The sequence below is a fragment of the Blastomonas sp. CCH1-A6 genome (genome assembly GCF_001556365.1).
GTDB lineage: Bacteria > Pseudomonadota > Alphaproteobacteria > Sphingomonadales > Sphingomonadaceae > Blastomonas > Blastomonas ursincola.
Map to the genome: position 1 here is coordinate 1 of NZ_LSIS01000427.1, position 49,296 is coordinate 49,296.

Here is a 49,296-nt window from a genome sequence, read left to right on the forward strand (position 1 = left end):
CCATGCAGCCCGGTGACCACACCCCAAATTACACCTCATTGACGGACGTGACCCATTTTGGGCAGACCGGAGCCTGTCCGACCCGGTAAAAATCCGGCGAGGAAAGCGCGACGGAGGCTGAAGATCTAGAATGGCAGCTTCACAGCCGCGAAAAGTGGCGCAGCGGATGTTCGAATGGGTCGGCGGGGGCTGCCGGTACTGACCCTTACGATCGCTCTGCCTTTGAACTTTCGATGCCCATGTGGGGACCGAGTAAGTTCGGAAATTTATCTGCAGGTGGCTTTTGGCACGACGAATGGAAATCCTGCCTATCAACCTACCGTTTGGACATTGATGAGGCGTTTATCACATGAGATGCAACACATGATGTTGCTACTGATAATCCGCGCGCTAGTTTGGGAGGGCTATGCAGATTTTCACCTTAGCTAACCTTTCATGACTAACGATTGGCGCCCTACGCAGGCTATTGACGCTGAAGGTCGACGCGCTGACGTCAAGGATGTCGCCAACGGCTTGCAATGCCGATGTGTCTGCTTTGAATGCGGACAGTTGGTTCTGGCCAAGCAAGGCCCTAAGTTGCGCTGGCATTTTGCCCATCATGCTCCCACCAATTGCCGCCCGACACCGGAATCCGAACTACACTTCTTCGCCAAGACTTTGTTGGCGGACAGGCTATGGCTGTGGATTCCGGAAGTTCGCGCTCAGGCAGCCGGACGGACGGAGCCCATCTCCGATCGCAGGACATATGAATTCTCAGAGGTGCTGGTCGAAAAGGCGGATGGGAATGTCCGACCTGACCTGCTTCTCGTTACAGCCAGTGGCAAGATCCTGCATGTCGAGATTTATGTGCGCCATAGGGTCGATCCCATCAAGCTGGAAAAGCTTAAGAGTCGCGGCATCTCGTCGGTTGAAATTGACCTATCTAAGCTGGATTGGGACAATCGTGATGCATGGGAGCTTGCAATCCTCGAAACTGCGCCTCGGGAATGGCTGCACAATGCCAGAGCGGCCAAAGCTCAGCAGAACATGGAGGCGCAGGCAGCCACCGAAGCTAGGGCAAAACAACAGATTCTGGATGCGGAATACTCAAGGATCGTGGGGATTTGGAACGACGCTCTATCGTCTTGCGGCGACCCGGATGAGCATCTGATCACTCAACATAGATTGGCGATGAAACGCGGGTTTTCTCAAAAAATTGGCTATGCGACGAAGGGGACGGCATGCTTTCGAGTGCCGTCGGCGTATTGGCAGGCTCAGGTGATAAACCGCTTCCTCTGGGATAGCGCGAACGAGACACCGATTGCCTTCGAAACCAAGGATGCCCTTGGATGTGTTCAAGATCTCATATGGCCAGGACTAAACCGGATATCAAAGGAGACCACGGACAGAATGCGCCGGGATTTCCCTACATTCGAGGATCCTTGGCATACCGTGCACGGTTATCTCAAATGGCTCAAAGATAAGCATTGGATGTTCGATAAGCGCGTGCTCGGCAAACAATGGCTGCCATCAACTAGCGCCTTGTATCTCCGCAAGGAGCAGGAAGCAGCCTGGCAGCAGGAGCGAGAGCGGAAGGAGGCAGTTACCGACTGGGTCGATATGATATTGTCGAGCGTCCCGGCGAACGAGACTTCCGACTTTGATCGCACAGCTTGGATCGATTGGTTCGTAACCTCATATGATGAGGACGAAGCCCGCGCGTTACACGAAGCCATATATGACATGGTCGTAGGCGGGCGACGGCTTGCCGATGACCTATTAGGATTGCCGTTGCTGGCGGAGTATGAGCGCCAGGCGATCTCGCAGGACGAGCGCCGGGTACAAAATGAGACTGAGCGCGTTGCTCGATTGGCGGAGGTGGAGCGAAATCGCCGGATTTCAACGATGCAGGACAAGGCGTCGTCTGTGCTGGGGCAATTAGCGCAACATTGGCTGACTACAGCGAATGCGCAGCTTGATGGAAAGACACCGCTCGACCTTGCGATCGATTCCGATGAAGGTCTGGCACGTGCAACCTCAGAACTCGCGCGGATGCATAGTGAGCGGATTGAAGCCGAAACGCTAGCGGCAGACAAAGCTCGTCAGCAAGCAGCATTGGAGAAAAATCGCCTGGAGCTGACGGCCTTGGCCGACAAACGCGCGCGAGATCCGGTGAGGGCCAATCTCTGGTGCAAATCTCCGAACCCCAAACTCGGGGGGCAACGCCCTATCGATTATTGCGTGGATGATCGCGCGCTTCGGATCTGCAAGGAAGTCATGCCGGCATCGCTCTAGTCTCTGCAACGTGCGCACCCTAAGCTTGATCAAAAGTGATTTCTCCGAACGTTGCCAATCCACGCTGCAACTTGCGCGGGCAAGCCGGTGATCCACCAGTTAAATTTCGCCAACTTCAAGTGATCACCCTGACCGGCGCTCCCTGAAATCCCACAGCGGGATCCCCATTTTGCGCGCCTTATCGGCCAAGTTGTCCTGAATTCCGGTGCCCGGAAAGATGACCAGACCTACTGGTAGGGCTTCGAGCATACGGTCGTTGCGCTTGAACGGCGCGGCCTTCTTGTGCCGGTTCCAGTCGGGACGGAAGGCGACTTGCGGCACGCGGCGTGTATCGGCCCAGCAGGCGGCGGCGCGTTCGGCTCCAGTTGGCGTGGCGCCATGCAGCAGGACCATGTCGGCATGACGCGCATGAACCCGGTCGAGGACATCCCAGATTGCCGAGTGATCGTTGCAGTCGGGGCCACCGGTGAAGGCGATACGGGTGCCTTCGGGCAGCAGCACGCGGGCATTTTCTCTGGCGCGTTTGTCGAGAAAGTCGCGGCTGTCGATGATGGCCGAGGTCATAGCCTTGCGGTTGACGCGGGATCCGGTGCGGGGCGTCCAGGCCTTGCGGGCGTGGATGCGGAATTGATCGGCGGCGGCTTCGCGGAAGAATTCCATCGTGTCGCGGCGTTCGATGAGGGAGATGCCTTCGGCAATTTGCCGCTCAAGTTCGACCGAGCGCACTTCGCTGCCATCCTGTTCGCGCTGAAGGCGTTTTTGCGCCTGTTCATTGTCGTCGAGATCGCGTTCGACCCGCTCGCCGGCGCGGTGGAAGATGTTGACTACGTTCCAGAGCAGGTCTTCGAGATCGGGTTCAATGCGGGTGTCGATCAAAGCTGAGACAAGCCCGTCGAACATGTCTGCGACTGCGCCACCGGCAAGGCGGGCATCGGGGAGCGGCCTGCCATCAGGTTCGTCTTCGAAGGGCCGATAGCCGTAGAGTTGCATTTCCTGAAGGAGATAGGCGGTTGAGCCGAGTTCGGGGGTGGTGTCTTCAAGGGGAAGATCTGGGGCGCTTGCCATGATGGTCTCCGTGTCCTGAGCCGCGCCTCTCGCGGCCTTCGTGGCGACGACCAGCGGCGGCGGGCACGGGTCTGCACCGCGCGGAAACGCGCGGCCGGAGCGCCAGCGGAGGATGGCGAAGCAAGGGAATTTTGTTTCGCGATGCAAAGGGGCGCAGCCCCGGCGGAAAATAGCCGCAGCGCAGCCATTGCGGTGCCCGTGTTCGCTGCTGCAGTCGCCCCCTCCCGAAGGCCGAGGGCGTGGCGACCTTCAAGGACCGGGAGAGGTGGCCATGCGCCCCACTGCCCCGGAAAACCCCCCGCTTACCGGCCAGCTTCGCTCATCGTCTGAGAAACCGCACGGCATCGGCGGCGCTGAGCTGCACCCGAATGGCCGCTGCCAACCGCTCGTGACCATAGGCTGTAAGGTCGCTGTTGAAATCGTCGAGCCGGGGTTCAAGCGGTATGACCGCAATGCCTAACGGTTCGCATCGCTCGGTCAAGGTCGACAATGCCGTTGCCCCGGCTGGATCATCATCGCGCGCGACATAGAGGCAGTGCAGCGCAGCAGGGAACTGGATGGCAGCGAGATGGGCGGCCGATAGCCCTGCGATCATCGCCATGGATGGCATCACCTGTCGCAGCGACAGCAGGGTTTCTAGGCCTTCACCGGCAACCATGACACCGTCCGCTTTGCCGAACCGGACGCCCGAGCCGAGCAAGTGCCCCATGGCGCGTCGTGGATATGCGACAGCGGCTTTGTCGTGGGATTGCGGATCAAGCCAAGTGCGGTGAACCCCCGTGATAGTGCCCGCATTGTCGGTGACTGCTGCGATCATGGCGGGCCATGCCTCCCGCACACCAGGGACATCATCTTCAGCAGGCCGATAGTAGCAGCGCGGATGGAAACGCAGCTGATCTATGCCTGACAGATCGGTGATCGACCGGCGACCGAGATAACGGGCTGCAATGCTGTTCGTGATCGGCTTTGAAGCGGCCCATAGGCGCCGTGCCGCTTCTGGTGTGCCGGTCGGTGCTTTGCGTATGGTCGCGTTTCGGGGTTGGGACTTATTAGGCGGCGGCAGGCTCAAGAACATGCGGGCTTCGTCGAGCGTCTCGCGCATGGTCCGGTGGGCGCAACTCGCGGCGATGATGTCGAGTAGATCGCCATGGTCGCCGCTTTGCGCGTCTGTCCATTTGCCCGCGCCTCCCCGGCTCTCGGTTGTTGCAGACAATCGGACGTAGAGACTGCGACCCGGAGAATTGTGAACATCGCCAACTAGCCAGTAGCGGCCTTCACGGCGACCATTGGACAGGTAACGGCGGCAGACTGCCTCGGCTGAGGCCGCAAGGCGGCGGGCGATATCGGTGGCGGGACTATCCATGCGGGGCTCCTTCAGGCGGCTTTGCGTGCCGCGATCCGCTGAATCGGAAACCGGTCCAGCAGCTTGGCGAGCACATCCACCCCGACAGCCCCTGTCGGTATGTAGAGCTTGAGTTTCCACGAGACGATCTCGGAGATCAAGCCCATTGCCTTCAATCGCTCGACGCCAAGATCACTGAAACCGGTCAGTTCGATCCGCCAATCATTCATGGCGCGGACGCGGGCGAGCGTCTGATCTTCGGCCAGATGCAGTTTGGCATCTCCAGCACACAGCATCGCCCAAGCATCGGCGGGCACGACGGACGCCGTGTCCTGCTCAATCACCGTGGCGACCCAGGCGGGCGAAACCTTGCGGCCGATGACGCGCTCGCCAGCATCGGTTTGCAGGCGGTAGACGCGGGTCGATTCATTGGGGAGCTGCCGCCAGATCGGCAGCAGCAGGCCTGAAACCATGTGCAGGGTCGAGGTTTCAAACTCGGGCAAGTCGGCAAGTTCGGCCTGCCAGGCTTCGCTGAACCGCTCACGGTCCACCGGCTCCCAATGACTGGTCGCGAACACCTCGGCGAGGATATTGGTCGCCTCCAAAGGCCGGACGAGGCGGATGCGCGGGTGAATGCCCCCATCATCGTCGATCAGACTGCGCGCGCGCAATTTGACTGCCGCGCGCCCGGAGCGGGTGTTGATCACCAGTTCGGCGTCGCGATCCACCGCCATGGCAAGCGCCCGCTCGAGCACAACCGGCTCGATCCGGTCTTTGCGTTCGATGGTCAGGAGGTGGGTAACCGCACCGGTGCCGGGATGGGTGTAGATAGTCTTGCGGTCGGAGACCGAGAAGCTCTCGGCGCGCAGGGTTTCGAGGCCCATTTCATAGGTGCCGCTGGCGATTGCGCCTTCGACCCGGGCCGTCAGCAGGCCCTCGAAGGCCTCGAACAGGATGTTCTGCATGGAAATGGTGAGCGCCAGCATCCGGTTGAGGAAGGTCGTGATGGGCGGAAGCTCGTCCTTGAGCCCGCCGTCACTGTTGAGTAGCGACAGGCCGGTGGCTGTTTCGAATTGCCCGAGCGAACAGCCATCGATCTTGCCGCGCACCAACAGTTGGTAAAGCTGGCGCAGGGCATCGCGGGCATAGTAGGATTCCAGATTGTCGCTGGCGCTGAACATGTTCTGGCCGCCGGTTTGCCGCTGGCCGCGCGTGATCGCTCCAAGACTGTCGAGCCTTCGGGCGATCGTCGAGATGAAGCGCTTCTGCGCCTTCACGTCGGTCGATACTGGGCGAAACAGCGGTGGCTGCTTCTGGTTCGTGCGGTTGGTGCGGCCAAAGCCCTGGATGGCGGTGTCGGCCTTCCAGCCTGCTTCGAGCAGGTAGTGGACGCGGCGGCGCTGGTTCTTCACGCCCAAGTCGGCATGATAGGATCGCCCCGTGCCGCCAGCCTCGGAGAAGACGAGGATGTGCTTCTTGTCATCCATGAACGCATGGGTTTCAGCAATATTGGCTGAAGCAGGCCGGTTTTCGACGGCGAAGCGCACCGAACCATCGCTGCTAGCGCGGGGCACAATGCGACGGGAACGTCCGGTCACCTCGGCAACTGCATCGCTCCCGAAATGCTGGACAATCTGGTCAAGCGCGCCGGGCACAGGCGGCAAAGCGGCAAGCCGCTCGAACATCGCATCACGGGCACGGCAGGCTTCGCGGTTGAGGATAGGATTGCCGTCGGCATCAAAGGCAGGCCTCGAGGCGAGATTGCCCTCGCTGTCGGTGAAGGGCTCATAGAGCTGCACCGGAAAACTGTGCGCGAGATAGTCGAGCACATATTCACGCGGCGTGATGTCCACGGAAACGTCATCCCATTCGTCGGTCGGGATTTCGGCAAGACGGCGTTCCTGCAGGGCTTCGCCCGTCGATACGATCTGCACGACACAGGCGTGACCGGCCTCAAGATCGCGCTGCATCGCCTGAATGGTACTTGGCGTTTGCATTGCAGTGATCAGGTGATTGAAGAAACGCTGCTTGGCGCTCTCGAACGCTGATCGCGCCGCCGACCGGGCCTGTGCGTTCAATGTTCCATGGGATGCACTGGTAACGCCCGATGCTTCGAGCGCCGCATCGAGATGGGCGTGAATGACCTGAAATGCCCCGGCATAGGAATCGTAAATCCGCACTTGCTCAGGGGTCAGTTGGTGCTCGAGCAGGTCATATTCGACGCCGTCGAATGACAAGGAACGGGCGGCATAAAGGCCAAGGGCCTTCAGATCGCGGGCCAGCACCTCCATGGCTGCGACGCCGCCATCCTCGATTGCAGCTACGAAATCGGCACGTGAGGCAAATGGAAAGTCTTCGCCGCCCCACAGTCCGAGCCGCTGGGCATAGGCAAGATTCTGCACCGTCGTGGCACCGGTGGCCGAGACATAGACGATGCGGGCATTGGGCAGGGCATGTTGCAATCGCAGGCCCGCCCGGCCCTGCTGCGAGGCTGAAACATCGCCGCGCACGCCCTTTCCGCCTGCGGCATTGGCCATGGCGTGTGCCTCGTCAAAGATGATGACACCGTCAAAGTCACGGCCAAGCCATTCGACGATCTGCTGGACCCGGCTCGCCTTGCCGCCACGCTCCTGCGAACGCAGGGTCGCATAGGTCGTGAACAAGATGCCTTCCGCCAGCTTGATGGGCGTGCCCTGACGGTAGCGCGACAAGGGTGTCACCAGCAGTCGTTCCTGCCCCAAAGCCGACCAGTCGCGCTGAGCATCCTCAAGCAGGCGGTCCGATACCGAAACCCAGAGCGAACGGCGGCGGCCTTTTAGCCAGTTGTCGAGGATGATGCCTGCCACCTGACGGCCTTTGCCCGCACCCGTGCCGTCACCCAGAAACCAGCCCCGGCGAAAGCGGATGGCTGCGTCGTTTTCTTCAGCCGCCGCCGAGACGAGATCCCATGTCTCGTCAACGGTCCAGGCCCCTGCCAGATGCCCGGAATGGGCCTCGCCAGCGTAGATTACGGATTCCAGCTGCGCGTCGGACAACACGCCGTCAGCCAACAGGTGCTTGGGCAAGTGCGGAAAATAGGCGGGTTTCGGCGATGCCACCGAGGCCATTGACGCCGATTGAACCAGCGGCGTCGGGTGTGGCAATGCGCCGGGAATGATGACCGATTGAAGTCCATATCGTTCGTAGATGCTGTCACCGAGCTGCCCCTCGGGCGGAGCCCAGTCAGCAGTCGAATAGCTGAGTTCCGGCGCATCGGCATCGACCAAGGGATTGATCGGGGCAGTCCGAGCCACCGCACGGTTCACGGGCGACGGCGAAGAAGCGCAATGCAGTCCTGCACCGGGCATTGGGGCCATCGGTCCGCGCGGCGGCACCTGCGCTTCGACCCATTTGAGCAAGGTCGCGGTATCAGGAGCGGTTCCTGCGCTCGGAACGAAGGTCGTGGGATCGGAAGCGGGCAGCTTGTCGATCACCGTCAATCGGGTGTCGATCGTCGTGCCGTGCTTGCGATAAACCTTGCCGTCGATGGCGGCGGTGAAGACCACACGTCCGGTCCCCTGCAACCGGATGAAAGCATCGCGCCATGCTGGAGCATCAGGAGCACAGCCAGCGCCTGTAATGACCACCAGCCGGCCCCCATGCTCGAGCCGGGCCAGGGCGGAAGCGATGTGGCGAAGCGCGGCGTCCTTCATCGTCCGGTCGACATGCGCGACAGCCGAAAACGGCGGGTTCATCAGGATGACACTCGGGCGTGCCGAAATGGGCATGCGATCATCAATCGACGCGGCGTCATGTCTGCTGACAGCCACGCCCGAGAACAAGTGCGACAGCAGCGCTGCCCTGCCTTCAGCGAGTTCATTCAGCACAAGCTTAGCACCTGCCAGTTCGGCCTGGATCGCCAACATGCCTGTGCCAGCAGAAGGTTCGAGCACAGTTTCGCCCGCGCCAATCGAAGCAGCGACAACGGCCACGAACGATAGACCCGCAGGCGTCGAATATTGTTGCAAGGCCTGGCTGGTTTCAGAGCGCCGGGTGTGGGTCGGCAAGAGAGCCGAAACTCGTTCGATCAGCGCAAGGGAGCGAGATCGAGGGCCACCGCGTGACAAGATTGCCGGGCCAAAACGGCGCAGGAAAAGGATTTGTGCAACCTCACAGGCATCATAGGCACTCTTCCAATCCCATGCGCCTTCAGCATCGGTGCCGCCAAAGGCTGCCGTCATTGCCTCGCGCAAACAGGCGGATTCAACGGGCCGCCCGATTTCGAGCAGGGGTAGAAGCGAGGTTACTGCGGTCAGCAGCGCACGCGCACGCGCGTCAAATGCGCAATGCGTGGCGAGCGACGCAGCGCCAAGCGCTGCGTCCGTAAGGATGTGGGCCATTGGTGGGATCTCCGGGAGAGCAGAAAGGGCGGATCACGCCCGGACACTCTCTCTCAAACCCGGGCGGTTCGCCCGCTCCCGGCTAGCCTCTCACTCGATTACAGCCTGATGCATATTGGTCAGTTAATTGGAATGAGCCGATCCGCCATTACTCCGGGATGAGTTTTTTGATCTCAAGCTCAGCGGAAACAGGCATATTCTCGCGCTCAAGCCTGCGAACCTCAGCCACAATCTTCTTGGCGCGCTCAACCTTGTCTTTTCGCCATTGCGTATCGGTTGGCGTTGCCAATTTTTCGAATGTTTCAAGCAGGTAGTCACGCTGGGTGCTGATGTAGAAATATGATTGATCGACAATCCATTTTTCCAGCGAGTATGAATCAAAGACATAGCCGTTCTGGGCATTCCAAAACTTCACGAGCCTGATGGTCGGCTTGATGAGGTGGTGATTAGCAGTGTTCTTTTCGGTCAGCTTGCCATTGAAATCATTAGGGTTTGTATTTTGCCACGCGCTTGTTCCATCTGGAATCTGGTAGCCTCCCCACATGTTGGCAAGTGCGGGCACAAGGTCAAATTTGATGTGGTTGAGTTCCAGCACGATGGTCGGTGAGGACTGCTTGATGTCTGACGATGAGTAATAGGCATCGACGAAGGCCCGAAGGCGGTTGAGGTAGGTTTGAGGGGTATATCCCCCTTCGGCAAACACCACCATGTAATCAATATCGGAATGACCATCCATGCTGCGAGGCAAAATCGTACCGCGCGTAGAAGAACCAAAACGAAAATGGCTGTTTAGTTTGGAACTAAAATATGAATTGAGGCGCGTTTGCAAGGTAGCAACCGAACGGTTTATTGAATCCTGTTCGCCGGTTGAAAGGATTGCGTTGCTGGCACGATTGGTGAGGTAACTGTTGACTGTCATAGGATTATTTATCGACTGCATGAGTGGATTCGCCAGCATCGATCCCGTCTCGGGCGACCTTGAAATCCTTGGTTGAAAACTGTGGACTGGCTTGGTTCAATTCGTTTCTGCGCTTGGTGAACTCATCCAAGCCGTCAATCGCCGACTGGTCGTCACAGACGTTTTCAAGCCGAATCTGCCGGAATACGCGCGCATCATTTCTGAGCGAGAGATATTGATCGCCGGAACTCTTGTGCGATGCGGCACGTTCAAACGGCTTCAAGAATGTCGATAGTGCGGTCAAGACGGCAACCACCGATGCAATCGCGCCACCGATTTCGGGGTAGTCCTTAAAAAAGGCCAAGCCCGCGATGCTACTTAAAATGACCGACGGGATTCCCAGCCAATAATGAAACCGGCTCCACCGCTCGTGAGCGTTGAAGTGAGATTTGCCGGAATGGATGCAATCCTCTTCGATCCGCTCAAGTTCGAGGCGGATTGCATCCTTCGGGGTGGGCACGGGGGTTGGGTTAGACATGCGATAATTGTATCACGAATTGGGGCTGTCGCGCCCATCGGGTTCTTTGGCGACGCCCTTGAACGGCGATCCGCCATTCTTGACGCTCATAAACTCGCCAGTGCGCTCGTTGCGCTTCTGGTAGTTGCCATCGGGGCGCTCAAATTGGGTACGGGCTGTAACTGCGCCGCGACGAAAGTTGTTGCCGGTATTCTTGGCCATAAATGCTCCTGTGATCTTAGTTGAACGTGTAACGCTTCCAAGGGATGGCGTTGGTCGGCACCCCAGAAAGAAAATTGGCAATGTCGCGGCGACCGAAATATGTCGGCACCCCGCGAGAATCCTGAGACATCAGGACAATCGGCATTCCCGGAAAGCAGCGACTAAAACTCTGCATTGCCGACGACGCTTCATGCCGATTGTCAGTGACATGACGCTTGACCACCACGACCGCGAAGGTCTGGCCTTGTTCCTTAATGACAGCACCTTCGAGCTGCATGGCAGTTCCTTTCTGCTTGGACTCGAGCACGATGCCCTTGCCTCGATTCGCTATATGACGGGATTTGGAAATAGCGTCAATGCAAACATATTCTATGTCAATCACACAAACATATGTTTGTGTGATTGACATAGCTGGCGTATTGGTTCAAAGGCACGGCCATGAACGAGTGGTCAATCTATTCGGCGTTGGGGGAAGCTGTGGCGATAAGGCGAAAAGCCATTGGCCTCACACAAGCACAAGTTGCTGTGAAGGTGGGCATTTCCCGCGCCTCAATCGCTAATATTGAGTCCGGTCGACAGAAGGTTTTGCTGCATCAAGTGTATCTGTTTGCGGAAGCCCTGAAGCTGCCGTCGATCATGCAACTTTTGCCCAAGTCGCTAGTGCGTGGCGAAAACGATATGGTTGTCCCCATTTCGCGCAGTGACATTTCAGAGCGTCAAAAAGCTCAGGTGAGCGATGCGCTGATGGGCATGTTTGGCAACGGCACAACGCTTGCTGCTTCGGACGATTCCTAGTGACCAGCCCAGCTCAAATTGCTCGTGACCACGCGCAGCGTATCCTGACAGAATACGCTGTGACGGCGCTACCGGTGCCAGTCGAGAAAATTGCAAAAAGTCTCGGCATAGCCGTGCGCTTTTCGCCGCTCGATCAGGAGCTTTCGGGCATGGCGCTCATCAAAGACGGCGTGTCAGTGATCGGGGTCAATGCGCTCCACCATCCCAATCGCCAACGGTTCACCATCGCCCATGAACTGGGGCACCACATCATGCACCGCGAACTGATTGATGGCACGGTGCATGTAGACAAAGGCTTTACGCTCTGGCGCGGCGAGTTGGCGACTCAAGGGACTGACCGGGTTGAGGTACAGGCTAATGCGTTTGCCTCGGAACTCCTGATGCCAAAGCAATTTATCAGTCAAATCGAAGGAATTGAAAGCCTAGATATTGACGATGAGGTTGGTATGAAGGCGCTCGCCAAGCGTTTTCGGGTGAGCGTGACAGCGTTGCAAAATAGACTCTCCTCATACATCTAGCTGACTGCGGAGCGGCGCATGGGGTTTGTCTTTTACGATACCGAGACGACTGGCATTGACACCTCCTTCGATCAGATTTTGCAATTTGCGGCAATCAGGACCGACGAAGACCTGAACATCCTGGAACGCTTTGAGGTACGTTCTCGGCTCCTGCCGTTCATTGTTCCAGCTCCAGGCGCACTTCGTGTCACCAAAATGACCATCGATCGGCTGCACGATCCCGCCACGCCATCGCACTACGAGATGGTCAGAGCCGTTCGCAGCAAGCTGGCCGAATGGTCGCCGGCCATTTTTCTTGGCTACAACAGTCTGCGGTTTGACGAAGAGCTCATGCGCCAAGCCTTCTACCAAACTCTGCACAATCCATATCTGACCAATCGCGACGGTAATTGCCGGGGTGACGTGTTGCCCCTCGTTCAAGCCTGTACTGAATTTGAACCAGATTGTGTGACCGTTCCCTATGGTGGCAACGGCAAGCCAGTTTTCAAGCTCGACCAACTCGCACCCGCTAACGGCTTTGCTCATGACAATGCCCATGATGCATTGTCGGATGTAGAGGCTACGATTCACATGTGCCGCCTTGTTCGGGACGGCGCTGGCGATCTGTGGAATCGTTTTTTGCGGTTCACGCAAAGAGCCGCGGCCGCCGAGTTTTTGGATGAAGATGAGCCATTCCTCCTGACGGAATTCTACTTCAACCGTCCCAAGCATATGCCGGTATTGCGGATTGGTCAGGACAGGGAACAGTCCAATGTTTCGGTCTGTTTCGACCTGGCACACGATCTCGATAAGTTTCGCAATCTGACCGATGCTCAGTTGCAAAGTCTCGTAGTCAGCTCACCAAAGCCGCTTCGCAAAATCAAAGCCAACGCCGCGCCGACCATGACGCCGCTAGAGGATGTGCCCGACCACCTATTCGGTGATCTGACGCAGGATTACATTGCGGTTCGGGCTAGTGATCTTCGCAGCGACGACGCACTCAAAACCCGTTTGCTGGCCGCGTATGAGGCTACCAAAACTGTGTATGGGCCCAACGAACACGTTGAAAAGCAAATCTATGAGGGGTTTGCAGGAAATGCTGATGAGCAGCTGATGACGCAATTTCATGCGATGCCGTGGGAACACCGCCATACGCTGGCCAGTCAATTTCAAAATCCCAAGTTTGGCTTCTTGGCCAAGCGTCTCATTTTTGCCCACGATCCAAACTGTTTGCCGCTCGTCTGCCAACAAGAAATCTCTGCGCATATCTATTCGCGGATCGCCGCTCCGGATGACAGCGGGGTCAAGTGGACGACATTGACGAAAGCCCGGTCAGAATGTGAAAAGCTCATGGCAAGCGCAGCGGCCGCAGATCTTTCGCTGCTTCAAGGTTACCATGATTATCTGACCGCTAAAGTGGCTGCTTTGGCATAGTTTTTTCCGAGTAAGCGCGGCCAGGAATGGTGTCTGAAGATTGTGTCACTCTGACATTCCAGCCAATCGACAACCCGATAGGATGCTGGAGGACCGTACCATCTCAGGGTGCGCCGAAGGATTGATAACGAACCCGTGCCGTCCAGCAGCATACTCCCCAACCGACACCAGAAATCGTCGCGTTTCGTCGCTATTCCGATCCCCTCCGACGGTGGCCAGCGCCTCTACCATGCCAGGATGATCGGATGATCGAACGGCAGAAATCACCACCCAGTCCTTTTCGTGGCGGCGGGCAAACTGCTGGCGGTCGCGAGTGAATGATTCCGCCGCTGACAACGTGCGGCCATGGACGGCCTCCCAAGCATCGGGATACCAATCGCGCATCGCTCTGTCTGCCATTGCCTGTTCGCGGTAGGTGAACAGGTCCGGGTAACCTGCGGCGACGAGCGCCCATTCGGCGTCTTCTTCATACCAGCCGCCAGATAGTCGCAACGCGGGATCCATCCCCGCATTGCGTGCCCGGTCGAGCTTGAAGCCGCCATGGCCGGCAGTGGAATGAAAGACGATCCCCTCCGCGTAGATGGTCGCCGATTGAGACATGCCTCAAGGCGTGGAAACGCGCAGGATCGTATCGACGCGACCGAGCGCGTTGCGTTGGCGGACATGCAGCGCGATGTCGGCAATATAGGCGCGGAAGGAAACTTCATCAGCCACGGCACCTTCGGCGCAATAGACATCTGACCGGGACCATTCGCCAATCGGCCGGTTGAGCTTCCAGCCGGACACGATCGAGAAGCCTTCCTTGAGCGGAATGGCGATATAGGCGAGCCCATCGACCCGTGCGGCCATAAGGCCGTCGCTCGTCGTGCCATATTCGACACTGATGTCGTTCATGCCGCCCTCCTGAGTTCAGAGGGCAAAACTGCCAGATCAGCGTCGGTCACGATCTCGGCGCGCATCCCGGAATAGGGATTGTCGCGCATCCATGCTTCTGCCGATGTCATGTCGGCCGCGAGGTGGCGCAATTCGTCCTTATCCCGAAACGTGGTCAAGACACGCACTTGCCCAGGTTTCGGCACGTCGATGATCTCGAAATTGAGCGGGCTTTCGACGCTGTAGGCGCGGCGCACGGTCATGACGATGACGCCCTGAGTGCCGTAGGTCGCCAGATGGAGCATGAAATGCGCCGGCGAACGGTAGTTGTCGGTAACCTGGCCGGGGTAGCGCTCAACGAGGCGGCCGGTGCCATTGTCGTTGTTCCAAGCGGCAAGTTTGCGGCGGAAACGCTCGGGCGGGCGCGGCTCGCCGTTAGAATAACGGATGAGGCTGCCCAAGTGGGCGGTGTCGTAGAGGTATTGCGCTGACATTTTCAGGTCTCCTTGAAACGCGAAAACCCGGCGCAATGGCCGGGCTTCGTGGGATGATTGGACGGGAAATTTCAGGTGGAGGGCGGTGGCTCGCCCAAACGCCCGAGCACCTCTTCGATGTAGGACGCGGTGGACATCGAATGGACCTCGTCAGCCGTTATGACGGTCGCCATCCCGCCAAAGCCGTCGGGCCGCATCTTCGTGCAAGTCCACGCTGCGATGATCTGCACATGGTCAAGGTCAGGCGATCGCCGCACAATGTCCTGGAAGATCAGGTCATAGCCGATCATCGAGAAATCGAGCTCGAACTCGTCTTCGCCAAGATCACCCTTGGCGATTTCCGCGCGCACCACGTCAGCGATGCGACTGACCATGCCATTATCCTGACCGAGTAATTCGACCAGCTCAGCGGTCGCGATCCAAGCCGTGTCGGCGACATTATCGCTGGCGAAAAAGTAGACCGCTTGGTCATTGCCTTCATGCTCGAACATTTCGCACAGCAAACGGCGTTCGAGCGGGGTCATTGCCGCGACTGGTATGTCGGGTTGCACGACCGTTGGTGAATGATAGTCAGCCATGGCGTCCTCCCCAGCAGGGCACGGGAGCACTGGTTTTCGGCATGTGAGGTCTCCTCAAAAAGAGGCGGCCCGGCGTGGTGGCCGGGCCTGAGTGAGATAAAAACAATCGGGATGTTGAACCCGCGCGGTTCGGATCATTCGGCGGCGATCGCGTAAGCCGCCTCGTCATCATCAAGGAACGCGGGTAGCTCGAGCCCTTCACGATCAACGTCAGGCGTAACGCCATGACCACCGTCGGCGTCGGGTGTCCGCAGCGGCTCTGGAAGCCAGTGGGCATCTTCCAGCAGCCGTTCCGCCTCGCGGGCCATGTCGCCTTTTTTCAGGTGATCGATCATGCCAGCGAACTGCTCTCCGCGCGCTTCGGTCACATCGGCAAGGATGCGCGGTTTGGTCACGCTGCGGAAATAACCATCGACTGTGGGCTTCCAGCCTGCCGCCACGATATCAAGACCAACGGCATGCGCCAGGACATGGCTGTGAGCGATGCGGCGTGCAACGCTGTGCGTCGACACCCGGCCATTGTCGTATTTGGGGACGATCTCGGCCTGCGCGTTCACCGCCAGCGATGTGCAATGGGCAAACAGACTGGCCTGCTGATCGGCGTCGAAGGTCAGAAGCGCGTCCCAAAGTTCCTTGTCGGACTCCGGCAGTCGATCCTCCCAGCGCTTCATGCGCTCGGCGATGGCCCGCGCGGGAACACTGTCGCGCAGACCTGCAGGGGGATTGGCAAAGGACACCCGGTTGAGCGACAGTTGCAGACAGCTCTCGCGGCTGTAGCTGTAGAAGGTGTCGAGCACGAGCGCGTGCAACACCGTCGCGAAGGCTGTGGCGGGACTTTGGGCAAAGGCATCCTGCAACGCGAGCGTGCGCCAGGCGGTCAGGTCGGCAACCAAGCGGTCGGGCAACGGCTTGAGGATGTCATCGTCGGAATCTTCTTCATCAGTTCCGGTAGGTGCCGAACCGCTGGCGCTCGGTGCGGTCCCGCTGTGGTTTGCGCCAGGCATTGGCTCGCCCGAAACGGGATCGACCCCGGAGCCATCGTCTTCGCCGCTCACTTCCGCCACCGGTTCGTCTTCGGCTCGGACATAGCCACGCTCAATGCAAAGCGAACCATCCGCCTCGATCGTCACAAAGGCACCGGCGATTGCCATTTCGGCAGGATCGAAAATCATGGGCCGGTCGACCAGCTGGCCGATTTCCGTTTCAAGCCTTTCGATCCGCGCATAGACGTCCTGCGGCACGTTGGGGTCGTCGGCCCATTCGGTCTCGATCTGCTCGATTTCAGCCTGAAGCGCCGTGAGTCTTGCCTGCTCAGCCTCAGTCATGGGTAATTCTGCGCCAACGATCTCACGGTGTCCGTTGGTAGCATTCCATGGCAGGTCGACGGCAGTCGCCACCCATTTCCAGCCTTCAGTGCCAATGCGGTTGCCCTCGTCGGCAAGTTTCGCGTCAACCAAGCGGTCGAGCAATGCGGGATCGGTGAGCCAGCCACCGTCATCGTCCTCGAACAGGTCGCGCATCACGCCGCCGCCTGCTGCGACATAGGCATCGACGGACACGAACCGCACCCGCTTGTCGGCAACCCGGACGCTGTTTTCGGTCAGGCGATGGCGGATATAAGCGGCGGACTTGTTGAAGCTGTGGGTCAGCATTTCCCACACCTGCTCCTGGCGCTCATGATCTTCGGACACGGTGAACGCCATCAACTGGTCCAGCGACATGCCGTCCTCGGCGTAAATGTCGTGGAGTTTGGGCGAGACCGACGCCAGTTTGAGACGCTGGCGGACGACGGCGGGCGTGGTCATGAAATGCGCGGCGATGTCTTCGGCGGCGCTACCCTTGTCGACCATGGCTTGCATGGCCCGGAACTGGTCGAGCGGATGCAACTGCTCCCGGTGCGCGTTTTCGGCATAGCTGTCTTCTTCCGCCGAGACGTCATTGTCCGCTGCCTTGACGATGCAGGGAATCGGCGCGGTGCGCGCCAAGCGCTTCTGTTTCACCAAATGCTCAAGGGCACGGTAGCGTCGGCCACCGGCCGGAACTTCGAAGATGCCGGTCTCCTGACCTTCGGCATCAAGCACCGGGCGCACGTTGAGGCTCTGAAGCAAAGTTCGGCGCGCGATATCCTCAGCAAGTTCGGGGATCGACACGCCGGCCTTCGCGCGGCGGACATTGGATTGTGACAGGATCAGATGGTCGAAGGGAATGTCACGCGACGGGCTGAGGGTGATTTTTGCAGGCTGTTTGGTCATTGCAGGTCTCCATGACGGGCCGCCGCGAGACACTTTCTCGGCTTCCAAGCCCGTCACGAAGGCCCTGGCCTTCCTCTTCCTCTAGGGCCGCCACAGGCGGACCAACCCGCGATCTGGCAGGCCGCCAGGCTACCAGATTTCAGCCATCCCCTTCTGGCATGGCGCGTTCCCTCAGCAGCTTTTCAGCGCTGAGGATCGAGCCCGTCTGACGGGCTGACGCGACGTAGGCCGATATGGGCAACGCAGTTTCGAAGAGGATATCCCGTTCGATACCAAGGCCGAACGGCAGGCGCAGCGACTGCAATTCCCGCAATGAGAAGCTGCCGAGTTCGGGGCAGCCAAGGCCGAGATCGGCAAGGCCGAACAGGATGCCGTCCTCGTCGAGTTCGGTGGCAAGCCAAGTGGCCGTGCCAAGCGGATTGAAGAACCGGGCAACGGGAACGGGATCAGGCTCCTGTTTGCCCTGTGCCTGCGCATTGCGGCGCGCGTGCATGTTCGCGAGCAATGCCGCGCGGATTTCGGGGGTGAGCAGGTTCATGCCGCCAACTTCCCTTCTAGCTCGAAGCCGTCGGCTTCGTCCTCACCAGCGACGTCAAGGCCAGTCGATGCGGTGTCACGACAGGCGAGGATATAATCTGCCGCCTTGGAGGCAGCGCTGGCGGCGCGCAGGATGGCGCGATTGTCTTCCCGGATAATCTGGAGCCACGAGCCGATGTAATCAGCATGGCGAACGCTTGGCACAATCCCGAGCGCGGCGCAGATGAAGGCTCCGGCCATTTCCGCGACCAATTCTTCGCGGCCATAGTCCTTGGAGCCGAAGCTGCCGGTCTGATCGCGGCCAAGCCGGGTGGCATGGCCAGTCCAATGGCCCAGCTCGTGAAAAGCCGTGCGATGCCAGTTGATCGGCTCATGGAAATCGTCGGGCCGTGGCACCGCGACATAGTCATGCCCCGGGCTGTAATAAGCGGACGGGCCACCGATGCGAAAATCGGCGCCCGTCGCGGCGATCAGTTCCTCGGCGTGCGGCAGGATCAGGCCATCCGGGATGGGCGGCGGCGGGAGACAGATATGTTCGGGCAGATCGTCACACTGGTCGACCGAGAACACCGTGAAATGCTTGAGGAACGGAATCCCGCCGCTGGTTGCGGTGCCTTCGGTATCCGCTCGGCGACGTTCGCTGCTGGGCACAAAGCGGCGGGTGTAGATGATACCGACACCGCGTTCGCCGCGACGCACCGAGCCGCCCAAGGCCGCAGCCTGTCGGAACGTCAGGAACGCATGGTTTGAGAAGCCTCGGGAGACGACGGCATGCCAGAGGGTAAGCACATTGATGCCACTGTATCGACGGGAACTGACAGCATTGTGCGGCATGCCGATGCCGGCATTGGCCGTTCCCCAGGGCTGAACCCATGGGACGCGCCCAGCCTCGAGATCAGCGATGATCCGGTCGGTGATTTGCTGGTAAAGATTGACTCGCTCAGGGTTTGAGCGCGCAGCATGTCGTTGCGCCATGGCAGGTCTCCGCGACGGACCCGCAGCGAGCCTCTCTCGCCGCTCTCAGCCCGTCACGGGACAATCCCGCCCTCTTCCTCTCGCGGGGCGTTGCGGGGCGGCAGTCCCGCACGAAGGGGTCTGATGAGACCGGGCGGGCTCAGCAGCAGGGGAAGGCTTTCCCCTCATGCTCTGGACCGATTTTATCGAGACATTTTAGGGTGGTTCGTGCCATGCTGGAGACGGGAGGCCTTCGATTGACCGAATTCACCTTTGTACATGCCGCTGATCTTCACCTCGACAGTCCATTGCTTGGATTGGCGGGTAAAGAGATCAAGCTGGCCCGGCGTCGATGTGAGGGCCGGTAGCGCAAATCCAGTCGCAAGCTTTTCGAGATGTGGGTTCAACTGAATATACAGCGCGTCATTTTCATCATCGATGGCGTCGGTGACGTCGACGATCGCCCAGCGGCCATGAGCGGCGACCATCAGCTTTTTATTCCATAATCCGACGAATGATGCCTGGCGCCACGCATTGCTGAGTTCCGAAAAAAGGCCGCGATGCGCCTGGAGCTCAAGGTGAAAGCGCGACTTCAAAGTCATCGCAACAAAAATAATCAGCACCGTTTGCCATGTAAATTTTGCTGATGAACCTTTGCCAGCAGGCGGCACGTCAGCCGGCACCAATGCACGCCGGTTTGTCCATTCGCGGAGTTGTGTGGTGGAAAGGCCCGTCAGTGAGGAAACCAAAGCTGTCGTCGCGTAGCGCATCAGTCGATCACCTTAAGGAATGGGGCGGATAGAAAAATTGCCGGAACGGGTATCATACCCATTCCGGGGGGCAAAGTCGATGGCTGAATAATACGTCCACATTGCCGCGACTTCGCGTTCGCCGGTGGCGAAGCGGAAGCAAGCGTGGGCATCCTCGCAGATTATGGATAGCCACGAGCCGATATAGTCGGCGTGGCGAACGCGGGGTACGATGCTAAGCGCAGCGCAGGAGAAGGCCCCCGCCATTTCGGTGTACAGCTCCTCGCTCCCATAGTCTTTCGAACCGACGCGCCCGGCCTGGTCTCGGTTCAGCCAACTGCCACGGCTCGTCCAATGCCCAAGCTCATGGAAGGCCGTTCGACGCCAGTTGACGGGATCGTGGACATCATCGGGCTGGGGAACGCGAAGAAATTGTAGTAAGCTGACGCCACTCGATCCGAAAATTGGTGTCCTTTGCCGCAATGAACTCCTTTGCCTGTGGGAGGAACAGCCCATCCGGAATTTGGGGCGGTGGCCGGCAGGTGTCTTCCGGCAAGTCGTCACACTGATCGACCGAATACACGGTGAGATGCTTGAGGAAAGGAATCCCGCCGCCTTACGTTCTTCCTTGACTGTCGACGCCGCGTTCGCCGCGTCGAACGGTGGCCCCAAGTGTCGCTGCCTCCCGAAAAGTCAAAAAGATATGGCTTGCGAAACCGCATGAGACGAGGGCGCGCCAGAGCGCGAGAATATTGATGCCGCTATACCGGCGGGTGCTGACCGCATTGCGCGGCATGCTGATACCAGCATTGACCGCGCCCATGGTTGAACCCAGGGCGCGTGCCCGCCTTCCAGTTCGGCGATAATGCGATCAGTAATCTGTTGATAGAAATTCGCCCGCTCAGAAGGTGCGTGGAACGCGTGTTGTTGCGCCATGGCTTCTGCGCGACGGACCGGCAGCGAGCCGCTCTCGCCACTCTCATCTCGTTACGGAACCTTCCCGTTCTCTTCCTTTCGCGGGGCGCCAGTCCCGCTAGATGAGGTCTGATGAGACCGAATGGGATCAACAGCCATGGAAAGTCAATCCGTGCGGCAAATCAAGATTTCCCTGCGATTTTTGTACATTTTGTTGATATCGATCGCCAATCAACGAATTGCTGGGCCGCACTACGCTCCTACGGCATATCGATTCAATTCAAGTTTCATTGATCCGGATAACACCTGCTGACCATTTTGGATCATCGCCATCGCCGGACGAAGCTCACTGCCCAGTCCCAGCTGGAGTCAGCAAGTGCATCAAGATCGCCCAGCGGATCTCCGGGCACAATTGATCTGTGACTGGCCAATCATATTTTCGCCTCCCAGCCAGCTCGATTTTCAGTACCACCACCTCTTAGTTGCGTTCCTTGGACGCCCATGTCGTCGAGACTAGGAGTATACGGATATTGGGCATAATCTACGCGGTTCGCGCCGACGCATAGCGATTTGAATTTAAGCGAATCAGTGCAGCAGCGGTGAACAGAGCAAAAGGTATGGCATAGATATGCTCGGCGGGGATGCGTTTTCCCCAAGCGATAAAAAATACAGCAAAAATGACCCATATCGCTATAGTATGAATCCGCTTCCACAGGGAGAAGGTCAATTTTCGGACTGCGGCGTCATTTGACGTAGCGACTAGTGCAACTATGGCAATATATCCAAAGGCACCCGGCATATTGGCTGCCACGGATCGGCCGTGCCAAAAAAGCTCGGGAGCCAATTTCCAGTAGCTATAGATCGCGATCGCGTGGACCGTGTGGGAAAAAGCAAATGCCAGCCCCAATTGCCGACGGTTGCGCAGCGCCCACGTTGAAAAGGCGTTCGGGAACAGGCGGTCGATTGCAGAAGCCGTAAATACGATCAGGAAAAGTCCCGCAGAAGTGCGGGCTGTCGTGCGAATGAGCAGGCGCAATTGTTCGATGAAATCGCCATTGCGCAGCAGAATCCCTGCACTCATCAAAGCAATCAGCGCAGCCAATGCCCAGAAGTTCCGCCATGCTCCTGCGGGTTTGCGAATGTGGGGCATCGCTTCCACGTTGGATCCAATCGCTGTCATATCAACTCCATATTGTGTCTAGCCGCCCAAGCGCGCAGACGCGCGGTAACTTCGGCCTTCGGCTTTCGATTGCGCCAGTCGATTGAAATAGTAGGACAAAGCCCTTGCGGATCTCCGACAGTTACGTCGAAATCTTCGTCTCCGAATATGGCGTTCGCCTCGAGTCGAAGTTGTCTTTCTATCGCGTCAGCCCGGAGCTGTTTCCGGTCAATCTTGCCAACAGCCGTGACTGGGAGGCTCGATACCCAATAGATGTCTCGGGGCCATGCCGCACGGTCCGCAATGGCTTCGCATATTTCAGAGAGCAGGTCCGTGCTTTCACGAACGCCTTCTCCGGATGGCACCGCAAACAATATGGGAAGCTCGCCGGCGTAAGAGTCAGGTTGGCCTATTGCTGCTGCAACCGCCACCTTGCCCGTGCCAATTGCAGCATCCTCGATAATCGCCGGATCGATATTGTGACCAGACCGGATGATCATATCGCTGAGTCGACCGGTCACAATCAGACCTTCAGTGGTTACTCGACCGCGGTCTCCCGTCGCCATCCATCCGCCGATGAACGCATCTGCCCGGGACGGGGAAAGTGTCGGGCCGGAAATCCATATTTCGCCCTCCTGCCCGAAAGGCTGTTTCACACCTGTCGAATCCCTGATCTCAATCGCAATTCCGTCGCCTGGTGGCCCGATAATGCCAATTGGACTAGGCATATCTGATCGTCCCACTGCCAGTACGCCGCAGCATTCAGTCATGCCATAAATGATATGAAGAGGCCTACCAGTGAGGTCGGCAAAGCGCACTTGCAGCGAAGCACTGCATGGAGCTCCTCCGGCATACCCGCAGCGTAGTTTGGAAATGTCAGCCGTAACTGGTTGTTCCAACACTGTCGCCACCGCAGTCGGAACACCGCCAGCAATCGTCACCTCGTATTTTGAAACGATGTCCCAATAGAAATCGATGACAGCTGGGTTTCGAAAGCCATGTGATGACAAATTCACGACGCAGCCACCACTCACCCAGAGCGCACGTGAGGAGCATATTGCGCCAGCTACATGAAACAGCGGAAGGCCGTTAGCCAACCGATCATTCTCTCCTAGGTTGGCCGCCGCTGCGAAGGCCATGGCGGCGATTTTTTGCTGCTCATGGCTATGCCTAACAAGTTTCGGTGCCCCAGTCGTGCCTCCTGTGTGAAACCAAGCGGCGGTATCACTGGGGTCGATCGCGAGACGCGCAAGCGGCGTCGTGTTGGTTGTCAGCACATCCGCAGCCTCAGGCCATGGTGACGTGCCTATTTCGAGTACTGTCAGCTTGCGCCTGCTCTCACAAAGTGATGCTACCGCATGCCCTAACAGATTTAGCTTTTCGTCATCTTGGGGTGTGGGAACAACAAGGATATCTGCACCGGCTGCACACAACAGCTGAGCAAGATATTCTACCGATTGCAGTGGGTTTAGCGATAGACTGGATGATACGACACCAGAAGCAAGCATCAGCACATAATGAGCAGGTGTATTGGTGAGCAGTAAAGCGATTGCGCCATCTTGTCGTGCACCGACGGCGGCAAGCCGATTCGCCCAATGCTGCGTTGCGCGCAGCAGGTCCGTATAGCTCAGTTCGAGAGCGTCATGGTCGTTGCCGTCCAGTCGGGGCTCGACATGGATGAGTGCTGCCGCGTCCGGTCGCCTGACTGCATGCTGGGCCAATGCTTCCAGCACGGAACCAGCCACCAGAGGTTGACTTTGGAAGGCGTCTCTCATCTCTTTATCACCGGGCCATATCGGCTCGAGGCGAAATATGGGCAGCGATCGCGGAGAACGCAGGTCGGTCGGATGCATGGGTGAAGCCTGTGTCCCCGACCGGGTGCGAGGAAAATTTCACGATTACTACTTGCTGGGCCGGATTTACGTAGAGGTGCTGGCCAAACAAGCCCTTGGCTTCAATTACTCCGTCAACGTCGTTCGGAATCCACCACTGGTTACGGTAACCATAGCCAGGGCGAGCAGCCGCAGATGCAGATGCGGCGAAGATTGCACGATCAACGCCTTCACGAAGTTGGGCAGTGAGGCCACTTGGGAAGACCCGCCGTCGACCGATCCTTCCATCATTGGCCAAGGCAACCCCAAGGCGCGCCATATCGCGCAAAGTTGCATTCATCCCAACGCTTGCGATGTCCATACCCGCCGGGTCGATCAAATAGTAGCCATCAGATTCAGTGCCCAGAGGGCGCCAGAGCCTATCGGAAACCAAGGCAGAAATTTGCTGCCCGGTGGTCCGAGCCAGCACCCAGCCTAGTACCTCACTATCGACCGATCTATATGCGAAACTGCTTCCGCCGCCGGTGCCGGGTCGCACCGTTGGCAAATAGTCAGACAACGTCGTTGAAACATTCAATGAAGCTGGCACGTCGATTAGACCAGTTGAAAAAAGATACCGGTACAGGTCGGACCGGCGATCCGCGAAATTTTCCCGATAGTCCACGCCTGACTGCATATCGAGCAATTGCTGAACACTGACTTGGGACCAAGCTGTGGACGCCAACTCTGGCACCAAAACGCCAACTTTGGCGGCCGGATCTAGTCGACCCGACGAAATTTCAATTTGCGCCAAAATTCCCACGACCGACTTGCTCATTGACCACAAGGCATGCGGTTGGCGCGCCGACATTCCCGGTGCATAGTACTCATAGACAATCCTGCCATTACGTAGGACGATCAGGGCATCGGTGTAGGTAGCGTCACGCCAAGAATCGAACGTTAGAGTGGCACCGGCAGCGTTCGTAAAAGAGAGCCCTTCCAGTGACGATCGATCTACTGGCAGCTCGCTCTGAAAACTAGGCGCCTCTACATTGTGGGTGGGATACAACGCCCGCATATTTCTAAATGCCCAGCGGGCATTGGGATATTGAAGTATATTTGAACGCGTTACACGAGCATTCGGAGGAGCAGGGCTTCCAACCATAATTCCCAGCTGGACTGGATCGGTGGCGCTAGGTGGCGGCAACGTCTGCGCCGATGCATTTGCGCCGAGCGCCAAGGCAGCACCAGCAAGCAGTTCAGCGAATCGCATCAGAATCTCCATAAATTAACGCCGTTAATCTTTGGGGTAGATTCGTTGCGGCACCTAGTCAACCGGTAAAATGACAAATCAGTGAGCTGTAAGGGGGGGCAGCAGCCGACGCATCATCGTTTCATGTAGAGAAACGAGATCCTGCTGGCTGGCTATCAGGCCAGTCAAATAGTTCATCACCAAACCATGTGCTCCCGACCACAGAATCACGGCTAGGGATTCGGATTCACCAGTAACCAGTCCATCTTCGACCATTTCGGCAACATAGGAATTCATGATGTCCCGTGCCCGCGCAGTCTCAAAGGCGAGTTCGCGAAAACGGCCGTGCTCGGGCTGCTGAACATCGAAGATCAGTCGGTAGAGCTCAGGATTGGTCAAAGCGAAATCCAAATAGGCCTTGCCAATTGCCCGGGCGGCAAATCGTGATCGCAACGTACCGCGGGCAGTTTTAAGCGCAGTTACAAACCTCTCAACGGCCGCAGCACGAATCACCGAGAGCATCTCTTCTTTATCCTCAAAGTAGCGATACGCGGTTGCCTGGCTTACCTCCATGCGACGCGCTACCTTGCGCATCGAAATGCCATCGAAGCCCTCATCCAAATATGCCTGAAGCGCGATTTGTCCAAATGTTTCGCGAAATTTTCGAATTTCGTCCGTGGTCAGAACAGCTCTCATCGGACCAACTAATGTACTGCCGGGCCATTGCGCAACTGTGTTTGCCGGCGGGTGCGCCGATTGCGCTTAGCATAGGGCACTTGCATGGCCAACCCACAGCAAGCGAGGCAAGAAAAAGGGGCACTAGCACCGTCCATTCGATATTGCTCAAATTGCTTTGCAAAGGCGATCTCGCGGGAGCATGACATGAGCGCGTGGCGCCGCCCTAGAGTGTTGGGTGCCTTCGGTTCGTACCACTGCCGTTAGATCAATGATCAAGGCCAGTGTCAGGTAAGCACGCCGACAGTAGAAAACTTGATAACGGGTTAAATGCCAGCATGGTAACAGAGATGTTTCATTTAATCAAAGCAGCGAATAGAGGACATATATGCCATACATCAATGTAAAAATTACGCGCGAAGGGGTAACTGACGAGCAAAAGGCGCAGCTAATCCAGGGCATCACCGACCTTGTCGTGTCAATTCTCAACAAAAATCCGTCAACTACTTTTGTAGTTATCGAGGAGATTGCGATGGAAAATTGGGGAATTGGCGGCTTGCCGGTCGAGGAATACAGGTCTCTATCCAAAGCGTCATCATGAGCCAAGGCACACCGTTCCAATCTACGCTTATGTCCCTACTTGATATCTCTGCCCCGATAATTTCTGCGCCGATGGCATTCGTTGCAGGTGGAGCGCTAGCGGCGGCGGTCAGCGAGGCTGGCGGGCTCGGTTTGTTGGGCGGTGGCTACGGCGACCGCGCCTGGCTTGATCGCGAGTGGAACATCACAGATGGGGCACGTATTGGCGTAGGTTTCATAACCTGGATGCTGGAAAAACAACCTGACCTTCTGAGTTATGCGCTTGAACGAAATCCCGCTGCAATTTTTCTTTCATTCGGTTCAGTTCGCGGGTTTGCTGATGAGATTGTACGATCCGGCATCCCGTTGATCGCCCAAGTTCAATCCGTAACAGACGCCCGCATTGCGGTATCTGAAGGTGCCTCAGTGATTGTTGCTCAAGGAACGGAAGCAGGTGGGCACTGCGGTTCACAATCAACAATCACACTTGTGCCCGCAATCGTCGATGCCGTCTCGCCGACACCTGTGGTTGCAGCCGGTGGCATTGCCGATGGTCGAGGGCTGGCTGCGGCATTGATGTTGGGGGCACAGGCTATTGTTTGCGGGACGGCATTTTATGCCTCCCGGGAGTCCTTAGCACACCCGAGTGCTAAAAACATGGCCATAGGGGCATCGGGAGATGAGACGGTGAGGAGTGATGTGTTCGACCGTGCTAGGGGTTATGACTGGCCAGTTCAATGGAAGGCTAGAGCGCTGAAGAATCATTTCCATCGACGCTGGTCGGCGACGGCGCCGGATCAGCTCGGAAAGCTTGAGCTGATGCAAACCGAATATCAGAGGGCAATTGAGTCAGCCGACCTTGACAAAATGGCAGTGTTTGTTGGCGAGGCAGTTACAATGGTGCGAAATCAAGATACAGCATGCTCAATTTTGCAGCGGATCGTCAAGGACGCGCGAGCTTGTTTGTCTGATTGTATGTGATCGCTTCAAAAAGCCCGCAGAAATTCTCTGCATCTGGAACCCCTGGGAAATCTATGGAATTTAGCGGGAACCTTTTGGACAGCAGGTCATCCAATGTCGGTTTTCAGTGAGGGTTACGATGAATCAGCCCAGCTTCGCCAGAATAGACTACGCCCAAATGCTGGACGCCGAGCTTATCGTCCGTGTTCTGCGCGGCGAACAATTGGCGTTTCAGATTGTTATGGAACGGTACAATCAGCGCTTGTATCGTACAGCCCGGGGAATAGTCGGCGACGACGCGGAGGCGGAAGATGTGGTCCAAGAGGCATGGATGCGCGCTTTTGCGGCAATCGCCCGTTTTCGCGGCGATGCAGCCCTTCTCACTTGGCTGGTTCGGATCGTGATCAACGAGGCACGAGGACGATTGCGCAAGCGACGCCCACAGGCCGAGCTTGCCGACATCGACGTTGCGCAACAATCGGGAACACTCATCCTCGGTTTCCCCGACGGACAAAAGGTTGATGATCCCGAGGCTAACGCAGCGCGCACCGAAGCGCGAATATTGGTTGAACAGGCCGTCGACCGGCTGCCCGAGTCATTCCGGCTCGTTTTCCTTCTGCGCGATGTGCAGGAGTGCTCAATCGAGGAAACGTCGGCCATTTTGGGCATCCGGCCCGAAACGATCAAGACGCGGCTGTTCCGTGCACGGCGGATGCTACGCGACGATTTGGACAATACTCTTGCAGATGCCCTTCAGGGCAGTTTTCCATTTCTTGGCAGGCGCTGCGAAAGACTGACGGGGAATGTTATGGGCCGTCTTGCGACGCAATATGGTTGGGCCGGAAGTCTCTAGCTCATAGATTTCTAGCCCATTCGCTGTGTATGCAATGAGGCCAGAAACTCACGTCGAAGTTCAACATCAGTTGCGAAGTCGCCAAGCCAAGCCTTGGTCATCATGTCGATCCCATGCTGATTTACCCCGCGTGTGGACATGCAACCGTGCGAAGCCTCGACTGCAACGGCGACACCATGAGGTTCCAGAGTGTCAAACAAAGTCTGCGCGATCTGTTGGGTCAACCGTTCTTGCAATTGCAGGCGACGGGCAAATGCGTCTACCAGCCGCGAGAGCTTCGATATCCCGACCACGCGGTTGCGAGGCCGATAGGCGATATGCGCTTTGCCGATAATCGGCGCCATATGGTGCTCGCACGTGGACACCAGCGGAATTGAACGCAGAAGAACCATTTCCCGATAGCCCTGCGCCTCATCAAATGTGCGGCTGAGGATTTGCGACGGTTCTTGCTGATAGCCCGCGAACCATTCGCCATAAGCGCGCGCGACACGGGCAGGCGTGTCAATCAGACCTTGACGATGCGGATCGTCCCCTGTGGCTGCGATGAGCGTACGAACTGCCGCTTCAACGTCGGCCTGCGTTGGACGAGGCAACGCGAGATCGGGACAGATTGGGGAAACCTCCTGCACTACGGCAAACCGATCATTCATTGTTTGCAAATTCATATTCCGGGTCTCCATTACCAAAAATGGGTTTGATGAAATCGCTTTGTAAAAGTTCCCGGAAAACGGTTGTTACAAAATTTGGGAACTTCTTTCCTTTGACTGCATCCAATGCCCGACAGCGACGGACATATTCCGCGCTCAGTGAAAGGAAGTCAGGATGGATCAAAATAAAATGTCACGTCGCAATCTTGTAGGAATGGCCGGAACGGGCGTTCTTTCAGCGGTCGCGCTTGGGGTAATCGGGGGAGTCCCCGCGCTTGCGCGGTCTCGCAGTAATGCTGCTGGTGTCGCCGCGCATCAGGGCGATATTGATATTCTCAACGTCGCACTCGGGCTGGAGCATGAAGCAATCGAAGCCTATCAAATCGGCGCAGAAAGTGGTTTGCTAGAGCGATCGGTGCTTGATCTTGCGCTTGTGTTTCAAAGCCAGCACAAGGGACACCGCGACGCGCTGGTGGGCGCGGTTCGGCAGCTTGGCGGTGCGCCGGTCGACCCGAAAAGCCGCGCCGAGTATATGATCAGCCTCAACATCGCAGCGATTCGCAACCAGGCCGACATTCTGCGTCTCGCTGAGGTGCATGAACGCGGTGCCGCCAACGCTTATATTGGCGTGATGCCATCACTTGGAAGCCCGGATCTTGTTCAAGTTGCGGCGAAAATCGCAGCAGACGAAGCAGCGCATTGGTCTTTGCTAACCACTGCCTTGGGCAACAAACTGCCCGCTGCCGCCTTCATGTTCGGGTGATGAGCATGCTTGGTTTGGGCAAATTGTGTCTTAGCGCGACAGCGATGTTGGCAGCGGTGGTCGTGATCGCTGGCTTCAGCAGCATGTCTTCTGCTGCCGAGCGCGCAAGCAGCGGTGATCCGGTGCGTGGTGCGCAGGCTTTTGCTGCAAATTGCGGCGCCTGCCATTCACTGGACGCCAATCGCGTTGGGCCGGCGCTGCGCGGAGTCTATGGGCGCAGGGCCGGTGCAGCCTCAAGATATAGTTATTCTCCCGCGCTTCGCACCAGCAATATTGTGTGGTCTGCGCAAACGTTGGACCGCTGGCTGCAAGGTCCAGAACGAGTGGTACCAGGCACCCGGATGCGGTTCCGTCTTGAAGACCCAAACCGACGTGCCGATGTCGTCGCCTTCCTCCGTCAGCAAGGCGTCCGAAGCCCGCCACAGTGATTTGATGGTCAACCTGACCCCCGTCGGGTCGCAACAGTCGACAAAATGTCGGCTAGGGTTGGCGGCCTTCTTGGTTCCCTGACAAGAAGGCCGCCAACTCCTCAGACTGATCGATTAGACACCAAGCTGTTGTAATACTTGTTGAAATATTCCTGAGTTAGGAGGTCAACTTGGATCTGAAAGATATGCTGTGCCCAAGTGAATCGATCCAGTAGTGATCGAGGTTCGGCAACTTCGCTACGCCGTTCTGACCGCAGATACCCGAAGCTTTTCCCGTGCTGCCACGGCGCTCAACATGAAGCAGGCAACGCTGAGCCTGCGGGTTACGCAACTTGAGGACAAACTCGGCATCAAGTTGTTTACGCGCTCGACGCGGGGAGCTGAGCCGACCGAGATGGGCCAGGTCTTTCTGGAGTCCGCGCGGCGCATCATTACCGACATCGACAATCTGCAGACCACCGCTCGCGCGGTCAGCTATGGCGAACAGGGGCGTCTCGCGGTCGGTTACAGCTCGTCACTGATGGCGGGCAATCTGAAGCAGACCTTCTCCGAGTATCTGACCCGATTTCCTGACGTCCAATTCGATGGCGAGGAAGCCGCTCCGGAAAAGCTGTTGAATGCCTTGCAATCGCGAACCATCGATGTCGCGGTGGCACCGGCGGGGATGGAAGAGAGCGGCATTCTGGCGCGCTCGGTCTGGTCTGACAGGCTGATGGTCGCCTTGCAGTCGGACCATCGGCTTCTCGACAGCGAGCGGATCTACTGGAGTGATCTGCGCCGCGAAGTGTTCGTGGTGCCGGGCGGCGGCATTGGTCCAACTCTTGCCAATCTGCTTGCTGCGCGGCTGACCGGACAGGGCGGGCGGCCGAACATCATCGTGCAGAATACCAGCCTCGAGAGCGTGCTGAGCATTGTGTCGGTCGGTCGCTTCATATCAATCGCAACCGAAGCCTCGCAGGGCGTGACATGGCCGGAACTCCATTTCCGCGATATCCACGATCAGAACGGCACGACGCGCCTCGAATTTTCGGTTTATTGGCGCGAAGACAATGTCAATCCGGCGCTGCAACGCTTCTTTACCCTGATCAACGAGCGTTACCCCGTCTGAGGTGTCTTGCGCGCTTTGGCAAAAGCCCGGTCAGTTGCGATAAACCGCTCAAGCATGGGCGGAATAAGCCGCTCGGTGGTCGGCGCACCTTTGGCATCCCCGCCGTTTACGGCGAGCGCATAAGCCACCAGATCGCGGTGAAGCCGGGCAGAGAGCTCCAAGGTCAGCCGCACCGGCTTTTCATCGGCCAGATCAGCCAGTTTGAGACGGGTCATCGCGTTCCTCCTGCAGGCACAGGTTCGAGCACCAGATCGCGGGTCACTATGATGCGCAGTGAAAATCCGGGACGCACGGTCAGAGTCGGCGGAACGCTCAATTGCCGTTGCACGACCTGCCTGCCAGTCTGGCTTATGGTGTCCTGCGTGCCGAAACGCAGCGCCCGAATGAGATCGCTGTCACCGTTCGAGATGAGCTCCGTACCAGCGCCCAGCAATGTCGAAATGAGCGCGGCCTTGAGCATGTTGCCCCAATGATAGTTGGTCTGGTCTTCAAGGCCGGCCATACCGGCAGCATCAGCGCCGGGCAGGCGATCAAGCAGGATCGAATGACCTCCGGGAAGGATGAGGCGGTCCCAAGCCAGCAGCACGCGGTTCTGTCCGGCGGCTACGTCGCTGTCATATTCACCGATCAGCCTTGAGCCTTGGGGGATCAGCAGGATCCGGCCGGTGGGGCTGTCATAGACGTTCTGCGTAACCTGCGCTGTGATCTGACCTGGAAGGTCGGACCGGATGCCGGTTATGAGTGCTGCCGGTATCACGCTTCCGGCCTGCACAACGTAAGGCGATGCAAGGCGCATGATGCGCTCAGGGCTTTCCGTGCTGCGGTTGCCGCGCTGTCCGAGAAATGCGCGGCGGCTTGAAGTGGCTGTTGGTGCAGACGGTTGGGCTGGATCGGCACCCGGTATCGAACCTGATGGCGCTGGCCCTACTGCGGTTGCAGACCGATTGTCGGTCGTTCCGGTCTCTCCGGCAAGAAACAGGCGACTGGTCCGGGCGCTGTCACGCTCCTGCGCGGCGCGCTCGCGCGCTTGTTCGGCGGCTGCAATCCGCGGATCGGGCTGTCCTGCGGCCGGGGCGGTGCCAATGGGCGGGATCGGGACATTTTGCCCGCGCTGCCGCGCGGCAACGATCGGGCCGCCGAGATCACCGGGCAGTGCAGGACCCAATTTTGGCACGTCGCCGTAGTTGGCAGGCGCACCGTTGACCGAGTCCGCGCGATTGCGGCTGTTCGTGTCGTAGAGATTCTCGGCTGGCGCGTGGTTCTTGGGCTGAAGTGCGTAGATGAGCGCACCGCCAATCCCTACGCTGGCGAGTAGACCAAGAGTCGCCAATGCCTTGCGCGACAGACGCATGACCCGCGGCGGTTCCCCGCCAAGGCGAAACCCGTCGGAGTTGGCCGGTGCAACCTGGCGCTCGTCGTCAGGCTCATTGCCTTCGGCATCGACCTCAACGTCAGTTTCAACGTCGGTCTCGACTTCAGCCCCGACAATCCGGTTGGTGACCGGTGGCACGCCATCATCCTGCGGTCTCGTGTTCATGAGCGGCTCCGGCGGCGTGCGCGTTCACGCTCAATGCGAACCTGCTTGGCGCTGTTGCCTGCGCCAAGCCGCAATTCCGCACGCTCAAACAGCCGGTCGACAACCATATAGCGGCCTTGCACACGGTAGTTCACCAGCTCAGCTGCCTGGTCCGCGCCGATCACGAATAGCGGCGGCATATCGCCGCTCGCGATGTCACCTGGAAACTCGATGAACACCTGCCGGCCATCATCGAACACCCGCACTGGCCGCCATCCGGGATGATCGCCCCCGATGCGGTAGCGAAAGTTCAGGCTTGAGAAGTCGATACCCGCCGCCACCGGAGCCGTGCGTTCACGCTCGGCCTCGGCAGAACGCAGGGCGATCAAGGCGTCCTGCGGATAGGTCCAGGACACTGCGGCCATATAGGTCGAGTTCGTCGCACTGAGTTCGAGATGATAGGTGCGCCGATTGGTATTGATAATGAGGTTGGTGCGAATGTCGGCCCGCGTCGGCTTGACGAGGATGTGAACGCGGCGCGATGCTCCGGCACCGCTCACCGTGTCGCCGATGATCCAGCGGACCGTATCGCCCGATGCGACCGGCCCCGGTCCGACGAGTTCCTCGCCTTCCTGCAGCATGATGTCGGTAACCTGCCCCGGTGCGGTGTAAATCTGGAACAGGGCTCCATCGGTATAGGCATATTGCTGGATGGCATTGAAATAGCTGGTGCGCTCCGGTTCCACGCGCGCTGCAGCGTTGGCTCTACCAACACGGGCGCGCGGGTCGGCAGGCTCAACGGTCTGCGCCGATGTAGCAGGAATTGCATGCGGCTGAGCGCGCTGTTCGCGCGCCATGGCTTGGGCAGGGATGCAGATCAGCGTTACCGCTGAGAGCATAATCGATGTGCGCAGGGCGCGCGTCGGGCGGATCATTGGCTAAGCTCCTTTGACCAGTTGATGGCGTTGATGAACAGGCCGAGCGGATTCTTGCGCAGGGCATCGGGGGTGCGTGGTGGCTGCACGACGGTGGTCAGGATCGCTGACCACCGCGAGGTTTCGAGGAGTGCACCATCCTGGTAACGCCGCTCGGTCCAGCCGACACGGAAGCTGTCGTTCGACGCACGAACGACGCTCGACACATCGACCGCGACCTGCACTTTGCCGACTTGGGCAAAGGGATCGTTGTTGCGCGCATAGTCATTGAGCGCCTGCGCGCCGCGGTCGGTGGTGAAGTCGTAAGCCCTGAGCCAGTCTTGCCGCAGCACGATCGGATCGGCGGGAATGGCGCGCACCTGTTCGATGAAGCGAGCAAGGTGGAACGCCATCTGCGGGTCGGTCGGGCGATAATCGACATCGGCAGGGGCGATGGCCTGCGCTTGTCCGAGCTTGTCGACCTCGACCACCCAGGGCGTGATCGTGCCGCGCGCCGATTGCCAGACGAGACCGCCTGCCAGCCCTCCCGAAAGCGCAAGGCAACCGAAGAAGGCGAGCCGCCAGTTTTTCGCCTGCACCCGTGCTGAACCGATGCGGTCGTCCCAGACCTGGGCGGCGCGTTGATAGGGCGTGACGGGCTCGGGACTGGTCCCGTAGCGGATAGAGGGGCGTCGAAACATGTCGGATCCTTTTCGGAAGTTTCAGCTTTTGTCAGAGATGTCGGGGCCAGAGCCGCCGCCGTGGCTGTCGCCGCCCTTGAGGGTATGCGAGGCCATGTTGGCGCCCTGCGTCATCGCCTGACGCCGCTTCATCGCGGTGGCCCATGCAGGAGGGCCATCGGCGGCACCGGTCGCTGCCGCATTGGCGGGCGTCCCGGCCTTGCCAGCGGCATAGTTCGCCTTGAGGCTGTCCGCGGCGCGGCGAAGTGGTGACGCCGCGCTGCTTGCGGCTGATTTTGCGACATTGGCGAGACCCGAAGCAGCCGCAGCCCGTCCGGTTTTGCCAGCGGCTCCGGCTGCATAGGCACCCGATGCGCCGCCTGCCGCGCGAGCACCGCCCGTGGCCGCGCCAGCCATGGCCGAGCCGGCGGCACCTGCCGCGAGCTTGGCACCTGCGATACCGCCCGCAATCGTCGCGCCAGCAGCGATTGCAGTGCCTGCCGCTGCGCCTGCGCCGAGCTGCGGGCCGCCTGAGACAATGCCGTTGGCGATGCTGGGACCAAAGATACCAAGGCCGAGCAAAGTCAGCGCTGCGAGCGCAATCGCCATGACCTGCTGGATGTCGGGTTCGACCCCGAGTCCGGCATTGATGAACTGCGTGAAGAGGGTCGTGCCAATGCCGGTGATGACGGCAAGCACGAGCACTTTGATGCCGGAGGAAATGATGTGGCCAAGGACGCGCTCGGCCATGAAGGCGGTGCGCCCGAAAAAGGCGAACGGCAGCAGCACGAAGCCGGCGAGCGTCACCAGCTTGAACTCAATGATGGTGACGAAGACCTGGATCGCCAGCACGAAGAAGGCGATGACGACGATCAGCCAGGAAATCAGCAGGATCAGGATCTGCACAAAATTGGTGAATAGGCCCACCGGTCCGACAAGGTCGGCGGTGGCGTCGAGCAGCGGTTGTCCGGCATCAAGGCCGGTTGCGGCGACAACGCCGGGGCGCATGAAATCGCCGATGGCCATGCCGCTGCCACTGGCCTGTAGGCCAAGCCCGGCAAAGCTCTGGAGCATGATGCCAGCGAGATTCGAGAAGTTGCCAATGATGAAGGCGAAAGTGCCGATGTAGAGCGTCTTCTTGATCAGGCGCTGCAGCACATCTTCATCGGTGCCCCAGGCCCAGAACAAGGCAGCTATGGTCACGTCGATGACGATGAGAGTGGTCGACAGGAAGCCGACCTCGCCGCCGAGCAATCCGAAGCCGCTGTCGATATACTGGGTGAAGACCGTCAGAAACTGGTCGATGACGCCGGTATCATTCATGGCTGCCGGTCCCTTCCATGGAAAAATCGGCGTCGCTCAGCTTCCCACACCGCATCGCATCCCGATTCCGGCATGGTGATCGTGCTGCAGCGCTTGAGTTCTGCGGCGTGAGGGTTCGGAGATCCTGTCTCGTCCGCGACATAGGTCGTTGTGTCGTGCCGAGCCGGCGGCCGCGTTGCCGAAACAACCGCGAGCGCGATCAGCAATCCGCCAAAAGCGGCGGCTGCCGCCAGCTTGACCGACCGGCTCATGTCAGTTCCGGGTCCGGAAGCGGCGGAAACGCTCGCGGCCCTCGGCCTCGGTCGCGGCATTGCGCGCGGCCTCTATCGACTGCGCGCGGCCCTGCGCCGCAATGGCGGCAGTCAGATCGGCGAGTTGCTGGGTTTGCAAAGCCAGTAGCTGATTGCCGGCCTGTGCCGCCTGCAAAGCCCCAGTCGCTGACTGGCTGGCGCCGACCAGTGTCGTGATCGAGCTGCGGGTCGCACCCAGATTGCCGACGATCCCGGCCTGAACCTTCATTGCGTCTTCGAAGGCGCCGACGCTGTCCTGCCATCGCGCGTTGGCGTTAGCGACCATCTGGGCCTGCCCGCCGGTCAATGCCGCGCCTTTGTAACGGCCGTTGAACACCTGCTGCACGTCGGAAACGTCATAGGCAATGCGCTGGGCCTGGTTCAGCAACTGGCGGGTCTGGTCGACCTGTTGCTGCAGCGTCTGGATCGTCGAGACCGGCAGACTGGCAAGATTGCGGGCCTCGTTGATGAGGCTGGTCGCCTGGTTCTGGATCTGCTGGATCTGGTTGTTGATCTGCTGAAGCGTACGGGCGGCGGTCAGCACGTTCTGCGCGTAGTTGCTGGGATCATAGACGATCCCGCCAAACTGGGCCTGCGCTGGCGCGGCGATCATGGTGCCTGATACCAGCGAAGTGGCGATTGCCGTCGCCATGAGAGCGCGGCGGAGGACGGGTATTTTCATGGGTGGTTTTCCTTGTCCGTAAGTGCGGGCGGCGGGGGAGGAAGCAGCTCGGCCGCCCATTCGAGGCTGCGGTTCTGGAGCCAGGCCGCTGCAAAGCCTTCGCGGCCATGGGCGGCGACAAGCTCGGCGATGCGGACCTGATCGGTTTTGGAAGAGGCGGCGCTGAAGGCGAGTGCGACATCGCCGAGGCCCAGCTCGAACAGCCGGTTGCCGCGCCGCGACTGGCAGTAATAATCGCGTTTCGGGGTAGCCCGGCTCAGGATTTCGATCTGGCGATCATTGAGGCCGAACCGCTCATAGACCCGCGCGATCTGCGGTTCGGCCGCGCGCTCGTTGGGCAGAAAAATGCGCGTCGGGCAGCTTTCGATGATGGCAGGCGCGATGGCCGACGTCTCGATGTCGGCAAGGGTCTGGGTCGCGAAGATGACGCTCGCATTCTTCTTGCGCAGCGTCTTCAGCCATTCGCGCAGCTGCGCGGCGAAGGCCGGGCTGTCGAGCACGAGCCAGCCTTCATCGATGATGATCATGGTCGGTGAGCCGTCGAGCCGCCCCTCGATCCGGTGGAACAGATAGGCGAGCACAGCAGCGGCCGATGACGCGCCGATTAGACCTTCGGTTTCGAAAGCCTGCACGGACGCCTCACCCAGACGTTCCTGTTCGGCATCAAGCAGCCGTCCCCACGGACCGCCGATGAGATACGGGGCGAGTGCCTGCTTCAATTCCTGGGATTGCAGGAGGACCGCGAGACCGGTGAGTGTGCGTTCGGCAAGCGGTGCGGACGCAAGCGATGTCAGGGCCGACCAGAGATGCTCTTTGGCGGCAGGGTCAATCACCATGCCTTCGCCGGCCAGCATCGCCGCCAGCCATTCGGCGGCCCAGGCGCGTTCGCCGGCGTTGTCGATCCGTGCAAGCGGCTGCAGGGCGACGGCAGCGCTGTCGCCTTCCTCGGCATGTAGCGCGCCGCCGAGATCCTGCCAGTCGCCGCCCATGCCGAGCGCGGCAGCGCGGATAGATCCACCAAAATCGAAGGCGAAGATCTGGCTGCCTTTGTAGCGCCGGAACTGCAGCGCCATCAGCGCCAGCAGCACGGATTTGCCTGCCCCTGTCGGGCCAACGATGAGGCTGTGTCCGACATCGCCGACATGAAGGGAAAGGCGGAACGGGGTCGAGCCTTCGGTCTTGCCGTAAAGCAAGGGGGCGTCACCGAAATGCTCGTCCCGTTCCGCTCCCGCCCATACCGCTGACAGGGGGATCAGGTGGGCGAGATTGAGTGTGGAAATGGGTGGCTGCCGGACATTGGCGTAGACATGGCCGGGGAGCGATCCGAGCCATGCCTCGAGCGCATTCATGCCTTCGATCGTGCAGGTGAAGTCGCGGCCCTGGATGACCTTTTCGACCAGCCTCAGCTTCTCCGCCGCCAGCGCCGGGTCGCGGTCCCAGACCGTGACCGTCGCAGTGACATAAGCAATGCCGGCATGATCTGCGCCAAGCTCCTGCAGCGCCATGTCGGCATCAGCCGCCTTGTTCGAGGCGTCCGAATCCATCAGCACTGACTGTTCGTTGGTCATCACCTCCTTGAGGATCGCGGCGACCGACTTGCGCTTGGCGAACCATTGCCGCCGAATTTTCGAGAGCTGCTTGGTGGCATCGGTCTTGTCGAGCATGATTGCCCGCGTCGACCAGCGGTAAGGGAAGGCTTGCCGGTTGAGTTCATCAAGCAGCCCGGGAAAGGTCGCCGTCGGAAAGCCGGTGATGGTGAGCGTGCGCAAATGATGGGCGCCGAGCATGGGCTCGAGCCCACCGGTCAGCGGTTCATCGGCCAGCAGCGCGTCGAGATAGACCGGCGTTTCGGGCACGCGGACGCGCTGCGTCTTGGTCGATACCGTGCTGTGGAGATAGGTCAGCGTGGCGGCGTCATCGAGCCACGCTGCCTCGGGCATAAATCCCTCAACCAGATGCAGCACGCGGTCGGTACGATCGGCGAAGGATTTGACGAGTTCCTTGGGATCGACCCCGGTCGACGCCTTGCCTTCGTAGAGCCAACCTTCGGCGCGCGCGGCTTCCTCGGGCGGCGGCATCCACAGCAGCGTCAGATAATAGCCGCTTTCGAAATGCGCGCCTTCCTCACGAAACTGTTCGCGGCGTTCCCTGTCGACCAATGCCGACACAGGATCGGGAAAGCGGGATTGCGGATAGGCTTGCGCCGCGGTGCGCTGCGCTTCGACGAAAACCGCCCATCCCGAGCCCAACCGCCGCAGGGCATTGTTGAGCCGGGAGGTGACGGCCACGAGTTCGGCGGGCGTGGCACTGTCGAGATCGGGACCGCGAAAGCGCGCTGTCCGCTGGAACGATCCGTCCTTGTTGAGCACCACGCCCGGCCCCACCAGTGCGACCCAGGGGAGGAAGTCTGCGAGACTGGCGGATTTGGTCCGATATTCCTGAAGCGACATCATGGCCGCACCCAGGTCGGATATTTGAGATGGCGGCGCGCGACATCGACAAACTGCGGATCGCGGCGTGCAGCCCAAACCGAAAGCACATGGCCGATTGCCCAGATGGCTAGGCCAGCGAGCCAGAGCCGCAAGCCGAGGCCAATCGCGCCCGCCAGCGTGCCATTGACGATAGCGAGTGCGCGCGGCGCACCCCCGAGCAGGATCGGCTCGGCCAGTGCGCGGTGGACCGGGGCATAGAAGCCGGGGATTTCGTCTGCCGACGTCATCAGATCAGCGCCCCGCCGCCGAAGCTGAAGAAGCTCAGGAAGAAGCTCGATGCGGCAAAGGCAATCGACAGGCCGAACACGATCTGGATCAGCCGGCGAAAGCCGCCCGACGTGTCGCCGAAGGCCAGGCTGAGGCCGGTGACGATGATGATGATCACGGCAACGATCTTGGCGACCGGCCCCTCGATGCTTTCGAGGATCGACTGCAGCGGGGCTTCCCACGGCATCGACGAACCACCGGCATGCGCCGGGGTGGCAGTGGTCACCATCACGAAAGCAGCAGTCGCAGCGAGCGCAGCGCGATTGGTGCCGCGCCGGAGGGCATGGATCATAGAGAGTCTCCTTGGGTTTGGGTGGCGGGAATCAGGCGATAGTCGCCGGTGACGGGGTCGAGCCCGTCGACCCGGGCCAGTTCGGCGAGACGCCGCCCGGTGCCGTCACGCACCAGCACGGCGATGAGGTTGATGGTCTCGGCGATCAGGGCGCGCGGGACGGTGACGACCGCTTCCTGGATCAGCTGCTCCATCCGCCGCAGGGCACCGATGGCGCTTCCGGCGTGGATCGTCCCGATCCCGCCGGGGTGGCCGGTGCCCCAGGCCTTGAGGAGATCAAGCGCCTCGGCGCCGCGCACTTCCCCAATCGGAATCCGGTCAGGGCGAAGGCGAAGGCTGGAACGGACCAGATCGGATAGCGAGGCAACGCCATCCTTGGTCCGCATCGCCACAAGGTTTGGCGCGCGGCATTGGAGCTCGCGGGTATCTTCGATGAGAACCACCCGGTCGGTGGTCTTGGCGACCTCGGCGAGCAGCGCGTTCGTGAGCGTCGTTTTGCCGGTGCCAGTGCCTCCAGCGACAAGGATGTTCAGCCGCTCTGCAACGCCCGAACGAAGCCTGTCGGCTTCAGCTACGCCCATGATTCCTGCGCTGACATAGTCCTCGAGCAGGAACACCGCGACGGCGGGCTTGCGGATGGCAAAGGTGGGAGCCGCCACCACGGGTGGCAGGAGGCCTTCGAACCGTTCTCCGCTTTCCGGCAGCTCCGCTGACACGCGTGGTGCATCGCCGTGAACTTCGGCACCCACATGATGGGCAACCAATCGGATAATGCGCTCACCATCGGCTGCGGTCAGGCGTTCACCGCTGTCGGACAGTCCGATGCCCAACCGGTCGACCCATAGGCGTCCATCAGGATTGAGCATGATCTCGATGATCTGCGGGTCAGCCAGCCAAGTCCCGATCGATACGCCCATCGCCGTGCGCAGCATGCGTGCGCCGCGTGAACGTGCTTCAATTCGGACTGGCTCAGCGCCCATCGGATACCCCGCTTCGGGAGCGGGACAGGATCGTCCGGCTCGACGGGGACGAGTAAGAGACGCAGAAAAGGGGCTAGTTCAACAAGGATTTAGCGTCGTAGCAGTGGGGGATAGAAAAACAGGGAGGAGCGTAGCTACCAGAAACGCTGAACCTCCTTTTGAGGCTTTTTTGAGAGGGTCATGCACCTGTCTGGAGTTCGCCGGTTGTGCGTCAGACGGCAGATATTCCTGCGGCTTCCACCGGTGTATCCACCGGTTCATTGCGATCCTTACGCTCGGAATAGCGGTCGACTAATTGGTCTGCGTGGGGCCGCAATAGCACCGTGAATCTCACCAGTTCCTCCACGACATCGACGATGCGGTCGTAATAGCTGGATGGTTTCATCCGCCCGGCATCGTCAAATTCCTCATAGGCCTTGGCGACTGAGGACTGGTTGGGAATGGTGAACATTCGCATCCAGCGCCCGAGAATGCGCAAGGTGTTGACGCTGTTGAAGCTTTGCGATCCAGCACTCACCTGCATCACCGCCAGCGCTCGGCCTTGCGTGGGGCGCATCCCCTTATAGGCCAGTGGAAGATGATCGATCTGCGTCTTCATGATGCCGGTGATTTGGCCGTGACGTTCGGGGCTGCACCAGACCTGCGCCTCGGACCACAGTGAATGCGCGCGCAGTTCGGCCACGGCCGGGTGATCGTCATCCTTGACCTGATCCGGCAGAGGCAGATCGTACGGATCGAAAATACGCGTATCGCAGCCAAAAAACTGCAGCAGCCGAGCGGCTTCCTCGACGACGAGACGCGAATAGGAGCGTCCGCGCAACGAACCGTAAAGCAGCAATATGCGTGGTGGCGGATCGAGCTCGCCTAGGCCCAGTGCAGGACGGCGATGAGCATATTCGGGCTTGAGCGCAGGAAGCAGGCCTGGATCGGCAAGCGCGCGCAGACGAGGATACTCGGACATATTCAAACGATCTCCATCACGCCGTTCGCGGCGCAAAGAGGATGATTGCCGCGCCCAGAATGCAGACTGCGGCTCCAATGAAATCCCAGCGATGCGGCTGCTGGCGTTCGACGACCCACAGCCAGGCCAGCGATGCGGCGATGTAGACGCCGCCGTATACGGCATAAGCGCGTCCCGCCGCATCGGTTGGTGCCAGTGTCAGCAACCATGCGAAGATCACCAGTGAAGCCGTTCCCGGCGCGAGCCACCAGATCGATTTACCTAGTCGGAGCCAAGCCCAGAAGGCGAAGCAGCCCGCGATCTCGAAGAAGGCGGCAGCGACAAACAGACCCAATGCAGGCGCAGAAACTATGTTCATCCCCGCGTGTCTGCCGGAACGCTGTCCGGAAACCAGCGCCGTCCGAACCAGAACGCAACGTTGACCAGCAGGATCAGCACCGGCACCTCGACCAGAGGGCCGATGACGGCAGCAAAGGCGACCGGAGAGGCAAGCCCGAACGCGGCAATAGCGACGGCAATCGCCAGCTCGAAATTGTTGCCCGCTGCCGTGAATGCCACTGCCGTGGTGCGCGGGTAATCGCTGGCGATCAGCTTGCCCATGAAGAAGCTGATGCTGAACTGAACCACGAAGTAGATCGTCAGCGGAATGGCGATGCGGATCGTATCACCGGGCAGCGTAAGAATTTCGCCGCCTTTCAGGCTGAACATCGCGGTGATCGTGAACAGCAGCCCGATGAGCGTGATCGGTCCGATCTTCGGCAGGAAGGTGCGCTCATACCATTCATCGCCCTTGGCCTTCGCCAGCCATTTGCGCGTCAGGTATCCGGCAAGGAACGGGATGCCGAGATAGATCTCCACCGCTTCGGCAATCGTCCAGAAGCTGACATCGATGACGCTGCCTTCCAGCCCGAACAGCGGCGGCAGGAAAGCGAGGAAGAACCAGGCATAGACGCTGAAGAACAGGATCTGGAAGATCGAGTTGAACGCCACGAGCGCCGCGACATACTGGTTGTCACCCTTGGCAAGCTGGTTCCAGACGATGACCATGGCGATGCACCGCGCGAGGCCGATGAGGATCAGGCCGGTCATATATTCCGGCTTGTCCGAGAGTAATATCACGGCCAGCGTAAACATCAGTACGGGACCGATGATCCAATTCTGGATCAGGGAGATCGCCAGCACCCGCTTGTCCTCGAACACACGTGGCAGTTCCTCATACCGCACACGCGCGAGGGGGGGATACATCATCAGGATCAGGCCGATGGCGATGGGAATGTTGGTGCTGCCCCACGAAAGGCTATCGATGGCCTTAGGCAGGCCCTCGAACGTCGACCCCAGCCCGACGCCCAGCGCCATGGCGAGGAATATCCACAAGGTCAGATAGCGATCAAGGAACGACAGGCGTTCGCGCTTGGGCTGGGCGGTCATTGGCGTTCCTGCTTCAGCCGGCGACGCGATTGCCGGCGGCGTCGATGACCTGCTCGCCATCTTCCTTGACGAAAGCAGCGCGCTGGGCGGCAGGAATGAGGTCGAGGACCTCTTCCGACGGGCGGCACAGCTTTACGCTAAGCGGCGAGACCACCAGCGGGCGGTTGATCAGGATGGGATGTTCCATCATCGCGTCGATCAACTGCGCGTCGGTGAGATCAGGATTGTCTAGGCCCAGTTCCGCGTAGGGTGTACCCTTTTCGCGCAGCAGCGCGCGTGGGGCGATGCCGGCCCGTTCGATCAGGCTTTCGAGCAAGGCACGCGAAGGCGGTGTCTTGAGGTATTCGACAACGTGCGGCTCGATGCCCGCATTGCGGATCATGGCCAGCGTGTTGCGCGAGGTCCCGCATTCCGGGTTGTGATAGATTACGATGTCGGTCACGCGCTTGCTCCGCTGCTGGCACCTTCGGCCTTGCCGATTTCCTTGAGCTTCTGCTTCATCGCCATCTCGTCGATGCTGGCATGCGGCAATGTCAGGAACAGCGAGATGCGGTTAGTGAGGTAGCGCAAGGCCTGCAGAAAGGCGTCGCGCTGGCCTTCGCCCTCAACAGCTGCCGGATCTTCGATGCCCCAGTGCGCGGTCATCGGATGGCCAATCCAGACCGGGCATGTCTCACCAGCAGCGCTGTCGCAAACCGTGAAGATGAAATCGAATTCCGGCGAACCGGGCTTGGAGAACTCGCTCCAGTTTTTCGAATACATACCGGTGGTGTCGTAGCCCATGCCGTTCAGCACCGAGAGCGCCATGGGATGAACCTCGCCCTTGGGCTGGCTGCCAGCGCTCCAGGCCTTGAACCGGCCTGCGCCAAGCTTGTTCATCACCGCTTCGCCCAGGATAGAGCGGGCGCTGTTGCCGGTGCACAGGAACAGGACGTTGTAGATCTTGTCAGCCATTTGAAGCCTCAGGCGTCTTGGGGTTGGGATGGGTTACAGGCCAGATCGGCCATCAGATCGCCGCACATTTCCGGCGCGCCCTGGCAGCAGTCCTGCATCAGGAACAGAAGCAGACGGCGCATACCCGGATAGTCGGCGCGGTAATGGATCAGTCGGCTTTCGCGCTCCGACTGGACCAGCCCGGCGCGCTCCAGCGTGGCGAGATGATGCGACATGGTGGATGGCGGCACGCCCTGATGTTCGGCGATGGCACCAGCGATCATGCCTTCGGGGCCAGCCTTGACCAGCATGCGGAACACCGAGAGCCGGGTTTCGTGCGCCAGTGCACCGAGGGCATCGACAGCCCAGACTTGTGCGTTGAGATCGTCCATCCAATCCACCTTTCGAGAATGATGGAAATAGCTTTAGCACTGGCCAAGTCAATCGACATTTCCAGAATCGTCAAACCATTCATCGGCGTTGATCTGCGTCAAAGCGCATATGCGCTTTTCGGCATATTCAGTGCTTATGGATATGCGCATCAATGACCTGCTGACTGCTCTGTCAGAACCAACGCGCCTGCGTGCCCTGCAAATCATCTGGGACGGCGATGAGCATTGTGTTTGCGAGTTGATGGACCGCTTGGGCGCTACCCAGTCACGAATGTCGCGGCATATGGCACGGCTCAAAGTGGCGGGCCTGCTGACCGACCGGCGCGACGCGCAATGGGTCCGCTATCGCCGCAATCCCGATCTCCCGGCGGCAACGGTGGCCATTGTTGATGCCATCCTTTCCGCACTGCCCGTGCCTGCTCCTGCACAATGCCAGAAAAAGGCTGCCTGATATGAACACCATTGCCGCAAGCTTGGGTCAGGCCCGCAAGTCGCAAGGGATTTGGTTTGCCGGGATCGCCATCTTCGTGGCCGCCTGGTTTGTCCTCTACAACCAGTTGCTACCCTTCGCGCGGTGGTTGGTCACGCAACTGCCGATTACCCCCGGTAGTCATCTTGCTTCGTCGGTCGAGTTCTTCTTCTACGATACGCCCAAAGTGCTGATGCTGCTAACCTTGGTGGTGTTCGCGATGGGCGTGGTGCGCACCTTCTTCTCGCCCGAGCGCACCCGCGCCCTGCTGGCGGGCAAGCGCGAAGGGCTGGGCAACATTGCCGCCGCGCACCTCGGCATTGTCACGCCATTCTGCTCCTGCTCGGCCGTGCCGCTGTTTGTCGGATTCGTGTCTGCTGGCGTGCCGCTCGGCGTCACCTTCTCGTTCCTGATCGCCGCACCGATGGTGAACGAGATTGCCCTTGGCCTGCTGTTTGCGCTGGTGGGCTGGAAAGTGGCGCTGACCTATCTCGCCTTCGGGCTGTCCATTGCCATCGTGTCGGGTTGGGTCATTGGCCGCCTGCATCTGGAAGGCTGGCTCGAACCCTGGGTGCGTGAAGTCCGCGCGGGCCCGGTCGATCTGGAAGACGAACATCTGACCTGGGTCGACCGGTTCGAAGCGGGTTGGGACGCGGTCAAGGAGATCGTCGGCAAGGTCTGGTACTGGATCATTGCCGGGATCGCTGCCGGTGCCTTCATCCACGGCTATGTGCCCGCCGAATTGCTTTCCAGCATCATGGGCGCGGATAGCTGGTGGTCGGTGCCTGCCGCAGTTCTTCTCGGCATCCCGATGTATTCCAACGCCGCCGGGATCATCCCCGTGATCGAAGCGCTGCTGGGCAAAGGCGCGGCGCTTGGCACGGTGCTCGCCTTCATGATGTCGGTGATCGCCCTGTCGCTCCCCGAGATGATCATCCTACGCAAGGTGCTGAGCCTCAAGCTCATCGCGGTGTTTGTTGCCGTGGTTGGCACCGGCATCCTTGGCGTGGGCTACCTGTTCAACGCTCTGTTCTCCTAAAAAGGATCAATCCCGTGAAAGACATCAAAGTGCTCGGCCCCGGCTGCAAGCGATGCCAGACGACCGAAGACATGGTGAAGGCGGCTGCTGCCGCGCTTGGCATCGAGGCGTCGATCGAAAAGATCACCGACTACGCCGAGATGGCGAAGTACGGCATTGTCTCAACGCCGGGCATCGTGATCGACGGCAAAGTCGTCCATGCTGGCGGCTTGCCCAAGGAAGATGATCTCACGCGCTGGCTTCAGGCCTGAGTGCATGGAGACCCACGACATCGTCATTATCGGTGGTGGCCAGATGGGGCTGTCGCTGGGCTACTACCTCCACCGCGCCAAGGCTGATTTCCTGATCCTCGATGCCGAAGATGGTCCCGGCGGTGCCTGGCGGCATGGCTGGGAATCGTTGCGGCTGTTTTCGCCCGCGGGATACAGTTCACTGCCCGGATGGCTGATGCCACCGCCCAATCATGACGGCTACCCGACCCGTGACGATGTTCTGGGCTATCTGAGCCGGTACGAAGAACGCTATCAATTGCCTGTTCGGCGACCCGTCCGGGCGGCATCGGTCGAACGCGTCGGCGATCATCTTGAGATCGCCACCGGCTCAGGGCGATTTGCTGCAAGGCATGTGGTCAGCGCAACGGGCACGTGGTCGCATCCCTACACTCCCGACATACCGGGCCGTAACCTGTTCAAGGGCACACAGGTTCATTCGGCTCACTATGTGCGGCCTGAGGATTATGCGGGTCAAACGGTGCTGGTAGTCGGCGGTGGCAACAGCGGCGCACAGATCATGGCCGAGGTCGCACCGATCGCCCGCGCGCTCTGGGTTACGACCCAAGACCCCATATTCCTGCCAGACGATGTCGATGGCCGTGTCCTGTTCGAGCGCGCGGTCGCGCGGATGAAAGCAGGGCCGAGCGAGACACCGGTCGGAGGCATTGGCGATATCGTGATGGTGCCGCCGGTCAGGGAGGCACGCGGCCGAGGCGATCTCAGCTCCGTGCGCCCCTTCGAACGAATTAGTGCGATAGGCGTCGTCTGGGACGACGGCTCTGAAATGGCAGTCGATGCCATCATCTGGTGCACCGGCTTTCGCGCCGCGCTCAATCATCTGGCGCCGCTCGACGTAATCGAGCCTGACGGGCGGGTAGAGGTCGATGGGCAACGATCTATCAAGGAACCGCGCCTGTGGCTTGCCGGCTATGGTGACTGGACTGGGGCAGGCTCCGCGACGCTGATGGGCGCGGCCCGGACCTCCCGGGATCTCGCGTCGCAACTGGTCGCCGCAAGCGCACTCAGCAGCCAACCCTGAGGTTGGCGAAGCGGAGTATACTGAGGGTGTCAATTGCAGCTCGAATGGTACGCATAGGCGGAGATATAGAAATTCTTGAAACTTTCATAATTAGGAAGTATTGAGAATTTTATGTCCAGCCTAGCGCAACAGGTATCCGCAAGCGCTCTGCGCGACCGCGTCTTCAATGAGCGCCAGCTCAGCGAACTGCTGGGGGGAGGCGGTGCCCGGCGTTATGGCCTCGTCAACCGCGCCCTCAAGGACGGGTCACTCATTCGCCTGAAGCGCGGGGTTTATGCGCTTGCCAAGGCGCATCGAAGCGCTCCTGTGCATCCCTTCGCGGTGGCGCAGGCTTTGCTTCCCGGGAGCTATATTTCCTTTGAAAGCGCGCTGGCTTACCATGGCTGGATTCCTGAGGCGGTGCTTGTCACTGCCAGCGTGACGCCGGGGCGTAAAACGCTGGAGATCCCGGCCACCGAATTCGGCTCCTTCAAATATCATCCGCTCGCCATTGCCGATTATTGCTTCCTTGGCGGCGTCGAACGGGTGACCTTCGACAAGCTGACCGCCTTTGTCGCTAGGCCGCTGCGCGCCCTTATGGATCTTGTCGCCCTGCGCAAGGTGGAATGGTCTAGCCTCGATTGGCTGACCAGTGGCATGCGGATCGATGACGAGGCGCTTCTGGCATTGACGCAAAAGGACTTTGCCGCAGTGAAGTCGGTCTACAAGCACAAGGCAGTCAACGCCTTCCTTTCCGAGCTTGAAGATGTGGTTCTGACGACAAAACGGGCTCAAGGCAGGGGATCGCTGCATGATTGACATCATCAAGGAAAAGCTCGGCCGCTATGGCGCCACCAATGCGCTTGAAGAGGAAAACGCGCTCAAGGAGATCCTCCAGGAGATTGCGTTATACGCGCTGTGGCGTACCGATTTCTTCGATTGTGCCTTGTTCCAGGGCGGCACCAGCCTGCGCATTCTGCACGGCCTGCCACGCTTTTCCGAGGACTTGGACTTTCTCCTGCGCGTGCCGAACATGGACTTCGACTGGTCCCCTTACCTCAAGGGGATGACCGAGGTGTTCGGCCAGTTCGGGCTGGCTCTGGAAGCTCAGCCCAAGCCGCGTATGGATACGGCCATTCGCCAAGCGCTGCTCAAGGACGATTCCATCGCCAGCCAGCTCGACTTGTCATTCGCAGGCACCGGCCATCGCAAGGCGATCAAGATCAAGCTGGAAATTGATGTGAACCCGCCCGCAGGATCGGCCGAGGCGACCACCTATCTTGATTTTCCAGCCGACTATGAGGTGCGCCATCAGGATCTGGCATCCAATTTTGCGCTGAAGATCCATGCCTTGCTATGCCGGGGCTTCCTCAAAGGTCGCGACTGGTTCGACTTCTCCTGGTATGTTTCGCGCGGGCTCGAACCCAATTTCGTCCTTTTGCAAAACGCGCTCGTTCAGGCAGGGCCATGGGCCGGTGACGGGTCACTCCACGTCGACATGGCATGGTTGAAGGCTGCGCTTTCTGGCACAATCACTCGGATCGAGTGGAAGGAAGCGGCAAAGGATGTCGAGCGCTTCCTGCGTCCTGCCGATCTCAAATCGGTTGATCTGTGGAGTGAGCGCTTTTTCCTCGCCAAGGTCGATAAGCTCGCCGGGGGATAAGCGGATGGATGATTGTCCGCCGGCCGCGCTAGCTTTGAGCGCATTGTGAGATCAGGCGTCAGTTGCGCTCGGTATCTCTCGCCCCACTTCATCCCGCAGCTTCGGCCCCGCCTCCATCCGCCGGGAAAGTGATTCCACAAATCCGTGCCACCTTTTCTTGCCCATCGCCTGCGCCGCCTTCATTGCTGTGTCGGGTAGCGGCGGATTGCTGGTGAGCCAGAAGCGCACGAACAGGGCAATCGCCTCATTCGTCAACTCCACATGCCATTCGAGCCGATCCAGTTGCCGTGACAGGCGATCGAGCCGCCTTGCCAGAGCGGCTTCCATCCGCTCATCCTGATCGGACTGCAGCAGGGACATCAGCGCCGCCTCCACCACTTCGGTGCGCGATACGCCGCGTGCATGAGCGCGTTCCTCCAGCAATTTGGCCAGTTCGATATCGAGCCGGAAGGTTTGTTTGCTGTGGGGCTTCTTCCTCACAGGTCGATGCCGTCATCGGGGTCGAGCGATGCGTTGCGGGCATTACAGTTCATAGTGCGATCGGCTTCCCGTTTGACCCTGGCTGCGTCATCCTCGGGCGCATCGCGATCAGGATCGAACTCGTTGATCGGTGGCTTGGGGGTGGGAACGACATCCTCATGTTCCCCCAGTTCGGGTTCTCGCCTGATCCCGGAG

General features: G+C 59.5%; 56 protein-coding genes and 1 pseudogene. 16 read left to right on the forward strand and 41 right to left on the reverse strand.

What is annotated here, in order from left to right; all coding sequences use genetic code 11:
* Window positions 1–435: 435 nt before the first annotated feature.
* Window positions 436–2,274, forward strand: coding sequence for an MbcA/ParS/Xre antitoxin family protein (locus tag AX735_RS19185; protein WP_082751208.1), 1,839 nt, complete (start codon window positions 436–438; stop codon window positions 2,272–2,274).
* A gap of 123 nt (window positions 2,275–2,397) precedes the next feature.
* Here AX735_RS19185 and AX735_RS19190 read toward each other — a convergent pair whose 3' ends face one another.
* From AX735_RS19190 to AX735_RS19220, 7 genes are all read right to left on the reverse strand, one after another.
* Window positions 2,398–3,339 (reverse strand): DUF2493 domain-containing protein, encoded by a 942-nt coding sequence (locus AX735_RS19190; RefSeq protein WP_066283796.1) that lies wholly within the window; start codon window positions 3,337–3,339, stop codon window positions 2,398–2,400.
* Window positions 3,340–3,658: 319 nt separating this feature from the next.
* Window positions 3,659–4,702, reverse strand: a complete 1,044-nt coding sequence (locus tag AX735_RS19195; protein ID WP_066283631.1) for a DUF7146 domain-containing protein — start codon at window positions 4,700–4,702, stop codon at window positions 3,659–3,661.
* Window positions 4,703–4,713: 11 nt separating this feature from the next.
* The gene (locus tag AX735_RS19200; RefSeq protein ID WP_066283633.1) at window positions 4,714–9,060 is read right to left on the reverse strand and encodes a strawberry notch-like NTP hydrolase domain-containing protein; all 4,347 of its coding nucleotides are present in this window, start codon (window positions 9,058–9,060) and stop codon (window positions 4,714–4,716) included.
* Window positions 9,061–9,208: 148 nt separating this feature from the next.
* A complete protein-coding gene (locus AX735_RS19205; protein WP_231750180.1) occupies window positions 9,209–10,018 on the reverse strand; it encodes an SMODS domain-containing nucleotidyltransferase in 810 nt (269 codons plus the stop codon).
* Window positions 9,984–10,496 (reverse strand): SLATT domain-containing protein, encoded by a 513-nt coding sequence (locus AX735_RS19210; protein WP_013831725.1) that lies wholly within the window; start codon window positions 10,494–10,496, stop codon window positions 9,984–9,986. The genes AX735_RS19205 and AX735_RS19210 overlap by 35 nt, the downstream gene beginning before the upstream one ends.
* 12 nt (window positions 10,497–10,508) lie before the next feature.
* Entirely contained in the window at window positions 10,509–10,697 is a 189-nt protein-coding gene (locus AX735_RS19215) for a hypothetical protein (protein WP_041558666.1), read from the reverse strand.
* A 16-nt stretch (window positions 10,698–10,713) separates the two neighbouring features.
* Entirely contained in the window at window positions 10,714–10,974 is a 261-nt protein-coding gene (locus tag AX735_RS19220) for a hypothetical protein (RefSeq protein WP_041559193.1), read from the reverse strand.
* A gap of 161 nt (window positions 10,975–11,135) precedes the next feature.
* On the opposite strand from AX735_RS19220, the gene AX735_RS19225 reads away from it, so the two are divergent.
* Genes AX735_RS19225 through AX735_RS19235 form a run of 3 tightly spaced genes read left to right on the forward strand, consistent with a single transcriptional unit; the run spans window position 11,136 to window position 13,423 of the window.
* Complete coding sequence (locus tag AX735_RS19225; protein WP_013831723.1) at window positions 11,136–11,492, forward strand: helix-turn-helix transcriptional regulator; 357 nt, start codon at window positions 11,136–11,138, stop codon at window positions 11,490–11,492.
* The gene (locus AX735_RS19230; protein ID WP_013831722.1) at window positions 11,492–12,010 is read left to right on the forward strand and encodes an ImmA/IrrE family metallo-endopeptidase; all 519 of its coding nucleotides are present in this window, start codon (window positions 11,492–11,494) and stop codon (window positions 12,008–12,010) included. The genes AX735_RS19225 and AX735_RS19230 overlap by 1 nt, the downstream gene beginning before the upstream one ends.
* Before the next feature lie 18 nt (window positions 12,011–12,028).
* Window positions 12,029–13,423 carry an exonuclease domain-containing protein gene (locus AX735_RS19235; RefSeq protein ID WP_066283640.1) on the forward strand — a complete coding sequence of 465 codons (1,395 nt, stop codon included), beginning with the start codon at window positions 12,029–12,031 and terminating at the stop codon, window positions 13,421–13,423.
* Between the two features lie 45 nt (window positions 13,424–13,468).
* On the opposite strand, the gene AX735_RS19240 is transcribed toward AX735_RS19235, so the two are convergent.
* From AX735_RS19240 to AX735_RS19290, 14 genes and pseudogenes are all read right to left on the reverse strand, one after another.
* The gene (locus AX735_RS19240) at window positions 13,469–14,023 is read right to left on the reverse strand and encodes a DUF7007 domain-containing protein (protein WP_231750181.1); all 555 of its coding nucleotides are present in this window, start codon (window positions 14,021–14,023) and stop codon (window positions 13,469–13,471) included.
* 3 nt (window positions 14,024–14,026) lie between these two features.
* On the reverse strand, window positions 14,027–14,317 hold the full coding sequence (locus AX735_RS26485; protein ID WP_231750182.1) for a hypothetical protein: 291 nt from the start codon (window positions 14,315–14,317) through the stop codon (window positions 14,027–14,029).
* Complete coding sequence (locus AX735_RS19245) at window positions 14,314–14,790, reverse strand: hypothetical protein (RefSeq protein ID WP_066283643.1); 477 nt, start codon at window positions 14,788–14,790, stop codon at window positions 14,314–14,316. Before AX735_RS19245 ends, AX735_RS26485 begins: the two co-directional genes overlap by 4 nt.
* Before the next feature lie 71 nt (window positions 14,791–14,861).
* On the reverse strand, window positions 14,862–15,368 hold the full coding sequence (locus AX735_RS19250; protein WP_066283649.1) for a hypothetical protein: 507 nt from the start codon (window positions 15,366–15,368) through the stop codon (window positions 14,862–14,864).
* 134 nt (window positions 15,369–15,502) lie between these two features.
* Window positions 15,503–17,620, reverse strand: coding sequence for a ParB/RepB/Spo0J family partition protein (locus tag AX735_RS19255; RefSeq protein ID WP_066283653.1), 2,118 nt, complete (start codon window positions 17,618–17,620; stop codon window positions 15,503–15,505).
* 139 nt (window positions 17,621–17,759) lie between these two features.
* Window positions 17,760–18,158: a DUF2958 domain-containing protein gene (locus AX735_RS19260; protein WP_066283656.1), complete on the reverse strand. Its 399-nt coding sequence runs from the start codon at window positions 18,156–18,158 to the stop codon at window positions 17,760–17,762.
* Window positions 18,155–19,132: a zincin-like metallopeptidase domain-containing protein gene (locus tag AX735_RS19265; protein ID WP_066283658.1), complete on the reverse strand. Its 978-nt coding sequence runs from the start codon at window positions 19,130–19,132 to the stop codon at window positions 18,155–18,157. Before AX735_RS19265 ends, AX735_RS19260 begins: the two co-directional genes overlap by 4 nt.
* A 182-nt stretch (window positions 19,133–19,314) precedes the next feature.
* Window positions 19,315–19,881 carry a hypothetical protein gene (locus AX735_RS19270; protein WP_156447547.1) on the reverse strand — a complete coding sequence of 189 codons (567 nt, stop codon included), beginning with the start codon at window positions 19,879–19,881 and terminating at the stop codon, window positions 19,315–19,317.
* Window positions 19,882–19,893: 12 nt separating this feature from the next.
* Window positions 19,894–20,376 carry a zincin-like metallopeptidase domain-containing protein gene (locus AX735_RS26490; protein WP_231750183.1) on the reverse strand — a complete coding sequence of 161 codons (483 nt, stop codon included), beginning with the start codon at window positions 20,374–20,376 and terminating at the stop codon, window positions 19,894–19,896.
* Between the two features lie 100 nt (window positions 20,377–20,476).
* Window positions 20,477–20,796 (reverse strand): annotated as a pseudogene (locus tag AX735_RS27100) (ArdC-like ssDNA-binding domain-containing protein).
* A 520-nt stretch (window positions 20,797–21,316) separates the two neighbouring features.
* Entirely contained in the window at window positions 21,317–21,955 is a 639-nt protein-coding gene (locus AX735_RS19275) for a ferric reductase-like transmembrane domain-containing protein (RefSeq protein WP_082751209.1), read from the reverse strand.
* Entirely contained in the window at window positions 21,952–23,787 is a 1,836-nt protein-coding gene (locus tag AX735_RS24615; RefSeq protein WP_082751210.1) for an AMP-binding protein, read from the reverse strand. The genes AX735_RS19275 and AX735_RS24615 overlap by 4 nt, the downstream gene beginning before the upstream one ends.
* On the reverse strand, window positions 23,717–25,018 hold the full coding sequence (locus AX735_RS24620; protein ID WP_171007857.1) for a serine hydrolase domain-containing protein: 1,302 nt from the start codon (window positions 25,016–25,018) through the stop codon (window positions 23,717–23,719). The genes AX735_RS24615 and AX735_RS24620 overlap by 71 nt, the downstream gene beginning before the upstream one ends.
* A gap of 78 nt (window positions 25,019–25,096) precedes the next feature.
* Entirely contained in the window at window positions 25,097–25,693 is a 597-nt protein-coding gene (locus tag AX735_RS19290; protein ID WP_066283680.1) for a TetR/AcrR family transcriptional regulator, read from the reverse strand.
* A gap of 367 nt (window positions 25,694–26,060) precedes the next feature.
* On the opposite strand from AX735_RS19290, the gene AX735_RS19295 reads away from it, so the two are divergent.
* The 3 genes from AX735_RS19295 (at window position 26,061) to AX735_RS19300 (ending at window position 28,064) form a co-directional block, all read left to right on the forward strand.
* Window positions 26,061–26,273, forward strand: a complete 213-nt coding sequence (locus tag AX735_RS19295) for a tautomerase family protein (protein ID WP_066283686.1) — start codon at window positions 26,061–26,063, stop codon at window positions 26,271–26,273.
* Window positions 26,270–27,232, forward strand: a complete 963-nt coding sequence (locus AX735_RS24625) for a nitronate monooxygenase (protein ID WP_082751212.1) — start codon at window positions 26,270–26,272, stop codon at window positions 27,230–27,232. The genes AX735_RS19295 and AX735_RS24625 overlap by 4 nt, the downstream gene beginning before the upstream one ends.
* Window positions 27,233–27,350: 118 nt before the next feature.
* A complete protein-coding gene (locus AX735_RS19300; protein WP_066283689.1) occupies window positions 27,351–28,064 on the forward strand; it encodes an RNA polymerase sigma factor in 714 nt (237 codons plus the stop codon).
* Between the two features lie 11 nt (window positions 28,065–28,075).
* Here AX735_RS19300 and folE read toward each other — a convergent pair whose 3' ends face one another.
* Window positions 28,076–28,729: a GTP cyclohydrolase I FolE gene (gene folE, locus AX735_RS19305; protein WP_231750185.1), complete on the reverse strand. Its 654-nt coding sequence runs from the start codon at window positions 28,727–28,729 to the stop codon at window positions 28,076–28,078.
* Between the two features lie 157 nt (window positions 28,730–28,886).
* Between folE and AX735_RS19310 the strand changes: the two genes are divergently transcribed.
* From AX735_RS19310 to AX735_RS19315, 3 genes are all read left to right on the forward strand, one after another.
* Complete coding sequence (locus AX735_RS19310; RefSeq protein WP_066283694.1) at window positions 28,887–29,474, forward strand: ferritin-like domain-containing protein; 588 nt, start codon at window positions 28,887–28,889, stop codon at window positions 29,472–29,474.
* Between the two features lie 83 nt (window positions 29,475–29,557).
* A complete protein-coding gene (locus AX735_RS27105; protein WP_137776184.1) occupies window positions 29,558–29,902 on the forward strand; it encodes a c-type cytochrome in 345 nt (114 codons plus the stop codon).
* Between the two features lie 214 nt (window positions 29,903–30,116).
* The gene (locus tag AX735_RS19315) at window positions 30,117–31,010 is read left to right on the forward strand and encodes a LysR family transcriptional regulator (RefSeq protein WP_231750186.1); all 894 of its coding nucleotides are present in this window, start codon (window positions 30,117–30,119) and stop codon (window positions 31,008–31,010) included.
* Here AX735_RS19315 and AX735_RS19320 read toward each other — a convergent pair.
* The 17 genes from AX735_RS19320 to AX735_RS19400 form a co-directional block, all read right to left on the reverse strand.
* Window positions 30,998–31,225 carry a DUF2274 domain-containing protein gene (locus AX735_RS19320; RefSeq protein WP_066283704.1) on the reverse strand — a complete coding sequence of 76 codons (228 nt, stop codon included), beginning with the start codon at window positions 31,223–31,225 and terminating at the stop codon, window positions 30,998–31,000. The genes AX735_RS19315 and AX735_RS19320 overlap by 13 nt on opposite strands.
* Window positions 31,222–32,547, reverse strand: coding sequence for a TrbI/VirB10 family protein (locus tag AX735_RS19325; protein ID WP_066283708.1), 1,326 nt, complete (start codon window positions 32,545–32,547; stop codon window positions 31,222–31,224). Before AX735_RS19325 ends, AX735_RS19320 begins: the two co-directional genes overlap by 4 nt.
* A complete protein-coding gene (gene trbG / locus AX735_RS19330; protein ID WP_066283713.1) occupies window positions 32,544–33,461 on the reverse strand; it encodes a P-type conjugative transfer protein TrbG in 918 nt (305 codons plus the stop codon). Before trbG ends, AX735_RS19325 begins: the two co-directional genes overlap by 4 nt.
* Window positions 33,458–34,141 carry a conjugal transfer protein TrbF gene (gene trbF, locus AX735_RS19335; protein WP_054109445.1) on the reverse strand — a complete coding sequence of 228 codons (684 nt, stop codon included), beginning with the start codon at window positions 34,139–34,141 and terminating at the stop codon, window positions 33,458–33,460. The genes trbG and trbF overlap by 4 nt, the downstream gene beginning before the upstream one ends.
* Before the next feature lie 21 nt (window positions 34,142–34,162).
* Window positions 34,163–35,443, reverse strand: coding sequence for a P-type conjugative transfer protein TrbL (trbL, locus tag AX735_RS19340; protein WP_013831696.1), 1,281 nt, complete (start codon window positions 35,441–35,443; stop codon window positions 34,163–34,165).
* The gene (gene trbK-alt, locus AX735_RS19345; RefSeq protein ID WP_066283721.1) at window positions 35,440–35,694 is read right to left on the reverse strand and encodes a putative entry exclusion protein TrbK-alt; all 255 of its coding nucleotides are present in this window, start codon (window positions 35,692–35,694) and stop codon (window positions 35,440–35,442) included. The genes trbL and trbK-alt overlap by 4 nt, the downstream gene beginning before the upstream one ends.
* Window position 35,695: 1 nt before the next feature.
* Window positions 35,696–36,415: a P-type conjugative transfer protein TrbJ gene (trbJ, locus tag AX735_RS19350; protein WP_066283729.1), complete on the reverse strand. Its 720-nt coding sequence runs from the start codon at window positions 36,413–36,415 to the stop codon at window positions 35,696–35,698.
* Window positions 36,412–38,868, reverse strand: a complete 2,457-nt coding sequence (trbE, locus tag AX735_RS19355; protein WP_066283732.1) for a conjugal transfer protein TrbE — start codon at window positions 38,866–38,868, stop codon at window positions 36,412–36,414. The genes trbJ and trbE overlap by 4 nt, the downstream gene beginning before the upstream one ends.
* Window positions 38,865–39,134, reverse strand: a complete 270-nt coding sequence (locus tag AX735_RS19360) for a VirB3 family type IV secretion system protein (protein WP_019054738.1) — start codon at window positions 39,132–39,134, stop codon at window positions 38,865–38,867. The genes trbE and AX735_RS19360 overlap by 4 nt, the downstream gene beginning before the upstream one ends.
* A complete protein-coding gene (locus AX735_RS19365; RefSeq protein ID WP_019054739.1) occupies window positions 39,134–39,466 on the reverse strand; it encodes a TrbC/VirB2 family protein in 333 nt (110 codons plus the stop codon). Before AX735_RS19365 ends, AX735_RS19360 begins: the two co-directional genes overlap by 1 nt.
* A complete protein-coding gene (gene trbB / locus AX735_RS19370) occupies window positions 39,463–40,398 on the reverse strand; it encodes a P-type conjugative transfer ATPase TrbB (protein WP_446471838.1) in 936 nt (311 codons plus the stop codon). Before trbB ends, AX735_RS19365 begins: the two co-directional genes overlap by 4 nt.
* Before the next feature lie 259 nt (window positions 40,399–40,657).
* A complete protein-coding gene (gene arsH, locus AX735_RS19375) occupies window positions 40,658–41,407 on the reverse strand; it encodes an arsenical resistance protein ArsH (protein ID WP_066283744.1) in 750 nt (249 codons plus the stop codon).
* A 16-nt stretch (window positions 41,408–41,423) separates the two neighbouring features.
* Window positions 41,424–41,765 (reverse strand): YnfA family protein, encoded by a 342-nt coding sequence (locus tag AX735_RS19380; protein ID WP_066283752.1) that lies wholly within the window; start codon window positions 41,763–41,765, stop codon window positions 41,424–41,426.
* On the reverse strand, window positions 41,762–42,835 hold the full coding sequence (arsB, locus tag AX735_RS19385; RefSeq protein WP_066283754.1) for an ACR3 family arsenite efflux transporter: 1,074 nt from the start codon (window positions 42,833–42,835) through the stop codon (window positions 41,762–41,764). The genes AX735_RS19380 and arsB overlap by 4 nt, the downstream gene beginning before the upstream one ends.
* 13 nt (window positions 42,836–42,848) lie before the next feature.
* On the reverse strand, window positions 42,849–43,277 hold the full coding sequence (gene arsC, locus AX735_RS19390) for an arsenate reductase (glutaredoxin) (protein ID WP_066283755.1): 429 nt from the start codon (window positions 43,275–43,277) through the stop codon (window positions 42,849–42,851).
* Window positions 43,274–43,789 carry an arsenate reductase ArsC gene (locus AX735_RS19395; protein ID WP_066283758.1) on the reverse strand — a complete coding sequence of 172 codons (516 nt, stop codon included), beginning with the start codon at window positions 43,787–43,789 and terminating at the stop codon, window positions 43,274–43,276. The genes arsC and AX735_RS19395 overlap by 4 nt, the downstream gene beginning before the upstream one ends.
* Before the next feature lie 8 nt (window positions 43,790–43,797).
* Window positions 43,798–44,160, reverse strand: a complete 363-nt coding sequence (locus AX735_RS19400; RefSeq protein ID WP_066283766.1) for an ArsR/SmtB family transcription factor — start codon at window positions 44,158–44,160, stop codon at window positions 43,798–43,800.
* Window positions 44,161–44,296: 136 nt separating this feature from the next.
* On the opposite strand from AX735_RS19400, the gene AX735_RS19405 reads away from it, so the two are divergent.
* The 6 genes from AX735_RS19405 to AX735_RS19430 all read left to right on the forward strand — a co-directional run bounded on the left by AX735_RS19405 (window position 44,297) and on the right by AX735_RS19430 (window position 48,621).
* Complete coding sequence (locus tag AX735_RS19405) at window positions 44,297–44,611, forward strand: ArsR/SmtB family transcription factor (RefSeq protein ID WP_066283770.1); 315 nt, start codon at window positions 44,297–44,299, stop codon at window positions 44,609–44,611.
* A gap of 1 nt (window position 44,612) precedes the next feature.
* Window positions 44,613–45,668 (forward strand): permease, encoded by a 1,056-nt coding sequence (locus AX735_RS19410; protein ID WP_066283778.1) that lies wholly within the window; start codon window positions 44,613–44,615, stop codon window positions 45,666–45,668.
* A 14-nt stretch (window positions 45,669–45,682) separates the two neighbouring features.
* Window positions 45,683–45,919, forward strand: coding sequence for a thioredoxin family protein (locus AX735_RS19415; protein WP_066283782.1), 237 nt, complete (start codon window positions 45,683–45,685; stop codon window positions 45,917–45,919).
* Window positions 45,920–45,923: 4 nt separating this feature from the next.
* Window positions 45,924–46,979, forward strand: a complete 1,056-nt coding sequence (locus AX735_RS19420) for an ArsO family NAD(P)H-dependent flavin-containing monooxygenase (RefSeq protein ID WP_082751213.1) — start codon at window positions 45,924–45,926, stop codon at window positions 46,977–46,979.
* A 111-nt stretch (window positions 46,980–47,090) separates the two neighbouring features.
* Window positions 47,091–47,777 (forward strand): type IV toxin-antitoxin system AbiEi family antitoxin domain-containing protein, encoded by a 687-nt coding sequence (locus tag AX735_RS19425; protein WP_066283790.1) that lies wholly within the window; start codon window positions 47,091–47,093, stop codon window positions 47,775–47,777.
* A complete protein-coding gene (locus tag AX735_RS19430) occupies window positions 47,770–48,621 on the forward strand; it encodes a nucleotidyl transferase AbiEii/AbiGii toxin family protein (protein WP_066283793.1) in 852 nt (283 codons plus the stop codon). The genes AX735_RS19425 and AX735_RS19430 overlap by 8 nt, the downstream gene beginning before the upstream one ends.
* Window positions 48,622–48,672: 51 nt before the next feature.
* On the opposite strand, the gene AX735_RS19435 is transcribed toward AX735_RS19430, so the two are convergent.
* A complete protein-coding gene (locus AX735_RS19435; RefSeq protein ID WP_066283795.1) occupies window positions 48,673–49,101 on the reverse strand; it encodes a ribbon-helix-helix protein, CopG family in 429 nt (142 codons plus the stop codon).
* Window positions 49,098–49,296, reverse strand: a 199-nt coding sequence (locus AX735_RS19440) for a hypothetical protein (protein ID WP_156447548.1), incomplete at its 5' end; no start/stop codon positions are given. The genes AX735_RS19435 and AX735_RS19440, both read right to left, overlap by 4 nt.

Bases quoted from the DNA above. Each gene is read 5' to 3' on its own strand.
- AX735_RS19185 (WP_082751208.1), top strand. From the start codon at position 436: ATGACTAACGATTGGCGCCCTACGCAGGCTATTGACGCTGAAGGTCGA.
- AX735_RS19190 (WP_066283796.1), bottom strand. From the start codon at position 3,339: ATGGCAAGCGCCCCAGATCTTCCCCTTGAAGACACCACCCCCGAACTC.
- AX735_RS19195 (WP_066283631.1), bottom strand. From the start codon at position 4,702: ATGGATAGTCCCGCCACCGATATCGCCCGCCGCCTTGCGGCCTCAGCC.
- AX735_RS19200 (WP_066283633.1), bottom strand. From the start codon at position 9,060: ATGGCCCACATCCTTACGGACGCAGCGCTTGGCGCTGCGTCGCTCGCC.
- AX735_RS19205 (WP_231750180.1), bottom strand. From the start codon at position 10,018: ATGCTGGCGAATCCACTCATGCAGTCGATAAATAATCCTATGACAGTC.
- AX735_RS19210 (WP_013831725.1), bottom strand. From the start codon at position 10,496: ATGTCTAACCCAACCCCCGTGCCCACCCCGAAGGATGCAATCCGCCTC.
- AX735_RS19215 (WP_041558666.1), bottom strand. From the start codon at position 10,697: ATGGCCAAGAATACCGGCAACAACTTTCGTCGCGGCGCAGTTACAGCC.
- AX735_RS19220 (WP_041559193.1), bottom strand. From the start codon at position 10,974: ATGCAGCTCGAAGGTGCTGTCATTAAGGAACAAGGCCAGACCTTCGCG.
- AX735_RS19225 (WP_013831723.1), top strand. From the start codon at position 11,136: ATGAACGAGTGGTCAATCTATTCGGCGTTGGGGGAAGCTGTGGCGATA.
- AX735_RS19235 (WP_066283640.1), top strand. From the start codon at position 12,029: ATGGGGTTTGTCTTTTACGATACCGAGACGACTGGCATTGACACCTCC.
- AX735_RS19240 (WP_231750181.1), bottom strand. From the start codon at position 14,023: ATGTCTCAATCGGCGACCATCTACGCGGAGGGGATCGTCTTTCATTCC.
- AX735_RS26485 (WP_231750182.1), bottom strand. From the start codon at position 14,317: ATGAACGACATCAGTGTCGAATATGGCACGACGAGCGACGGCCTTATG.
- AX735_RS19245 (WP_066283643.1), bottom strand. From the start codon at position 14,790: ATGTCAGCGCAATACCTCTACGACACCGCCCACTTGGGCAGCCTCATC.
- AX735_RS19250 (WP_066283649.1), bottom strand. From the start codon at position 15,368: ATGGCTGACTATCATTCACCAACGGTCGTGCAACCCGACATACCAGTC.
- AX735_RS19255 (WP_066283653.1), bottom strand. From the start codon at position 17,620: ATGACCAAACAGCCTGCAAAAATCACCCTCAGCCCGTCGCGTGACATT.
- AX735_RS19260 (WP_066283656.1), bottom strand. From the start codon at position 18,158: ATGAACCTGCTCACCCCCGAAATCCGCGCGGCATTGCTCGCGAACATG.
- AX735_RS19265 (WP_066283658.1), bottom strand. From the start codon at position 19,132: ATGGCGCAACGACATGCTGCGCGCTCAAACCCTGAGCGAGTCAATCTT.
- AX735_RS19270 (WP_156447547.1), bottom strand. From the start codon at position 19,881: ATGCGCTACGCGACGACAGCTTTGGTTTCCTCACTGACGGGCCTTTCC.
- AX735_RS26490 (WP_231750183.1), bottom strand. From the start codon at position 20,376: ATGGGCTGTTCCTCCCACAGGCAAAGGAGTTCATTGCGGCAAAGGACA.
- AX735_RS19275 (WP_082751209.1), bottom strand. From the start codon at position 21,955: ATGACAGCGATTGGATCCAACGTGGAAGCGATGCCCCACATTCGCAAA.
- AX735_RS24615 (WP_082751210.1), bottom strand. From the start codon at position 23,787: ATGCATCCGACCGACCTGCGTTCTCCGCGATCGCTGCCCATATTTCGC.
- AX735_RS24620 (WP_171007857.1), bottom strand. From the start codon at position 25,018: ATGCGATTCGCTGAACTGCTTGCTGGTGCTGCCTTGGCGCTCGGCGCA.
- AX735_RS19290 (WP_066283680.1), bottom strand. From the start codon at position 25,693: ATGAGAGCTGTTCTGACCACGGACGAAATTCGAAAATTTCGCGAAACA.
- AX735_RS19295 (WP_066283686.1), top strand. From the start codon at position 26,061: ATGCCATACATCAATGTAAAAATTACGCGCGAAGGGGTAACTGACGAG.
- AX735_RS24625 (WP_082751212.1), top strand. From the start codon at position 26,270: ATGAGCCAAGGCACACCGTTCCAATCTACGCTTATGTCCCTACTTGAT.
- AX735_RS19300 (WP_066283689.1), top strand. From the start codon at position 27,351: ATGAATCAGCCCAGCTTCGCCAGAATAGACTACGCCCAAATGCTGGAC.
- folE (WP_231750185.1), bottom strand. From the start codon at position 28,729: ATGAATTTGCAAACAATGAATGATCGGTTTGCCGTAGTGCAGGAGGTT.
- AX735_RS19310 (WP_066283694.1), top strand. From the start codon at position 28,887: ATGGATCAAAATAAAATGTCACGTCGCAATCTTGTAGGAATGGCCGGA.
- AX735_RS27105 (WP_137776184.1), top strand. From the start codon at position 29,558: ATGTCTTCTGCTGCCGAGCGCGCAAGCAGCGGTGATCCGGTGCGTGGT.
- AX735_RS19320 (WP_066283704.1), bottom strand. From the start codon at position 31,225: ATGACCCGTCTCAAACTGGCTGATCTGGCCGATGAAAAGCCGGTGCGG.
- AX735_RS19325 (WP_066283708.1), bottom strand. From the start codon at position 32,547: ATGAACACGAGACCGCAGGATGATGGCGTGCCACCGGTCACCAACCGG.
- trbG (WP_066283713.1), bottom strand. From the start codon at position 33,461: ATGATCCGCCCGACGCGCGCCCTGCGCACATCGATTATGCTCTCAGCG.
- trbF (WP_054109445.1), bottom strand. From the start codon at position 34,141: ATGTTTCGACGCCCCTCTATCCGCTACGGGACCAGTCCCGAGCCCGTC.
- trbL (WP_013831696.1), bottom strand. From the start codon at position 35,443: ATGAATGATACCGGCGTCATCGACCAGTTTCTGACGGTCTTCACCCAG.
- trbK-alt (WP_066283721.1), bottom strand. From the start codon at position 35,694: ATGAGCCGGTCGGTCAAGCTGGCGGCAGCCGCCGCTTTTGGCGGATTG.
- trbJ (WP_066283729.1), bottom strand. From the start codon at position 36,415: ATGAAAATACCCGTCCTCCGCCGCGCTCTCATGGCGACGGCAATCGCC.
- trbE (WP_066283732.1), bottom strand. From the start codon at position 38,868: ATGATGTCGCTTCAGGAATATCGGACCAAATCCGCCAGTCTCGCAGAC.
- AX735_RS19360 (WP_019054738.1), bottom strand. From the start codon at position 39,134: ATGACGTCGGCAGACGAAATCCCCGGCTTCTATGCCCCGGTCCACCGC.
- AX735_RS19365 (WP_019054739.1), bottom strand. From the start codon at position 39,466: ATGATCCATGCCCTCCGGCGCGGCACCAATCGCGCTGCGCTCGCTGCG.
- trbB (WP_446471838.1), bottom strand. From the start codon at position 40,398: ATGCTGCGCACGGCGATGGGCGTATCGATCGGGACTTGGCTGGCTGAC.
- arsH (WP_066283744.1), bottom strand. From the start codon at position 41,407: ATGTCCGAGTATCCTCGTCTGCGCGCGCTTGCCGATCCAGGCCTGCTT.
- AX735_RS19380 (WP_066283752.1), bottom strand. From the start codon at position 41,765: ATGAACATAGTTTCTGCGCCTGCATTGGGTCTGTTTGTCGCTGCCGCC.
- arsB (WP_066283754.1), bottom strand. From the start codon at position 42,835: ATGACCGCCCAGCCCAAGCGCGAACGCCTGTCGTTCCTTGATCGCTAT.
- AX735_RS19395 (WP_066283758.1), bottom strand. From the start codon at position 43,789: ATGGCTGACAAGATCTACAACGTCCTGTTCCTGTGCACCGGCAACAGC.
- AX735_RS19400 (WP_066283766.1), bottom strand. From the start codon at position 44,160: ATGGACGATCTCAACGCACAAGTCTGGGCTGTCGATGCCCTCGGTGCA.
- AX735_RS19405 (WP_066283770.1), top strand. From the start codon at position 44,297: ATGGATATGCGCATCAATGACCTGCTGACTGCTCTGTCAGAACCAACG.
- AX735_RS19410 (WP_066283778.1), top strand. From the start codon at position 44,613: ATGAACACCATTGCCGCAAGCTTGGGTCAGGCCCGCAAGTCGCAAGGG.
- AX735_RS19420 (WP_082751213.1), top strand. From the start codon at position 45,924: ATGGAGACCCACGACATCGTCATTATCGGTGGTGGCCAGATGGGGCTG.
- AX735_RS19425 (WP_066283790.1), top strand. From the start codon at position 47,091: ATGTCCAGCCTAGCGCAACAGGTATCCGCAAGCGCTCTGCGCGACCGC.
- AX735_RS19430 (WP_066283793.1), top strand. From the start codon at position 47,770: ATGATTGACATCATCAAGGAAAAGCTCGGCCGCTATGGCGCCACCAAT.